This is a genomic window from Propionivibrio sp., assembly GCF_047602565.1.
Lineage (GTDB): Bacteria > Pseudomonadota > Gammaproteobacteria > Burkholderiales > Rhodocyclaceae > Propionivibrio.
Map to the genome: position 1 here is coordinate 55,325 of NZ_JASGGX010000001.1, position 56,036 is coordinate 111,360.

The following is a 56,036-nucleotide window of genomic DNA, read 5'->3' on the forward strand; positions in this document are numbered from 1 at the left end:
GCGGGCGCTGATGGCCTATGCCACGCGCAGTTTCGGCATGATCCGGGAACTGGACGAATGGGGCGTCAAGTTCGAGAAGGACGAGACCGGCGACTATGCCGTCAAGAAGGTGCACCACCTGGGCGCGTACGTGCTCCCGATGCCGGAAGGGTACAACGTCAAGAAGGTGATCTTCCGCCAGATCAAGCGGGTGGGGGTCGAGGTCTCCAACCGCCTGACCGCCACGCGCCTGCTGATCGGCAAGGACGGCCGCGCGGCCGGGACCATCGCGCTCGATTCGCGCTCCGGCGAAGCGGTGGTGGTGCGCGCGCGCGCCGTGGTGCTGTGCACCGGCGCGGCCGGACGCCTGGGCCTGCCGGCCTCGGGCTACCTGTTCGGCACCTACGAGAACCCGACCAACGCCGGCGACGGCTACAGCATGGCGTACCACGCCGGCGCCGAGCTGTCCGGCCTGGAGTGCTTCCAGATCAATCCGCTGATCAAGGACTACAACGGTCCGGCGTGCGCCTACGTGACCGGCCCGTTCGGCGGCTACACCGTCAATGCCAAAGGCGAACGCTTCATCAAGAGCGACTACTGGAGCGGCCAGATGATGCTCGAATTCTGGCGCGAGCTGGAGAGCGGCAACGGCCCGGTGTTCCTGAAGCTCGACCATCTGGCGGACGAAACGGTCAAGCGCATCGAGAACGTCCTGCACATCACCGAGCGGCCCTCGCGCGGGCAGTTCCATGCCGGGCGCAGCACCGATTACCGCTCCGACCTCGTCGAGATGTACATCTCGGAGATCGGCCTGTGCGGCGGGCATAGCGCCTCGGGCGTATGGGTCGACGAAAACGCACGCACCACGGTGCCGGGGCTCTACGCGGCCGGTGATCTGTGCAACGTCGCGCACAACTACATGCTCGGCGCCATGGTGTACGGCCGCATCGCGGGCGAGGACGCCGTCGATTACATCGACGGGCTGGACCTGCCGGACTACGACGCGGAGCAGGTGCGGCGCGAGCGCGAGCGCTACGAGGCGCCGCTCAGGCGCGCCAGCGGGCTGCAGGCGAGCAAGGTGGAATACAAGCTGCGCCGCATGGTCAACGACTACCTGCAGCCGCCCAAGGTGACCCGCAAGATGGAGATCGGCCTGCGGCGCTTCGCCGAGATCCGCGAGGACGTGGAGCACATCAAGGCCGAGAACCCGCACGAACTGATGCGTGTGATGGAAGTGCAGGCCATCCTCGACTGCGCGGAACTCGCGGCGCACGCCTCGCTGTACCGCACCGAAAGCCGCTGGGGGCTCTACCACTACCGCACCGATTATCCCGAGCGCGACGACGCCCGCTGGAACTGCTTCGTCGAAGTGCGCAAGGGCGCCGGCGGCGAGCCCGAGCTTTTCCGGCGCGACATCCCGGACTACGTCGTGCCGATCGACGAATCGGAAAAGAACGCCTACAACGAGCTGCGCATCGAGGCGGCGCACGCCTGAGGAAAAACCATGATCCTGACCAGGAACGACCCGAATTTTTCCGTATCGATCATCGTTGACCACGACAAATGCATCGCCGCCAAGGGGTGCCGGACCTGCATCGAGGTGTGCCCGACCGACATCCTGAAGCTGGACGACAGCGGCAAGGTCGTGATGGCCTATGACGAATGCTGGTACTGCTATCCGTGCCAGCAGGATTGCCCGACCAAGGCGATCCGCGTCGAGATTCCCTATCTGGTGCGGTGACCCATGGCCTACGCAGCGTTCGATCCCGACCTCCCGCCGCATCTGCTGGCGCAGCTCGGCGATGACGATCCGGCGGTGCGCCGCATCGCGGTGCGCGAAGTGAATGACGAATTCGACAGCGAGGGGCTGGCCGTTTACCTACGCGCCTCCCGCGACGCCGCCGCCGAGGTACGGCTGGAGGCGGCGCAGGCGCTGGAAGGCATCGGCGCGCGTCCGGCGGTCGAAAGCCTGCTGGCGCTGCTCGGCGATGCCGACGCCGAAGTGCGCCGGGCCGCCGCCGCTTCGCTGTCCGAGCTGCGCGACGGGGAGGGCGGTCCCTTGCTGGTGGCGGCGTTGGCGTCGGCCGAAGGCGTGTCGCGCGCGGCGATCCTGGGCGGTTTGCGCAAACTGCGCGAGCCGGCGGCGCTGGCGCCGGCCGTCGAGTCGCTGCGCGACCCGCTCGCCGCGGTGCGGCGCGAAGCCGTCGGCGTATTGGCCTATTTGCGCGACGCGCGGGCCATCGAGGCGATTGCCGAACGGGTGGACGATCCATCGCCTGAAGTCCGCCGGGCGGCGACGGGCGCGCTGGGTTTCGCCGGCGCCGAAGGCTTGCCTGTCGCCCGTGCCGCGTTGCTGGCTGCATTGCGGGACGCGGACTGGCAGGTGCGCGAGGAAGCGGCGGCCACGCTCGGCAAGCTGCTCGATCCGGCCGCCGGCGAAGGGCTGATCGACGCGCTGTTGCGGGACACGTACTGGGAAGTCCGCCTCAAGGCCGCCAACGCGCTGGGGCGGCTGAAGGCTCGCGCCGCCGTGCCCGCCCTGCTGGCGGCGCTGGAGCACGCGGTGAGCAATCTGCGCAAGGAGGCGGCGAATGCCCTGGAGGCGATCGGCGACCGCTCGGCATTGCCGAGGCTGCGGCGCGCGGCGGCCGAGGACCCGGATCTCGAAGTGCGCAAGACGGCGCAGCGGATCGTGGGCGCCTGGCAGGCGGGCCGCTGAATCGGGGAAACGCATGGAACAGGAACAGGTGATCGTTTTCCCGCGCCGGGGCGGCGGCCGGTTTTCGCCGATGCGCATCCAGGCGGTGGGAGACGCCTTGCAGCGGCGCCAGGATTTGATCCGCAAACTGCAGTGGAGCATCGTGGCCGTCTATCTCTTCCTGCTGGTGGCGCCCGTCTTCCTGCCCGAAGCCGATTCACGCGCCGGCGTGTTCGACAGCCTGGCGCGCTTCGCCGAAGCCCTGTTCTGGGGGGCGTGGTGGCCCGGCGTCATCCTCAGCATGCTGATCTTCGGCCAGTTCTGGTGCGGCCTCATGTGCCCGGACGGCACGCTGACCGAGTTCGCCAGCCGCCACGGGCGCGGCCTGAAGGTGCCGGCCTGGATGCGCAAGCCGGCCTTGCCGCTCGTGTTCTTCTGCTTCGTCACGCTGTACGAGCACCTCATCGACGCCTTCCGTTCGGCGCCGGCGACGCTGCTGGTCATCGGGGGAACCTCGTGCCTGTCGCTGATCACCGGGCTGATCTACGGCCGCGGCAAGCGGGTCTGGTGCCGCTTCGTCTGCCCGGGCGCCAGCATCTTCTCGCTGCTGGCGCGCTGCGCCGTGCTGCACTTCAAGGTCGACCGCGCCAGATGGGACGCCGCGCCCCGGCCCGCGCCGAGCGCGGTGGATTGCCCGCCGCTGCTGGACGTGCGGCGGCTGCGCAGCAACGAGAAATGCAACATGTGCAGCCGCTGCAGCGGCCATCGGCAGGCCGTCGCCCTGTCCTGGCGCGCGCCGGGCGAAGAGATCGCCACGCTGGAGCCGGACGAGGTGCGGAACTGGGAGGCGGCCGGCATCCTGTACGTGTTGATCGGCCTGCTGTACGGGGCCGTGCATTGGCCGGGCAGTCCCTGGCACCAGCAGGCGCTGGCGGCATTGCAGCAATGGTCCGGAGAGGCGCCCGTCTGGCAGGCCGAGGTTTCGCGCTGGCTGTTCCGCCACGAAGGCATGCGGAGCGATCTGGCCGGCGCGCTCGCCGCCCTGCTCGGCATCGCCGGCACGGCGCTCGCCCTGGGTACGCTGGCCGGCGCGGGATTGCTGATGGCGGCCTCGGGGCGGCAGAAACTGGCCGGCGCGCTGGCCTACGCGCTGATCCCGCTCGCCGGCATCGGACTGGCGCTGGGCGCGATGGAGCATTCGCTGTCCATCCTGGCCCGCGGCGGCATGAACGCCTGGGCCGTCCTGCCCTGGCTGCGGCTGGCCGGCGTGCTGGCGGGGCTGGCCTGGAGCGTTGCGACCGCGCGGCGGCTGCTGCGCCATTGGCGCGATCCGGCAGGCTGCCGGAAGTTCGCCTTGCCCGCGTTCGCCGCCGTGGCGGGGCTGCTGGCCGCCGCCTATCAATTCGCGCCGGTGCCGGCCTGACCAGCCGCCGGTTCCTTTTTTCCTGCCGAGACAATTCCCATGGCCTTGATGATTACCGACGAATGCATCAATTGCGACGTGTGCGAGGTCGAGTGCCCGAACGGCGCCATTTACCAGGGGCCGGAAATCTTCGAGATCGATCCGGCGCTGTGCACGGAATGCGTCGGCCACTACGCCGAACATCAATGCGAAGTCGTCTGCCCGGTCGAGTGCATCTTCGTGCATCCCGAGCATCGCGAGACGCAGGAGCAGCTTCTGGAGAAGTTCCAGCGCATCACGGGGCGTTCCTGAGGCGGCGAAAAAAGGGGAGGGAAGCGGAATCGGCGCTCCGCTTCCCTCCCGGCCCTACGCGCGCTGGCTGCGCAACTGGCGCAGCGCGCGCACCAGCGCGTCGATGTCCTCGCAGGTGTTGTAGGGCGCGAACGACGGGCGCACCGAGCTCTCCAGCCCGAAGCGGCGCAGGATGGGCTGGGCGCAGTGATGGCCGGCGCGCACGGCGATGCCTTCGCGCGCCAGATGCGCGCCGACTTCCTCGGTCTTGAAGCCGTCGAGCACCAGCGAGATCACGCCGGCCTTTTCCCGGGCGTTGCCGATGATGCGCAGTCCGGGAATGGTCTTCAGCGCCTGCGTGGCGTAGGCGATCAGCTCGTGCTCGTAGCGGGCGATGTTGTCGATGCCGAGTTTGTTGACGTAGTCGATCGCCGCGCCCAGGCCGACGGCGTCGGCGATGTTGCCGGTGCCCGCCTCGAACTTGGCCGGCGCCGGCTGGTACAGGGTGCGCTCGAAGGTGACGTCGGCGATCATGTTGCCGCCGCCCTGCCACGGCGGCGCTTCCTCCAGCGCCTCGCGCTTGCCGTAGAGCACGCCGATGCCGGTCGGGCCGAAAACCTTGTGTCCGGAGAAGACGAAAAAGTCGGCGCCGAGCGCCTGCACGTCGGTGCGCTGGTGCGACACCGACTGCGCGCCGTCGATCAGCACGCGCGCGCCGTGGCGGTGCGCCGCGTTGACGATGGCCCGGGTCGGCGTGACCGTGCCGAGGGCGTTGGAGACCTGCGTCACGGCCACGATCTTCGTGCGCGGACCAAGCAGCCGCTCGTACTCGGAAAGAATCAGATCACCGTCGTCGTCGACCGGGATGACGCGCAGCCGGGCGCCTTTTTCCGCCGCCAGTTGCTGCCACGGCACGATGTTGGCGTGGTGCTCCAGCCAACTGATCACGATCTCGTCGCCCGGACCGACATATTTGGCGCCCCACGTCTTGGCGACCAGGTTGATCGCTTCCGTCGTGCCGCGCACGAAGACGATCTGCTCGGCGCTTTCGGCGTTGAGGAAGGCGCGGGCTTTCTCGCGCGCCTCCTCGTAGGCATCGGTGGCGCGGGCGGCCAGCGTATGGGCCGCGCGGTGGATGTTCGAGTTTTCGTGTTCGTAGAAATAGGCCAGGCGGTCGATCACCGACTGCGGCTTCTGCGTCGTCGCCGCGTTGTCCAGCCAGACGAGCGGCTTGCCGTTGACCTGCTCGCGCAGGATCGGGAAGTCGTTGCGGACGGCGCGCGGGTCGAACGGCCGCGCCGAGGCGAAGCCGAGATCCGGCGTGCGGTTGGGATGCCGCTCGACGAGTTCCGGGACGACCGAGATGGCACCGAAGCCGAAGGGGAGCGCCTTGCCGGTCCCGGCCTCGTTGACGAAATAAAAGCCGCTGGCCGGGGTGACGCTCTCCGCGGACGGCGAGGCGAGGCGCGACGGAATCAGGGAGAGGGCGCCGCCGAGCGTCGACGGAATGTCGCGCAGGTCGTTCGCGGCCGGAGACAAGGCCACGGGCGGCGCGGCATCGGCCGGCAGCGGCGACGCCGCCGGCAAGGCGGGTGCCTCGACCGGCACGCCCGCCGGCGCCGCCGCCTGCGGCGCGATCGACAGCGCCGGCGAGAACGACGGCTGCCGCGGTGTCGGCGCGATGGCGCTGCCCGGCAGGGCCGCGAAGAACTGGTTGGCCAGTTGCGCGATCAGCGCCGGGTCCGGCGCGCCGGCGGCCTGGGCCGCCCGGGTTTCGGACGCCGGCAGGAGGGCGGGATCAGGCGTAGTCATAGTACTGATCGACTTCGACGTTCTGCAGCACGGCGATGGCATCGTCGGTCAGTACGGCCGCCGAGCAATACAGGGAGATGAGGTACGAGGCGATGGCCTTGCGGTTGATGCCCATGAAGCGGACCGACAGGCTCGGCGCGATCTCGCCCGGCACGCCGGGCTGGAACAGGCCGGTGACGCCCTGTTTCTTCTCGCCCGTGCGCAGCAGGAGGATGTCGGTCCGGTTGTTCTCGTTGACGTGCAGCTTGTCGCTCGGCACCAGCGGCAGGCCGCGCCAGGTGAGGAACTGCGCGCCGAAGAGCGAGACGGTGGGCGGCGGCACGCCGCGGCGCGTGCATTCCCGGCCGAACGCGGCGATGGCGCGCGGGTGGGCCAGGAAGAAGGCCGGTTCCTTCCACACCTTGCTGATCAGTTCGTCGAGGTCGTCCGGCGTCGGGCGGCCTTTGCGCGTGGAGATCTGCTGCGCGCGGACGATGTTGTTGAGCAGGCCATAGTCCTCGTTGTTGACCAGTTCGTTCTCCTGCTTTTCCTTCACCTTTTCGATCAGCAAGCGGAGCTGTTCTTGGATCTGGTCGATCGGCGAACTGTAGAGGTCGGACACCCGGGTCTGCACGTCGAGCACGGTGGTCACCGCGTTCAGCGAGTATTCGCGGGGTTTGGTTTCGTAGTCGACGAAGGTTTCCGGCAAGTCCTCGTTGTGGTCCGGGCTGCATTCGACGTCCGCCGGCGAATCGCCGGATTGTTCCTTGACCCGGTTCAGCCGGAAGATGCCCGCCTCGACCGGCGTCCAGGGCAGGAACGAGACCAGCCAGCGCGGCGTGATGCCGCTCCATTGCGCATGGGTCTTGGTGGAATTGGCGAGCTGGCGGGCGGCGGCTTCGCTCAGCGTCCGGCGGACTTCGGTATCGTCGCTCATTGAATTTTTCCTTGATGTTGTCGGGTTCATGTCGCGCGACGTTGCCGTTGCGCTGTCGGATCGGCGCCCGGCGGCTGTCCGCCGGATGACGATTCAATTTATCAAGGAGTCCCGGAGCGGCGAACGATTCGTTTCTTATTTCGATATATGCCGAATGCCGGAGCACCGCCCGGAATGCGCGTGCGCCGGAGCGGGCCGGAACGGCGTCCGCCGCGCCGCCGATCGCTCGCGCAGCCGGTGCACGAGGTCTTCGCCGAGCGGCCAGCGGCCGTACCCCGAGGCGACGTTGATGTGGCCGGCGCCGCGCAGCGTCAGATGGCCGATGCCCCAGGCCCTGGCCAGGGCGACCGCCCGTTCCTCGGACATCCACGGGTCGTCGTCGCTGGCCACCAGAAACCCCGGCCGGCCCAGCGGTTGGCGGAAGACGTCCTCCGGCAGCCCGAACCGGCACGGGTCCGCCGGAGCGACGAACAGGGTGGCGCCGACCGGCGCGCCGCGGACGATCTGCGCATGCGCCGCCGCCAGGCAGCCGAAGCTGTGCGCGACGAGCAGCGGCGGCGTGTCCTGCCGCCGCGCCATCGCGTCGATCCGCCGGCTCCAGGATTCCAGGTCGGGCGCGTCCCAATCGTCCTGCTCGACGCGCCGCGTCGGGGAAAGGTGCTCCTCCATCAGCGTCTGCCAATGTCCGGCGCCGCTGTTGCCGCGTCCGGGTACGATCAGGATCGGCGTTTCCGCGCTCATGTTTTCCCTTGCGCCTATTGCACGAGGCCGCCGCGCTTCATGCGATCCAGCGCCTTGTTCAACTGGCTGATCGAGCGCTTGGTGAACACCACCGGCAGGTTCTGCGCGTTGGCCGCCCGGCGCATCCTGAGCGCCAGCCCGTGGCTGACCTGATCCACCATGATCACCACCAGCCGCGTGTGGCGCGGCAGCGCCTGATCGCATTCGCGCGGCTTGCGGCCCTTCAGGTGCATGACGGGGCCGTAGCCGCTGGCCGAGAGGAAAGCGCGATAGGTGTCAACGTGGTCGCCGCCGACGATCAGCGTGGTCATGGCCGTTCCTTCAACAATGTGTTGCGGCCAATCTAGGGACTTTCGCCGGGAAAGGGAACGAACGATTGCCACGATGATTATTCCTTCCGGGAATATGGCGATATGCGAATCGACGGATATCGATATCAGGATTTTTTCGTTGGCTGTACGCGGCGAAATCCGTACCCTGACCGGGCTTCAAACGCGCTCCTTGCCGCTCGCCGGCATGGAGTTTCTATCCGTCCCGTTTTCCGGATGCGCGTGCCATGCCCGAAACGACCGATGGCGCCTTCCTGTGCGCCGGCAGCCCGGAGTCCGCGACTGTCATTCTCCCGACGCGGCAGCGCAACGCCTTGCGGCTCCTGCTCAACAAGCCCAGCATTTCCCCCCAGGAAGTCGCCGCCCTCGACGCGCGCGTCATCGAACGCGCGCCGGGCATCGGCCGGAAAAGCCTCGAACTGATCGACGACTGGCTGCGCGCCCACGGCTACCGCCTGGCCGGCCTGCCGGCCAGGCACGTCAACCGGCGTCAGGAGCGTCGCCAGCGCAAGGTCGAGGAGGCGATCGACCTGCTGCGCGTCAGCGGCTACGAAGTGCGGCGCGTGCGCTGACCGTCGCACCCGGCGGCGCCGACGGGTCCATCCGGTGCCGGAGTCATGGGTAGGCGCGCTTGATCTCGCTCTCCACCTGGAAGCGCAGGCTGTTCTGGCCGAAGGTTTCGAGCGGCCTGCCGTTGATGAAGAAGGAGGGCGTCTTGGCGACTTTCAACGTCTCCAGGTCCATGGCGTCCTGCCGCAGCAGGGCGGCAATGCGCGGGTCGTCCATGTCTTTTCTGGCCTTTTCGAGATCCAGGCCGGTCTTTTCGAGAAAATCCCACACCTTCTGCGGAGCCGGATGCTCGTGATCGGCCCATACCGGCTGGTTGGCGAGAACGGACTCCACGGACCTCCAGTACATCTCCTCGCCCTGCAGGCGGGCGGCTTCCAATACCCTGGCGACGTAATCGGACCCCTGATGGAAGGTGGCATACCGCAACGACAGGTGAAGCTTCCCCTCATGCGTGCGCAGCAGCGACTTGACGTAGGGGTACATCATCCGGCAGGCCTCGCAGGCCGGATCGAAGAACTCGACGATCACCACCTTGGCCGACTCGGCGCCGAGCGTGGCGGAGGCCGGCCGGTTGAACGGCGATTCGCCCGGCTGCGCGAGCCGGGCGATGTCCTGCGCCTGGCTCGCCTTGTAGTAATAGGCGCCGCCGCCGAAGGCGAGGACGAGAACGAGGGAGGCGGCGATGATCACGTGGAGTCTTTTCACGACGCGGTGCCTTTCCGCACGGCCAGGAGCAGTGCAACGAGGAGAGTGAATGCGAGGAGCGACAACAGGGGAATCGTGACGAAGCCGAACAGCTCCAGCTTGACGTCGGCGCACGACAATCCTTGCGTGCACGGTTGCAGCTGCTGCGGGATGAATCCCAGGTAAAGCAGGCAGTGGTACAGCGCCACGCCCCAGCCCGCGACGGCGAGCGGCAGGGCGTACCGCGCGCAGCGCGGGTCGAACGGAAGCAATCCGGCCGTCAGGATGATCGGCAGGGGAAACATGAAGATGCGCTGGTACCAGCAGAGCACGCACGGCGCCCGGTCCATCACCTCGCTGAAGAACAGGCTGCCCAGCGTGGCGACGCTGGCGATCAGCCAGCCCAGGAAAAGGAGGTTCCACATCCGGTTCTTCTCGGCTTCCATATCCATTTCCATTTCGGCGCTCCGGCCGGGTCACTTGCGCAGCAGGCGCAGGCCGTTGAAGACGACCAGCAGGCTGGAGCCCATGTCGGCGAACACGGCCATCCACAGCGTCGCCTGGCCGGCCAGCGCCAGCACCAGGAACAGCCCCTTGATGCCCAGGGCCAGCGCGATGTTCTGCCTGAGGATCACCGCCGTGTGCCGGCTCAGGTCGATGAAGCGCGCCAGCTTGCGCGGATCGTCGTCCATGATGGCGACGTCGGCCGTTTCCAGCGCGGTCGCCGTGCCGGCCGCGCCCATGGCGAAGCCGACGTCGGCGCGCGCCAGCGCCGGCGCGTCGTTGACCCCGTCGCCGACCATGCCGACCTCGCCGTAGCGCGCCTTCAGCTCGGCGATGACCGATTGCTTGTCCGCCGGCAGCAGGTTGCCGCGCGCGTCGCCGATGCCCAACTGACCGGCGATCACCCCGGCGGTGAGCGGATTGTCGCCGGTCAGCATCACCGGCTCGACGCCGAGCGCCTTGAGCGCGGCGATCGCCGGGGCGCTTTCCGGGCGCAGCGTGTCGGCCACGCCGAACAGGCCCGCCGGGCCGGCCGGCCCGATCAGCACGACGGCCGTCTTGCCGGCCTGTTCCAGCGCCTCCAGCCGGGCCTCCAGCGCCGGCGAGCAGACGCCGGTTTCCTCCACCAGGCGGTGGTTGCCGAGCCGCCACGTCTGCCCGGCGATCACGCCCTGCACGCCGCGCCCGTCGAGCACCCGGAAATCGTCGACGGGCAGGAGCGCCGCGTCCGGCTGCCGCGCGCGCCAGCCGTCAACCAGCGCCCGCGCCACGGGATGCGTGCTGTGCTCGTCCAGGCTGGCCGCCAGCAGCAGGGCGCGCTCGCCCGGCACGTCGGCGAGCGGAACCGGGGGCGCCAGCGCGTCGGTCAGCGCGGCGGCGCCGCGCGTCAGGGTGCCGGTCTTGTCCAGGGCCATGGCCTTGAGCCGGCGCCCGTTTTCGAGGTACACGCCGCCTTTGACCAGGATGCCGTGCCGGGCGGCGGCGGCCAGGCCGCTGACCACGGTGACCGGCGTCAACACCACCAGCGCGCACGGGCAGGCGATGACCAGGATGACCAGCGCCTCGTAGATCCAGTCGATCCAGGGACCGCCGAAAACCAGCGGGCCGAACGCGGCCACCGCCACCGCCACGGCGACCACCGCCGGCGTGTAGTAGCGGGCGAAGCGGTCGACGAAACGCTGCGTCGGCGCGCGCTGCGCCTGCGCCTCCTGGATGGCGGCGGCGATGCGCGCCAGCGTGCTGTCCCCGGCGGCGGCCGTCACCACGGCTTCCAGCACGCCGTCGGTGACGATCGTGCCGGCGTAGAGCGGGTCGCCGGGCTGCTTGTCCACCGGCAGGCTCTCGCCGGTGATCGGCGCCTGGTTGAGCGCGGCGCGGCCGCTGGCGACGCGGGCGTCGAGCGGCACGCGCGCGCCGGCGCGCACGCGGATGCGGCTGCCCACCGGCACCGCGGCCGGCGGCACCTCGCGCCAGCCGTCCGCCGTCTGCACCTCGGCGGTCTCCGGCGCCAGCGCGGTCAGCGCGCGGATGGCGTTGCGCGCGCGTTCGAGCGACAGCGCCTCGATCGTCTCCGCCACGGCGAAGAGAAAGATCACCATCGCCGCCTCCGGCCATTTACCGATCAGCGCCGCGCCGACCACCGCCAGCGACATCAGGAAGTAGATGTTGAGCGTGCGGTTGCGCACCGCGATCCAGCCCTTTTTCAAGGTCGGCAGGCCGGCGCTGGCGATCGACACCAGGGCCAGGACGATGACCGGCAGCGACAGCTCCCCGCCGTCCGCTCCGCCGATCCAGCCGACGGCCTCGGCGCCCAGCGCGGCGAGGCCGCTGACCGCCAGCAAGACCTTCTGCCGGCCGCCCAGCGCCGGCGGCAGGGCCGCAGCCGGCGCGTCGGCGGCGAGCGGGCTCGGCTGCATGTCGAGCGCGTTCAGGGCCGCCACGATGGCCGCCGGATCGTCGAGGCGGTGATGCACCGTCAGCTCGCGCGCCAGCAGGTTGAAGTCGAGCCGGACGACGCCGGCCATCGGTTCCAGCCGGTTGCGGATCAGTCTTTCCTCGGTCGGGCAGTCCATCTTGACGATGCGGTAGCGCTCCATCCGGGTATCGGCCGGCGGCGCGGCGGGCGCCGCCGCCGGGATGGCCGCCTGCGAGCCGCCGCAGCAGGCGTCGGGCGCGGCGGCGGCCGAAGCGCAGCAGGCGGCGTGCGCCGGAGACGTTCCTTCGGCGTGGGCGCGATGATCGGCGCAGCAGGCGTCCTGGGCGGGCGCCGGGGCGTGACGGCACGCTTCATGCGTGGCCGGCGGCTGGCCGGTCTGCGGGCGAGGGGCGCCGCAGCAGGCGTCGTGCTCCCGCCCGTGCGCGGGCGCCTGCCGTTCCGATCCGAAATGTTTGGCGGTATCCGGTGTGTTCATGACGGTTTTCCCCAGAGGGTAATGGCGTCATTGAACAGCCTGTAGCCGCTACAGGGTCAAGCCGTTTCGCCGCGCATTGCGCGTGCCGTGGAACGGCTTCATCATTCGACAGTCCGTATCTGATACGGAGTTTGTTTTCTTGAAGGAGCAGCCATGCGGATCGGGGAACTCGCCAGGCGCGGCGCCTGCGACGTGGAAACAGTGCGCTTTTACGAACGGGAACACCTGCTCGACCCGGCGGCGCGGGAGGCCAACGGCTATCGCCGATATTCCGAGGCCCACCTGACGCAGCTCAATTTCATCCGCCATTGCCGTTCGCTCGGCATCGGACTGGCCGACGTGCGCACCTTGCGCCGTTTCCAGGCCGATCCCGATCTGGCATGCGACGCGATCAACGACCTGATCGACACGCAGATCGCGCGCATCCACCAGCAGGTCGAATCGCTGCGGCTGCTCGAACGGCAGCTGCACGCGCTGCGCGACACCTGCCACGCCAGGCACACGGCCAGCGAATGCGGCATCATGCGCAACCTGGAGCAGGCGGCCGAAGGCGAGGAATGTTCATGCCATGCGATCGGGAATTCGCGGTGACTTGGCGCGCGGCGACGTAATCGGTTCTTGAAACCGGATTCTCGATTGCATATCATTTCGACGGGTTTCGATAAGAGAGGGTGGCCATGCGTCCATCGGTTGTGCTCGATATGAAGCGAAGTGCGGTGCGCGAAGCGGTAAGCCGCTTCCGCACGGCGAACCCGCGCGTCTTCGGTTCGGTGCTGCATGGCACCGATCGGGATGGCAGCGATCTCGATCTGCTGGTCGATGCGCTGCCTGGCGCGACACTCCTCGATCTGGGCGGCCTGCAGGACGAATTGGAATCGCTGCTCGGCGTTCATGTCGATCTGCTCACCCCGGCGGATCTGCCGGCGAAGTTCCGGGCCAAAGTACTCGGCGAGGCTCGGCCGGTATGAACGACTTCCGCCTTCCCGATTACCTCGACCACATACGGCAGGCCGCCGCCGATGCATGCAGCTTCGCGGACGGGCTGGCCAAGGAAGACTTCCTGGCCGACAGGCGTACCCAGCAGGCCGTGGTCATGAGCTTCATCATCATTGGCGAGGCGGCCACGAAGGTGCTGGACGGCTATGCCGAGTTTGCCCAGGCCCATCCCGAAGTGCCGTGGCGCTACATGCGTGGTATGCGCAACCGCATCGCCCACGGTTATTTCGACATCAACTTCGATGTGGTGTGGGATACCCTGCAAACGGCGCTGCCGGAATTGCTCCACCAACTGCCCGCCGTGCGCAAGGATGCCGAAGACGGATATCGTGGCGATCGTGGGACGGAAGCATGACTGGCCAGAACAAGCCGCCCATGGGACGCTGATCCATGTTGATCGGCTACGCGCGTGCCTCGACGCAGGACCCGAACCTCGAATTGCAACGGGAAGCCCTGGTCCGGGCCGGGTGCCGGCAGGTCTTCGAAGACGAGGCGAGCGGCACGCGGGCCGAGCGTCCCGGGTTGGAGCGGACGCTCGAAATGCTGCGGCGGGGCGATACCCTGGTCGTCTGGAAGCTCGACCGGCTGGGCCGCGGCGTCAGGCAGCTGGTCGATCTGTTCGGCGGGCTGCACCGGCAGGGCGTCCAGTTCAAGAGCCTCGCCGACGCCCTCGACACCGGCACGCCTGCAGGCCGGTTCTTCTTCCACCTCATGGACAGCCTCGCCGAGATGGAACGCGAGTTGACCGTCGAGCGCACTCGCGCCGGGCTGGAGGCCGCCCGGTGCCTCGGACGCAAGGGCGGCCGCAAGCCGAAGATGACCGGCGGCAAGATCGAATCGGCCAGGCAGCTGCTGGCCAGCGGCGTCCCGCCCAGGGACGTGGCCAGGAGCCTCGGCGTGTCGGTTCCCACGCTGTACCGCTGGGTGCCGGCCTCCGCGCACGTCTAACGTACTGGACATCCATGTAGTTCCAACCACCGACAACCCAAGCGAGGATGACATGCCCCATATCGTTTCCCTGGAATCCGGCTATTACCGCGTGCCGCTCGAAGCCGAACTGAGCGACAGCACCCATGGCCAGATGCTCGAATTCGAGCTGAACACGCTGCGCGTCCGCGACGCCGATGGCGCCGAGGGCGTCGGCTACACCTTTACCGTGGGCCGCAACGGCGCGGCCATCGAGGCGCTGCTGGCGCGCGATTTTCCCGACCTGGCGCTGCACGAGGACGCCGACCGCATCGAGCATCTGTGGCAGAAACTCTGGTGGGGCCTGCACTACGGCGGCCGCGGCGGGCCGACGGTGCTGGCGCTGTCGGCGTTCGACATGGCGCTGTGGGACCTGAAGGCCAAGCGCGCCAAGCTGCCGCTGTGGAAGCTGCTGGGCGGCCACGATCCGCGCGTGCCGTGCTACGCGGGCGGCATCGATCTCGACTTCCCGCTCGACAAGCTGTTGCGCCAGACCGACGACAACCTCGGCAAGGGCTTCCGGGCGATCAAGATGAAGGTCGGCCGCGCGCGGCTCGCCGAGGACGTGGCGCGCGTCAAGGCGATGCGCGAGCACCTGGGCGAGGGCTTCCCGCTGATGGTGGACGCCAACATGAAATGGTCGGCCGACGAGGCGATCCGCGCGGCGCGCGCCTTCGCACCGTATCAGCCGGTGTGGCTGGAAGAGCCGGTCATCCCCGACGACGTGGCCGGCCACGCCCGCGTGGTGCGGGAGGGCGGCCTGCCGGTCGCCGCCGGCGAAAATCTGCGCACGCTATGGGAATTCAAGCACCTGATCGCCACCGGCGGCGTCACCTATCCCGAACCGGACGTCACCAATTGCGGCGGCGTCACCGCGTTCATCAAGATCGCCCACCTGGCCGAGGCCTTCAACCTGCCGGTGACCTCGCACGGCGCGCACGATGTCACCGTGCAGTTGCTGGCCGCCGTGCCCAACCGCTCGTACCTGGAAGCGCACGGCTTCGGCCTCGACCGCTACATCGCCGAGCCGCTGAAGATCGAGGAAGGCTACGCCCTGGCACCGGACCGCCCCGGCCACGGCATCGAGTTCGACTGGCCAGGGCTGGACGCCATCCGCGCGTGAGGTTGAGTGGTCGACAGGAGAAGTAGGCTGTCAACCGCTTTATTTCCCTTGGGAATGTTTTGTTCCCGCTTAATAACCTACGGTTCTTAATTTATGCATGAGTCGCGCATAAGCAAATAGAAATTGATTCGTTTGGAGGCGGCGCGCGACTCCATAAACTCCGGTTCGTCACCTATTTTCAAGGAGCGAACCGATGACGATCCGCAAACTGTTTGGCGGGCTTGTGCTGGGACTGGCGGTGGCCGCGGGCAGCGGCGTGGCGCGGGCCGAGGTCTCCCTGCTCAACGTGTCCTACGACCCGACGCGCGAGCTCTACCAGGACTACAACGCCGCTTTCGCCAAGTACTGGCAGGGCAAGACCGGCGAGAAGGTCACCATCAACCAGTCGCACGGCGGCTCGGGCAAGCAGGCGCGCAGCGTGATCGACGGCCTGGAGGCCGACGTGGTCACCCTGGCGCTGGCCTACGACATCAACGAGCTGGCCGAAAGGAAGCTGATTCCCGACAACTGGCAGAAGCGCCTGCCGCAGAACGCCTCGCCCTACACCTCGACCATCGTCTTCCTGGTGCGCAAGGGCAACCCCAAGCAGATCAAGGACTGGAACGATCTGGTCAAGCCGGGCATCGGCATCGTCACCCCGAATCCCAAGACCTCCGGCGGCGCCCGCTGGAACTATCTGGCGGCATGGGCCTACGCCCTGAAGCAGCCGGGCGGCAGCGACGACACGGCGCGGGACTTCGTCGGCAAGCTGTTCAAGAACGTCAAGGTGCTCGACTCGGGCGCGCGCGGCGCGACCACCACGTTCACCGAGCGCGGCATCGGCGACGTGCTGCTGGCCTGGGAGAACGAGGCCTTCCTGGCGGTCAAGGAACTCGGGCCGGAGAAATTCGACATCGTCACCCCGTCGCTGTCGATCCTCGCCGAGCCGCCGGTGTCGGTGGTGGACAAGACGGTCGACAAGCGCGGCACGCGCAAGGTGGCCGAGGCCTACCTCGAATACCTCTATTCGCCGGAAGCGCAGGAGATCGCGGCCAAGCACTACTACCGGCCGCGCGACGCCAAGGTCGCGGCGAAGTACGCCAAGCAGTTCGCCAAGGTGAACCTGATCACCATCGACGAAGTCTTCGGCGGCTGGGACAAGGCGCAGAAGACCCACTTCGCCGACGGCGGCTCCTTCGACAAGATCTACGGGGCGGGGCGCTAGCCCGGCATCCGGAAGGAAACCGAGGAGAACGGCGATGAGCGATCTCGTCCTGCCCGCGCCGCGCCGTTCCTGGCGGTCCGTCCTGGACGTGAAGCACAGCGTCCTGCCGGGGTTTTCGCTGGCGCTCGGCTATTCGGTCGTCTATCTGGGGCTGATCGTCCTGATCCCGCTCTCCTCGGTGTTCCTGAAATCGGCGTCGCTGGGCTGGGAAGGGTTCTGGCAGGTGGTCACGCATCCCCGGGTGATCGCCTCCTTCCGCCTCAGTTTCGGCGCGTCGCTGGCCGCCGCCGGGGTCAACGCGGTCTTCGGCCTGCTCTTCGCCTGGGTGCTGGTGCGCTACCGCTTCCCCGGCAAGGGGCTGATCGACGCCCTGGTCGATCTGCCGTTCGCCTTGCCGACCGCGGTGGCCGGCATCGCGCTGGCCACGCTGTACGCCAGGAACGGCTGGATCGGCGGCCTGCTCGAACCGCTCGGCGTCGAGGTGGCCTACACCCCGGCCGGCGTCTTCGTCGCGCTGGTGTTCATCGGGCTGCCCTTCGTGGTGCGCACCGTCCAGCCCGTCCTGGAGGACCTCGAAGCCGAGGTCGAGGAGGCGGCGGCGTGCCTGGGCGCGACGCGCTGGCAGACCTTCCGCCGGGTCATCCTGCCGTACCTCTCGCCGGCGCTGCTGACCGGCTTCGCGCTGGCCTTCGCCCGCGCCGTCGGCGAATACGGCTCGGTGATCTTCATCGCCGGCAACATGCCGTTCATTTCCGAGATCGCGCCGCTGATGATCATCACCAAGCTGGAGCAGTACGACTACGCGGGTGCCACGGCCATCGCGGTGGTGATGCTGGTGCTGTCCTTCCTGCTGCTCCTGCTGATCAACGTGCTGCAGGCGTGGACCCAGCGCAGCCATCGGCGCATCTGAGGGAGGGGATCATGGCGGGAACCGTCACTCTTGGGCTGGCGTCGCGGGCGGAACTCCAGCCCCGCCGCATCGCCACGGACGAACCGTGGCCCGTCCGCCTCGCGCTGATCGCGCTGGTCGTCGCGTTCTTCGGCCTGTTCCTGCTGATGCCGCTGGCCGCGGTGTTCGCCGAGGCGTTCAAGAAGGGCTGGAGCGCCTACGCCGCCGGCATTTCGAATCCCGACGCGCTGGCCGCGATCAGGCTGACCCTGCTGGTGGCCGCCGTCGCGGTGCCGCTCAATCTGGTGTTCGGGGTCGCCGCCGCGTGGGCGATCGCCAAGTTCAACTTTCGCGGCAAGCACGTGCTGATCACCCTGATCGACCTGCCGTTCTCGGTGTCGCCGGTGGTCTCCGGGCTGATCTACGTGCTGCTGTTCGGCGCGCAGGGGTGGTTCGGACCGCAGCTCGCAGCCTGGGACGTGAAGATCCTCTACGCCGTGCCGGGGCTGGTGCTGGCGACCGTCTTCGTCACCTTTCCCTTCGTCGCCCGCGAGCTGATTCCGCTGATGCAGGCGCAGGGCAGCGACGAGGAAGAGGCCGCCGTGGTCCTCGGCGCCGGCGGCTGGACGACCTTCCGCCGCGTCACCCTGCCCAACATCAAGTGGGGCCTGCTCTACGGCGTGATCCTGTGCAACGCGCGGGCGATGGGCGAATTCGGTGCGGTGTCCGTGGTCTCCGGGCACATCCGCGGCAAGACCAACACCATGCCGCTGCAGGTGGAAATCCTCTACAACGAATACAACTTCGTCGCCGCCTTCGCCGTGGCTTCGCTGCTGGCGCTGCTGGCCCTGCTGACGCTGGGCGTGAAGACCTTCATCGAATGGCGATCGGCCGCGGCGAGCCGGGAGGCGGAATGAATTTCCAGCAACTCAGGATCGTGCGCGAAACGGTGCGCCAGGACTTCAACCTGACCACCGTGGCCAACACGCTGTTCACCTCGCAGCCGGGCGTCTCCAAGCACATCAAGGACCTGGAGGACGAACTCGGCGTCGAGATCTTCGTCCGCCGCGGCAAGCGGCTGCTCGGGCTGACCGAGCCGGGCCGGGAAGTCCTGGCCGTGGTCGAGCGCATCCTGCTGGACACCCAGAACGTGCGCAACATCGCCGAGCATTTCGCCAGCCGCGAGACCGGCAACCTGGTCATCGCCACCACGCACACGCAGGCCCGCTACGCGCTGCCCGAGGTGATCAAGCAGTTCAAGGCCGAATACCCCAAGGTGCACCTGGTGCTGCACCAGGGCAGCCCCAAGGAGATCGCCGAGCTGCTGACCACCGGCGACGCCGACATCGGCATCGCCACCGAATGGCTGGCCAACGTCCCCGAGGTGGTCACCTTTCCGTACTACACGTGGCACCACGCGGTCATCGTGCCGCGCGGCCATCCGCTCGCCGCGCTCGAAACGATCACCCTGGCGGACATCGCCGACCATCCGATCATCACCTACCACGAGGGCTTCACCGGACGGGCCAACATCGACCGCCGCTTCGCCGAGGCCGGGCTGGTGCCGGACATCGTGCTCTCGGCGATCGACGCGGACGTGATCAAGACCTACGTCGACATCGGCCTGGGCATCGGCATCATCGCCTCGATGGCCTACCACCCCGAGCGCGACGGCAGCCTCGTGCGCCTCGACGTGCCCCACCTGTTCGTGCCCAACACCACGCGGCTCGCCATCCGGCGGGGCGTGTACCTGCGCAGCTACGCCTACGCCCTGATCCGGCGGCTGGTGCCGGGACTGACCGAGCAGAAGATCGGCGAAGCGGTGCGCAAGGAAGCGGCCGGCGAGGATTTCGTGATCTGAGCCGTCAGGCGCGGCCGTCCGGGCCGCGCCGGCGCGCCGACCGGCGCCGCGCATAGGCGTTCATCAGCGGCGTGACCGAAATGCCGTGCACGATGATCGAGACCGCGATGGCGGTCAGGGTGACGCTGGTCATCCGTTCGGCCGCCTCGCCCGCGATGCCGTGGCTCATGGCGAACATCAGGTAGTAGAGCGAGCCGATGCCGCGGATGCCGAACCAGGACATCAGCAGGCGCTGGTCGCCGCCGACGTCGGCGCCGAGCAGGCCGAGCCAGACGGACAAAGGGCGCACGAGCAGGAACAGGTAGACCGCGAAGCCGGCGGCCAGCGCGTCGAAGCGCAGATACGACAGCATGAAGCCGATCAGCAGGACGATCAGCAGCTCGGCGATGCGTTCGAGCTGATCGCTGAAGGTGCGCGCCGCCTGGTTCATGTAGGCGCCCGCGAACTCCGGATGCGTGGCCACGGCGGCGTGTTCCTCGCGCTTGCGCAGGCTGACGGTGGCGCTCGCCTCGCCGTCGAGGCGCGCGGCCCGGCTGAGGCGCTGGAAGGCCAGCCCGGCGCCGAACACCGCCACGAAGCCCGAGGCCAGCACGGCCTGCGCCGTGCCGTAGAACCAGCGCGATCAGCCCGAGCAGGACGAACTCGTCCGCGCCCACCGCCGCGTTGTACGCCGTGCGGAGATGGTAAACGGCGCGCCCGACCAGCGTCCCCAGCGCCATGCCGAGCAGCAGCCCGCCGGCCAGACTCCAGCCGAAATCGATCGCCAGCCAGCGCCAGCCGAAGGCGCCGACGTCGTGCAGTCCGAGCGCGCCGAGGCCGAGCATCACGAAGGGGAAGGCGGCGCCGTCGTTGAGCGCGCCTTCGCCGCTCAGGCTGAAGCGCAGCCGGTCGCGGTCGGCCGGGTCGTCCACCTGCACGTCGGAGGCCAGCACCGGGTCCGTCGGCGCCAGGATGCCGCCCAGGATCAGGGCGCCGCCGACGGACAGCCCGAGCGCCAGGCAGGCCGCCGCGGCGACCAGCAGGACGGTCGCCGCCATCGACAGCACGGCCAGGCGCAAGGGCAGGGACCAGCGGCGGCCCCACAGCGGCAGCCCCAGCCGCAGGCCTACCGAGAACAGCGAGATGAGCAGGGCGACCTCGGCGATGCGTTCGAGCAGCCCGGCGTAGTGCTGCCAGCCGGGGATTCCCCACCACGCGGAATGCCCCAGCGCGTAGCCCACCGCCAGGTACAGCATGGACGGCGAGACGGGCAGCCGCTTGAGCAGCGAACCCGCCAGCGCCGTGGTGATCATCAGGCCGCCCACGATCAGCGCCCATACGGGAAAGGACAATCGGCCTCCAGTGCGTCAGCGCCCATTCCGGAGACATGCGGATCAGGAATCGGCGGGTCGAATCCGGCGGGATTGCCGCATGGACCCTGCCGGCCGGCACGAGTTCCGCTCCCGGCCGCCGCGCCGCCGCCGGGCACGCGGCTTGCCGCCCGGACTTCGATTCTCGCGGCATCGACAACGGTTTCCCCGCACAGGAAAGGAGTCGCCATGCTTCCATCGACGGTAGATCGGGTTCCCCTGAACACGGCATCCGGAGTCAATGCGCGCATCCGCAGCCACACGCGGCAAAGCGTCATCCGGACATTGCAGGGCGGCCCGCGCAAGATCCAGCGCCGGCTGGCCGAACTCGATCGGGAATGGGATATCGAACGAGTGCTCGAAGCCAACGCCGCCACGGCCGTGCTGGTCGGTTTCACGCTGGCCTTCGGCGTCGACCGCCGCTTTCTGGCGCTGCCCATCGCCGTCGCCGCCTTCCTGCTGCAGCACGCGCTGCAGGGATGGTGTCCGCCGCTGCCGCTGCTGCGCCGCCTGGGCGTGCGCACGGCGACCGAGATCGAGGAGGAGCGCTGCCTGCTGCTCCGGGCGGTGAGCGAGGGCGCGGCCGGAGTCCCGGCCGGAGGCGGCGGCGCGTCGAGCGCCGCCGGGTAGTCGTCCGTCTTCCCTGGAGAGAACCATGACCACCATCAATCTGCAGCTCACGCCGCTGATTTCCCTGATCGCCGGCATCCTGATCCTGTTCATTCCCCGCCTGCTCAACATCATCGTGGCGATCTACCTGATCGTCATCGGCCTGATCGGCATATTCGGCATCAGCCGGATAAATTTCTAGCCGCCGGCGCCGCGCAGCACGCTCAGGCCGCCAGCTCGTCGGCGTATGCCGCCCGCGCGAGCAGGGCGCGCCGCTCCTCGGGGCCGGGCGGCGTCCACTGGTACAGCCAGGTCTCGCTCAGCGGCCGGCCGTTCAGGCGCAGGTACACCCGCAGGTCGACCGGCGCCGTGCCGTCGTCGGTCGGCCGCCAGTCGAAGATGGCGCGATAGCCCGCCAGCGGCCGCAGCGGCCGGACCGACGGAATCTCGATCTCGCCGCGCGACACGCTGATCACCGGCTCGATCGCCGCCTCCTCGCCCAGCATGCCGAACGGCCCGCCGGCGAAGTCGACGACGAACCGCCAGGAAAAGTGCGTGCGCGGCCGGCCGATCACGCCGCCGAGGCCGTTGCGCGTGGCCGCCACCTGCGCCAGCGGCGATTCGTACGGCATGCGCGAGCCCCAGTGCATGCGGTAGGAGAACAGCCATTCCTCGCCCGGCTGCGGTTTCCGTTCCGGGTTCCAGTAGGCGACGATGTTGTCCATCGTCTCGTCCGGCGTCGGCAGTTCGAGCAGATGCACGCTGCCGCGCCCCCAACCGGCCTTCGGCTCGATCCACAGGCTCGGGCGCTTCTCGTAGAACACGCCGTCATCCTGGTAGTGGTCGAAGGCGCGGTCCCGCTGCAGCAGGCCGAAGCCGCGCGGGTTCTCGTCGAGGTAGGCGTTGAAGCGCACCTGCGCCGGGTTGGCGAGCGGGCGCCACAGCCATTCGCCGGCGCCGGTCCACAGCGACAGCCCGTCCGAATCGTGGATTTCCGGCCGCCAGTCCCGCGCCATGCGGATGTCGTTCTCGCCGTGCTGGAACATGCTGGTCAGCGGCGCCACGCCCAGCCGTTCGATCGGCAGGCGCGGATAGAGCGCGCAGTCGACCTCCATGCGCAGCGTGGCGCCGGGGAAAATGTCGAAGCGGTAGGCGCCGGCCACGCTCGGCGAATCGAGCAGCGCATAGACGGTCAGGCGGTCGGCGTCCGTCGCCGGGCGTTCGATCCAGAACGCGCGGAACACCGGGAATTCCTCCGGCCGCTCCATGCCGCAGTCGACGGCCAGGCCGCGCGCCGACAGCCCGTACTGCATCTCGGCGCCGACCGCGCGGAAGTAGCTGGCGCCGAGAAAGGCCACGATGTCGCGCTGCCAGTCGGTGTGGTATTGCACGCGGAAGCCGGCGAAGCCCAGGTCGGCCGGCAGCCGCGCGCCGCGCAGGCCGCTGCGGCCGTAGTCGAACATGTCGGCCTGATAGGCCAGCGGCCGCGCGCCGCCCGCGTTGAGTTCGTGGATCTGCACCGGCGTCCGGTAGTGCAGGCCGAGGTGGAAGAACTGCAGCCGGAAGGGGCCGTCCGATTCCGCCCACAGCGCGTGGTCCGGGCGGAAGCGCAGCGCCTGGTACTGGTCCCAGTCCAGGTTCTCCAGCGCCGCGGGCAGGTGGGCCGGCGCCGGCCGGTAGGGCTGCGCCGCCAGCGTGCGCGCCTCGCCCTTGAGCCAGGCGTAGTCGAAGGCCGGCGGCGAGCCGGCGGCCGCCGCCCACGCACGGGCCGGCGCCATGCCGGTCAGGCCCAGGGCCGCCCAGGCGGTCAGGAATTCACGCCGGCGCATGCGTACGCTCCATGGCTTTCCTCCATTCGGGATAGGGATCGTCGATTGCCCCGACCTGCCGGTGCAGCCGCCACAGCGAGACGGGATCGTCGAGCAGGTCGAGCTTGCGTTGCCGGTCCAGCGCCTCCGGGCCGCCGGCCAGCGCCGCGTCGAAGCGGCCGGCCGGCCGGTTCAGGCGGGGCCGCCGGGCGATGGCGCAGGCGACGGCGTTGACCCGCGGGTCGACCACCACCGCGGCGAAGCCGCCCGGCGGCGGCGAGCGTTCCAGCGCCTGCTGCAGGCAGCGCACTTCGTACGGCGGCGAGGTTTCCTCCGGGATCAGGAAGAAGCCCGCCCGGCGCAGCGCGCGGCCGAGCGACACCCGGCTCGAAAAGACCGACAGGGGAATCGACACGATCAGCGCGCCGACCACCGGCAGCAGCCAGCCGAGGAAGGCCGGGTTGAGCCAATAGACGCCGCCGGCCCAGAGCAGGCCGAGCAGCGTGTGGCCGCCGTGCTTGCCGATCGCCTCGCGCCACGTGGTTTCGGAGTTGTCGCGCGACGGCGAGGTCCATTTGATCTCCCAGCCGGCCAGCGTGGCGATCACGAAGCGCGTGTGGAACAGCATGCGGATCGGCGCCAGCAGGGCCGAATACAGGGCCTCGGCCAGGGTGCTCGCCGCCATGCGCAGGGCGCCGCCGTACCCGCCGGCGCCGCGCCGGAGCAGCAGCAGCGCGCTCAGCACCTTGGGCGCGAAGAGCAGCGAGGCGGTGGCGCTGAACAGCATGATGGCCCAGCGGTGGTTCCATTCCGGCCACACCGGGAACAGCTGGTAGGGCACCACGAAGTACTGGGGCGGCACCAGCGTCTGGATGGCCAGCAGCAGGGTCGACAGCAGCAGGAACAGGAACCACAGCGGCGCCGACAGGTAGGCCATCACGCCGGTGGCGAAGACCACGCGGTGGGCAGGATGCAGGCCTTCGGCGAAGAGCAGCTGCGAATTGATCAGGTTGCCCTGGCACCAGCGCCGGTCGCGCTGCAGTTCGTCGAGCAGGTTGGGCGGCATCTCCTCGTGGCTGCCCGGCAGGTCGTAGGCGATCCACACCGCCCAGCCGGCCCGGCGCATCAGCGCCGCCTCGACGAAATCGTGCGAGAGGATTTCCACGTTGCCCAGCCGGCGGCGCAGGCGGCCGAGCGCGCAGTGGCGGATGAACGGCGCCAGCCGGATGATGGCGTTGTGCCCCCAGTAATGCGCCTCGCCCAGCTGCCAGAAATGCAGGCCGGCGGTGAACAGCGGCCCGTACACCCGGTTGGCGAACTGCTGGATGCGCGCGTGCAGGGTCTCGCGGCCCGAGGTGCGCGGGGCGGTCTGGATGATGCCCGCGCGCGGGTTGGCCTCCATCAGCTGGACGAGCCGGGTGAGGCATTCGCCGCTCATCACGCTGTCCGCGTCGAGCACGATCATGTAGCGGTAGCGGCTGCCCCAGCGCCGGCAGAAGTCGGCGAGGTTGCCGCTCTTGCGCTTGATGCGGTTGCGCCGCCAGCGGTAGAAGAAATGGCCGAAGGCGCCGTGTTCGCGGCACAGCGCCAGCCACGCCCGCATCTCGTCGGCGCGCACGTCGGGGTCGTTGGTGTCGCTGAGCACGAAGAAGTCGAAATGCGCCAGCCCGCCGGCGCGCGCGAGCGAAGCGTGGGTGGCCGCCAGCCCGGCGAAGACGCGCGCCACGTCCTCGTTGCAGATGGGCATCACGATGGCCGTGCGCGCATCCTCCGGCAGCGGCGCGTCGGGCGCCGCGGTGGCCGAGATGGCGTGCCGGTCGCGGCCGGTCAGCAGCACGAAGAAGCCCATGATGGCGGTCCAGAAGCCGGCCGACACCCAGAAGAAGAGCAGGGCGAAGAGGATCAGCACGGCGATTTCCATCGGCCGGCTGCCGTGGTAGGGCAGCACCGCCGTCATCGACCACGTGGCCAGCACCGTCTGCCCGAAGGTCAGCAGGGTCAGCATCGAGCGGCGGCCGAAACCGTCGAGGCGGCGCGGCTGCGGCGGCGTGCCGCGCGCCCTGCGCCGGCCGTTGCCATTACCGTTGCCGTCGCCGTTCCGGCGCCACGGCCAGATCACCGGCGGCCAGCGCCGGGGCGCCATCGACGTGCGGCGGACCGGCGGCGCGATCCGCCGGCAGAGCTGTTCGAACGGCACGCCGCCGTTAGCCGGCACGTCCAGGGCGCGCGCCAGCCGCGCCGGCAGCGAGGCCAGCGCGTCGTCGTCCCCGGCCGGCGGCAGCGGCGGGGCGGCCGCCGGCCCGCGCGCCGCTTCCCGGCGCGGCCCCTGGGCCGGCGGCCGCGCGGAGCGGGCCGGGCGGTCGGCCGCCGTCACTCGGGAGGAAGGATGTAGCTCCATGTTTCCGATACCTGTTTGTCGTTGCGCATCAGTTGGGCGCGCATCTCGACCGGCTTGGCGGCGTCGTTGCGGCGCAGGACAAGGGTCAGCCGCCAGCCGTCGATGGCCTCGTTGCGTTCCAGCCGGCTCTGCAGCAGCGTGGCGTTTTCCAGATGGTGGCTGGCGCTGATCCTGCCTTCGCCGGCGTCGCGCGGCGGAGGCGGCAGCGCGCCGGCGAAATCCACGGTGAACACCAGGCCGTTTTCCGGCCGGTTCTGCGGGTCCGGGCCGCGGCGGGTCTGCATGGTCCACAGCAGCGGCGGACGCGCCTCGGTGTCCTTCTGCCACAGGATGCGATAGCGCAGGTCGTATGGCTGGCCCGGCGGCAGCGGTTTGTCGGGTACCCAGTAGGCGACGATGTTGTCGTTGTACTCGTTGGGCGTGGGAATCTGCACCAGCTCGACGCGGCCCGGCCCCCACGGCTCCGTGGGCTCGATCCAGGCGCCCGGGCGCAGGTCGCGGCGGGTGGCCAGTTCCTCGTAGCTGGAAAAGCGCCGGTCGCGCTGCTGCAGCCCGAAGCCGCCGGGATTGTTGGCGGCGAAGGAGGTCACCAGCAGGCGCTTGGGATTGACCAGCGGGCGCCAGATCCATTCGCCGTTGCCGAGATTGACCGACAGGCCGTCCGAATCGTGCACCTCCGGCCGGGAATCCTCCTGCGCGGGACGCTGGTTCTCGCCGAAGAAGTACATGCTGGTGAGCGGCGCCAGCCCGATCTTGGCGATGGCGGCGCGGGGGTAGAGCCGGGCCCTGACATCGATGCGCGTCTCCTCGCCGGGCCTGACGACGAAGCGGTACGCGCCGGTCACGCGCGGCGAGTCGAGCAGGGCGTAGATGGTGAATTCGCGCGCGGCGGGCGACGGCCGGTCGATCCAGAACTCGACGAAGCGGGGAAACTCCTCGCCCGTCAGCTCGGCGGTGTCGACCGCCAGGCCACGCGCCGACAGCCCGTAGGCTTGGCCCCGGCCGAGCGCGCGGAAATAGCTGGCGCCGAGGAAGACCAGCACTTCGTCCTTGGTCTTCGGCGTGTTGAGCGCGTAATGCAGGCGGAAGCCGGCGAAGCCCAGGCCCTTGAGCTTTTCCGGGTCGATCCGGTTGGCGCCGAAGTCGAAGGCCTCGGGGTCGTAGCGGATCTCCTGCACGCCGTCGGTCGACACCTCGTTGACCCGCACCGCCGGCTCGAAGATCGCGCCGCGATGGAAGAACGCCAGTTCGATCGGCAGTCCCCGGCCGCGCCAGTACATGCGCTCGGTCTTGAAGCGGATGTCCTGGTACTGCTCGTACTTCAGCCGGCGCAGCTCGTCCGGCAAGGTGGTGTTCGGCTTGGCGTAGGCGCGGGCGGAGAGGGCCTTGGCCTGGCGCTCCACGTCGGGCAGGCCGAAGGCCCGGCCGCTGGCCGGCCAGGCCAGCAGCACGGCCAGGAGGAAACCCAGCAGAACAACCGTCGCGCGGCCATGCCATCGCCACGCGCCGGCAAGCGGCGGCCACGCGAACGACACCGGGGGAGCGAACGGCATCGGCGCGTTTATTCCAGGCGCAAGGCGTCGGCCACGGAGCGCATGCCCGTCATCGCGGCGGGAAGAAGCGGTGAGCGGGGGTCGTGGCCATTTGCATTCTCCTGATTCTGATTCGGTTGGACGGGAAGGCGTCAACGCCGACCATCCATTAGCAAGAGGCAGGCCTGCTCCAGACGGCGCGCCGGCCGGCCGAAACCGGGGAATCCGGAAATTACGGCCGCATTTATTACGGAAATTTGAAAAAATTACACGTTCGGGCGATTCCTCCGCCGTGTGACAGGGCCCGCCGGCCGTTCCCGCTGGAACGCCGTTTGCCGGTCCCGTCCAGACCCGGACGCCGGGTTGGCCTGCAATCAAACGGAAAGGAAACATCATGGAAACAGCCATCCTCGAAAAAAGACCCGTGGACACCCTCGGCGCGGAAAATCCGCCGCTGTGCAGCATCCGCTGGGCCGCCGTCATCGCCGGGCTGATCGTCGGCCTGAGCGTGCACCTGGTGCTGGCGCTGATCGGGCTGGCGGCCGGGCTGGCGGTCTTCGGCGCCGGCAGCCGTCCCGATGGTGAAAGTATTTCGATGGCGGCCGCGCTGTGGAATTCCCTGAGCCTGCTGATCGCCGCGGCGGTGGGCGGCTACGTCGCCTCTCGCTCGGCGGGGCTGCGCCGCACCGCGGACGGCGTGCTGCACGCGGTGGCGTCCTGGGGCGCGTCGATGCTGTGCTACGTGTTCCTGATCAGCGCCATCACCGGCACCACCGTCGGCAGCCTGTTCGGCTTCGCGGCGACGACGACCATGGCCGGCGCGCAGATGGGCGGCGGCGATGCCGGCGCGACCGTCACCGAACTGCTGGCGGGCATCGAGCGCGGCGACCGCGAGGCGGTGACGCAGACCATGCGCGAGCGCTTCGGCATGAGCGCGGAACAGGCCGAGCAGGCGGTCGACCGGGCCATGGCGATGTTCGGCGAGGCCCGCCCGGGCGGCGGCGCGCAGACGGCGCAACGGCTCGAAGGCGCGGCGCAGGCGGCTTCCGCGGCCAGCGCCTGGCTGAGCCTGGTGATCCTGCTGTCGCTGGCCGCCGGCGTGGGTGCGGGCGTGGTCGGCGCGCGCGGCACGCGCAAGCGCATGCTGATCGTCAGCCACCGCCGCCACGCGATCCCGCCCGGCGCCATGCCGACCTCGCCCTGACGCGGCGCCCGACGAACCCGACCGACGGGACGGGGCGGCCCCGTCCCGCCGCGTGGAGGCCGCATGGCACGGATCATCTGGAAAGGCGCGATCAGCTTCGGGCTGGTGCACATCCCCGTCTCGCTGGTCGCCGCCACGGCGCCGCAGGGCGTCGATTTCGACTGGCTCGACCGGCGCACGCTGGAGCCGGTCGGCTACAAGCGGGTGAACAAGGCGACCGGCGAGGAAATCGACAACCGGGACATCGTGCGCGGCGTGCAGTACGAGAAGGGCCGCTACGTGGTGTTGAGCGACGACGAGATCCGCGCCGCCTACCCCAAGGCCACGCAGACGGTCGACATCCAGGCCTTCGTGCGCGCCGAGCAGATTCCCTTCCTGTATCTCGACACGCCGTACTATCTCGTCCCCGATCCGCGCGGCGGCAAGGCCTACGCGCTGTTGCGGCGCGTGCTGGAGGAAAGCGGCCGGCTGGCGCTGGCCAGCGTGGTGCTGCACACGCGCCAGCGCCTGGCCGTGCTGGTGCCGTCCGGCCGCGTCCTGGTGCTCGACACCCTGCGCTGGAGCGACGAGGTGAAGGCCGCCGAGGCCGCCGGCCTGCCGGCGGAAACCGACGCCCCGGTCGGCAGGCGCGAGCTGGACATGGCACGGCACCTCGTCGAGGACATGAGCGAGGACTGGGACCCCGCCGCCTACACCGACCGCTTCGCCGCCCAGATCATGGCGCTGGTCGAGCGCAAGGCGCGCAGCGGACAGGTGGCCGAGGTCGCACCGGTCGAGGCGACGGAGGAAGGCGGCGCCGAGATCATCGACCTGGCCGAACTGCTCCGGCGCAGCCTCGGCAAGCCGCCGCCGAAGCGGCCGGCACGCGGCGAGGGCAAGCCGGCCTCGCCGCGCGCGCCGCGCCGCGCGGGCGGGAAAGCGGCCTGACCGGCAGGGAAGCGACGGGCCATGGGCGCGCAAAGGAAGCATGCCGCCGGCGCGCTGGACGAGTACGCCGGCAAGCGCGACTTCTCGGTGACCTCGGAACCCTCCGGGCAGGCGCCTGCGCGCCGGACACGGGCGGCCGGCGGCGCCGGGGCGAAGGCGGCGAAGACGCGGAAACCGGCCGTCGCGCCGGACACGGGCCGCTTCGTCGTGCAGGAACACCATGCGCGCAGCCTGCACTACGACTTCCGCCTCGAACTCGACGGCACGCTGAAAAGCTGGGCCGTGCCCAAGGGGCCGAGCCTCGATCCGGGCGTGCGGCGGCTGGCCGTGCACGTCGAGGACCATCCGCTCGCATACGCCGGCTTCGAGGGCCGCATCCCGGCCGGGCAATACGGCGCCGGCGAGGTGATCGTGTGGGACCGGGGCCGCTGGGCAAGCCTCGACCCGGACCCCTCGGCAGCCTACCGCGCCGGCAAGCTGAAGTTCCGGCTGGCCGGCGAGAAGCTTTCCGGCGCCTGGACGCTGGTGCGCACGCGCCTGCCCGGCAGCGGCGGCAAAGAGCAATGGCTGCTGATCAAGGACCGGGACGAGGCGGCGCGGCCGAACGGCGGCGACATCGCCGCGCGCGGCCATGCCGGCGAGGCCGCCGATCACCCATTCTCCCTCCCGTCTGGTGGCGCGCTCGACAGCGCGCGGCGGGCGGCGCTGCCGGCGCGGCTCGAACCGCAGCTCGCCACGCTGGTCCGGCAGGCGCCGGCCGGCGACTGGCGCTACGAGGTCAAGTTCGACGGCTACCGCCTGCTGGCCCGCCTCGACGCCGGCCGGGCGCGCCTGTACACGCGCAACGGGCTCGACTGGACCGGGCGCCTGCCGGCGCTGGCCGCCAGCCTCGCCGCGCTGCCGCTCGGCCCGGCGTGGCTGGACGGCGAGATCGTCGTGCTCGACACGCAGGGACGGCCGGATTTCCAGGCGCTGCAGAACGCCTTCGAGACGGGCGAGGGCGGCGGCATCGTCTATTTCGTCTTCGATATCCCGTATCACGACGGCTTCGACCTGCGCAGCTGCGCGCTGGAAAGCCGCCGCGCCCTGCTGCGGGAACTGCTGGTGCAGGAGGACGAGGCCGGCGGCGGGACGATCCATTATTCGCGGGACCTGGCCGTCGAGGGCGGCGACGCGCTGCGCAGCGCCTGCCAGCTCGGCCTCGAAGGCGTCATCGGCAAGCGCGCGGGCAGCCGCTACCGGGCCGGGCGCGGCGCCGACTGGATCAAGCTCAAATGCGGCCGCCGCCAGGAATTCGTGATCGGCGGCTACACACCGCCGCAGGGGCGGCGCAGTGGTTTCGGCGCGCTGCTGCTCGGCGTGCATGACGCCGGCGGCGCCTTGCGCTACGCCGGCCGTGTCGGCACCGGCTTCGGCGAGGCGAGCCTGCACAGCCTGCTGGCGGCGATGCGGCCGCTGCTGCGGCCGCGCCCGCCGTTCGCCGATCCCCCGCGCGGGCGCCTAGCGCAGGGCGTGGCGTGGGTCGAGCCGCGGCTCGTCTGCGAGGTCGACTTCGCGGGCTGGACGCGGGACGGACAGGTCCGCCAGGCCGCCTTCCGCGGCCTGCGCGCCGACAAGCCGGCGCCCGAGGTCGCGCGGGAAAGGCCCGCGCCGCCGCCCGGCCCGAACGGAGAGGGCGCGGCGAACGGCCCGCTGGCGGCGGCGAAGACGCAGGCCGGCGCGGGACGCAAGGACGCCGGGGCCGTGGTGGCGGGCGTCCGCATCAGCCATCCGGCGCGCGTGATCGACCCGCAAAGCGGCGTCACCAAGCTTGCGCTGGCCGAGTTCTACCGCGACGTCGCCGACCGGCTGCTGCCGCACCTGCGCGGCCGGCCGGCGGCCATCGTGCGCGCGCCCGACGGCGTGAGCGGCGAACAGTTCTTCCAGCGCCATCCGGGCGCCGCGCCGATTCCGGGAATCCGCGCGATCTTTCCGGACGGCGCGTCCGGCAAGGACGATCCCGGCGACGACGCGCTGATGCAGGTCGACACGCTCGCCGCCGTGATCGGCGCGGTGCAGATGGGCGGCGTCGAATTCCACGTCGGCAACGCCGACGGCACGCACCTGCAACGGCCCGACAGACTGGTCTTCGATCTCGATCCCGATCCCTGCCTGCCCTGGGCGCGGGTCGTCGAGGCCACGCAGCTGCTGCTGGCGCTGCTCGACGAGCTGCCCTTGCGCGCCTTCCTCAAGACCAGCGGCGGCAAAGGCATGCACGTGGTCGTGCCGCTGCAGCGGCGGCACGGCTGGGCGCAGGTGAAGGAATTCAGCCAGGCGGTCGCGGCCCACCTGGCGGGCCACCTGCCGCAGCGCTTCACCGCGCGCATGGGCCCGCGCAACCGGGTCGGCAAGGTGTTCGTCGACTACCTGCGCAACCAGCCGGGCGGCACCACCGTGGCGGCCTATTCGGCGCGCGCGCGTCCCGGCATGGGCGTCTCCGTGCCGATCGCCTGCGACGAGCTGGACGCAGTGGCCGGCGCGGCGGCCTGGACGGTGACCGACCTGCGCCAGCGGCTGGCGTCGCTGAAGACGGACCCGTGGGCCGGCTACGCCAACGACCAGCGCATCACTGCGGACATGCGCCGGCGGCTCGGGCTGAAGGATTGACGCATTCGGACGTGAGGTTCCGAACGTGCCAGTCCGCTGTGCCGCGCTCTTGGCGCCACACTTCTCATGGTGTATAAACACATATACACACAAACACCGGAGAAAAGGATGAACACGGTTCGCTGGAACATCGCCGTATCGCCCGATACGGATCAGTCCGTCCGCCTGTTCCTTGCCTCGAAAGGCGGCGGCCGCAAGGGTGACCTTTCGCGCTTCATCGAGGAAGCCGTACGCAGTTACATCTTCGAGCGTGCCGCCGAGGAAGCCAAGGCGGCCAACCAGAACGTGAGCGAAGCCGATCTGACCGCCATCGTGTCGGAGGCCGTGCAATGGGCGCGTGAACATTGATGCGGGTGGTCCTGGACAGCAATGTGCTGCTCAGCGCGCTGCTCTCGCCGCACGGTATTTCGGATGCGATCTACCGCGCATGGCAGCAGGATCGTTTCGATCTGGTCACGTCGATCGTCCAGGTCGACGAACTGCGCCGGGCCAGCCGCTATCCGAAGTTCAAGGACATTCTTCAGCCTCATCTGGTCGGCACGATGATCAACAACATGCGCCGTTCGCTGATGCTGGACGTGCTGCCTCCGTTGCCCGAAGGCATCGAGGCGAGCGATCCGAATGACGGGTTCCTGCTGGCGATGGCCCTGGCGGGCGAAGCCGATTACCTGGTGACCGGCGATCGCCGCGCCGGGCTGTTGCAACTGGGCAGCATCCGGCGCACGCGCATCGTGACCCCGGCCGTCTTCTGCGCCGAAACGAAATTCGGTCCCGAGAGAAATTGAATCGATCGGGCCGGCCGGGATCTACACGGCCGGCCACGCGGCTTCCTCGACGGCGGTCTTCAGGGACGCCGCGATATCCGTCCGCAGCTGCCGCCACGCCGTGCCGCCGGCGATGACGTGGCGCTGGTTGACCTCCAGTTCGATGCCCACGTAGTCCTCCGCCGCATGGCGCCGCCGCAGCCAGGTGCAGAAGCCGTCGGCCCGGCCGGCGTACGGGCAGTTGCGGCGCAGGCGCAGGCCGGGCGCGAGCCGGCGCAGGGCGGCCATCCAATGGAGGCAGAAGGTCTTCTCGGGCGGCCGCGTGGGGTCGTAGAGAAAGCCGACGTCGGCCTGGCGCACCACTTCGCCCAGCCGGGGGGTGAAGCTGTGCACGTTGACGTGGACGACGCGCAGGCCGGCGGCGAGGGCTTCGGCCACGCAGCGCTCGACGCCGCGCCGGTAGGGCAGGTAGTGGCGTTCCAGGATTTCCTCGCGCACGGCGCGGGGCGCGGCGCGCGTCCGTTCGGAATAAAGCCGGGGGTGGCCCAGCGAGCGGTTGAGGTCGATCAGCAGGCGGCTGACGGTGGCATGGAATAGCGGGGCGTCCAGCGCGGCGGCGAGCTCGCGGGCCAGGCGCAGCGCGCCGGCGTCGTAGCCCTGGTGGCTGCGCAGGCGGGGCTCCTGGCCGGCGAACAGCGGCCGGTAGGGCGCGGGAAGGCGGTTGCCGCCGTGCGGGCAGCCGACGATCAGGCGGACGGGGCGGCCGGTCACGCGGCGGCGTCTCCGGGGAACATCCGGTCGGCGTCGAGGCACGCGCACAGTTCGCGGCAGACCGCCGGCAGCCGCGCCGGATCGCCGGCGATGGCCGCGTCCAGGCGCCGCGCCAGGGTGCCGCGGCGCAGGATGAGGCGCAGCGCCGGCAGCCAGCACGGCGCCAGCAGCCCGTCGCCGGCCAACGTCTCGACGAGTTCCGCCCAGAGTTCGCCGGCGGTATGCGGCCGGCCGGGCAGGCCGAGCCGGGCGAGGTACTCGCGGTCGGCCACCACGGCGCGTTCGGCGTCGCGGATGCAGGCGGCGAAGATGGCGACCAGCACCGCTGTCGGCAGGGCATCGTCCCCGGCGCGCTCGTAGAGCCGCTGCGCCAGGGCGGTCGCGGCCGCGGCGATCGACAGGTCGGCGGTCGGGCATTCCTGCACGTCCAGCACGCGGATTTCGATCGCGCTGCGGGCGAAGCGCGGCGCCGCCGCCCGGACGTCGATCCATTCGTGCGACAGGCTGCCGGCGTCCTCGCCGAGCAGGGCGTCGTAGCGGGCGACGTCGCGCAGCATCGGCTCCAGCACGCGCGCCCGGTAGTCCGCGGGCGACGCCGATGGGTCGGGAATGCAGTCGCCGATGGTCGACGGAATGATCTTCTGGTGATGGCGGTAGATTTCCAGCCGGTAGTCCATGAAGCCGCTGAACCGCCCGTCGGCCCACGGCGAGCTGGCGGACAGCGCGGGCAGGATCGGCAGCGCCAGCCGGATGGCGGCGTGCAGCCGGGCGAATTCGCGGTCGTCGCCGAACGGCAGGTTGAGGTGCATGCTCTGCAGGTTGGCCCAGCCGTGCTGGCGGCAGTCGAAGATGCGGTCGAAGCTGCGGTAGATCGCCGCGTGCTCGTGCGTCCATAGCTGCGCCTCGCGGCGCGGGTCCATCCAGGGATGCATGCCGCCGGGCATCAGCCGCGCGCCGAGCGGCGCCAGCCGGGCGTTCATCTCGCGTATCTCCGCGCGGAAGGCGGCGGGCAGCTCGGTCAGCGCCGCTACCGGCTCGGCGTTCTTCAGTTCCACCACGTGGCTCATCAGCTCGTTCGACCAGCCGACGCCGTCCCGGCGCAGCTCGCCGACGACCCGTCCGTCCCGCTGCAGCAGGAACGGGGCCAGCGGGCGGACCGCGAAGCTGGCGCCGTCCACGATCATGTATTCGAGTTCGACGCCGTGCGCGGAAAACGCCGGCCGGGCGGCCGCACCGTGGCCGGAACTCATGCGGCCGCCCCGCCCAGGCCGGCGCGCTTCAGGCGGCGCAGGAAGACGGCCATCACCTCGCGGTAGAGCGCGTCCTTGAGGATGCCGTCCTCGTTGCCGGCGTCCACGTTGGGGTTGTCGTTGATCTCGATGACGCAGTAGCGCGTGTTGGTCTCCTTGATGTCCACGCCGTAGAAGCCGTCGCCGATCAGGTCGGCGGCCGCCAGGGCGATGCGCAGCACTTCCTCGGGCGCCTCGCCCACGGCCAGCGGCACCGTCCTGCCTTCGCTGCGGCCGCCGCTGCCGTTGTGGTTGATGATCTGCCAGTGATCCTCGGCCATGTAGTACTGGCAGACGAACATCACCCGGCGGTCGAGGATGCCGACGCGCCAGTCGAAAGGCGTCGGCAGCCATTCCTGCGCGACCACCAGCTCCGATTTTTCGAGCAGGCCGTTGACCATCGTGCGCAGCTCGTTTTCGTTCTCCACCTTGTCCACGCCGATGGAAAAGGAGCTGTCCGGCTGCTTGAGCACGCAGGGCAGGGCCAGCCGCGGGGCGATGTGGTCGATGTTGCCGCGGTGGATCAGCAGCGTGCGCGGGATCGGCAGGTTGTGATGCGCCAGCAGTTCCGCCAGATAGACCTTGTTGTTGCACTTCAGGATCGAATCCGGATCGTCGATCACCACCAGACCTTCGCGCTGGGCGCGGCGGGCGAAGCGGTAGGTGTAGTGGTGCAGGAAGGTGGTGTCGCGGATGAACAGCGCGTCGAAGCCGGCCAGGCGGTCGAAGTCGGCGGCGGTGATGAATTCGGGCCGCATGCCCAGCTCGCCCGCCGCCGCCGCGAACTTGCGCAGGGCCTCGGCGTTGGAGGGCGCGTGCTCGGCGTGCGGATCGTGCAGGATGGCCAGTTCGAAGGCGCGCTGTCCGTTGCCGTTGGCCGCGCGGTTGCGTCCCGCGAGATGGCTGGTGCCGGCCTCCAGCGCGAAGCGCCGGTGCGCTTCGGGCAGGTCGCGCAGGCCGAGCAGGCGGATGCCGCGCGTGATCCAGCCCGCCTCGCCGCGCTCGAACGAGGCGCGGAACAGCGGCGCCTGCAGGAAGGCGAACAGCTGCCCGGCCACCACGTCGTAGCCCGAAGCGGGGGTTTTGCCGAAATACACGTCCAGCTCGAAACGCTCGGCGGCGAGCGGCGCCAGGCTCTGCTCGACCAGCTTGGCCAGCGGCGGGGTCAGTATCCGGACCAGATGCGGCGACTGCAGGTCCTCGATGGTGCCGGGCCGGGGGCAGGGCTGCTGGCCGCGCGCGTCGGCCAGCAGCGAGACGTAATAGCCGAGGCTCTGGTAGTGGCTGGGGCCGCACAGGTTGAAGACGCGGGCCGTGCGGTCCTCGCCGTAGGCGGGGTCGGCCAGGTAGCTCAGCGCGCTGACGACGGTAAGCCCGGTATCGTCGGGCAGCGGCCAGTCGTCGGGGTCGTCGACCACGATCAGCACGCTCACGGCGCGTCCTCCGGGGACGGCCGCGGCGCGCCTGTCCGGCGCGGGGCGACGATCAGCAGGTTGGCGTCGTGCGTGACGATGCCGAGCAGCACGGAGTTGAACACCCGGTCCATGCGAATCCAGTAGTTGCGCTCCGGGGCTGCGGGGTCGGGGCCGTACGGATCGGCGACCAGCAGCGTGCGTTCGCGCCGGTTGTAGCCGCTGATGACGACGAAATGCCCGGACGGCGTGCCGCGCACGTCGTCGGGCACGTCGAGCGTGCCGAATTCGCGCCGGGCGCGGTAGAGGAAGGTCGAGCTCAGGCCGGTGATGATCGGCAGCTTCCGGCGCAGGATGCCGCGCACCAGCGGCGGCGACAGGTCGGTGAAGCGCAGGTTGCCGCCCAGGCGCAGGAATTCCAGGTAGCCGTCCGTGGCATAGACGAGCCGCAGGTCGCGCTTCAGCCGGCGCTGCGCCTGCAGCTTCTGCGCGATGTCCACCCGCTGGCGAAACCAGGAGGGATCGAAGACGGTCATGTTGAAGGTGTAGATGGTCGCCGCGTAGCCCTGCATGAGCGCGTCGCAGGCGAGGAACACGGCGAAGGTGCCGCCGTGCCGCAGCGACCGCGTCCGCGCCACCACCTCCGGCAGCGTGGCGCCGCTGCCCAGGTACCGGTACACGGCGTGCAGGCAGGTCGGCCCGCACGTCGTTTCGGTGGGCTGCGCCTGGATCGACAAGGGCAGTTGCAGCAAGCTTGGAAGCATGAGGCGGTCTGTCTCGGGGTACCGTGCCGGTACGGCCGTCCGTCGCGGCCGCGGCGGTTCCCCGGCAGCTTTCATGCCCGCGCCGGGCACGCGGAGCGCCGGCCATGACGCGCGAAACTCGCCTTGGCACGCGGCTTGCCAGACGGCAGGACCTCAAACCGCAGGAGAATGCCATGCTCCGATACGCCGTCATCTTCTTCATCATCGCCCTGGTCGCGGCCCTGTTCGGCTTCGGCGGCATCGCCGCCAGCGCGGCGGGCATCGCCCAGATCCTGTTCTACATCTTCATCGTCGTCGCCCTCATCTCCCTGGTGCTCAGCCTGATCCGGCGCTGAGCGCCGGTGGGGCGACGGATGCCGGACGCCGATGGCTCATCGCCGCTCCGCCGGGCCGGCGCGGCGCTCGCCCGCCACGGCCGGCGGAGCTGTGCCGGCCTGGCCGCGCTGGCGCTCGCCGCCTGCGCCGCGCTGCTGCCGGACGCCGCCTTTCCGCCCGAACGGACGCCGCGCGCGGCCGCCGTCAGCGTGCGCGACGAACGCGGGGCGCTCGACCCGGCGCGCGCCGAGGCCGCGCTGCAGCGGCTGGACGGGGAGGCGGACGGCGTGCTCGCGCTGCACCTGCGGCACGTCGAGCACGAGCTCGCCGAGCCGCTCACGCTCGGCAACGAGGCGCGCCTGCTGGTCGACGGGCCGGAGACGCAGGAGACGATGCTGCAGGCGATACGCGGCGCCCGCCGCGGCATCGACCTGGAGTCCTACATCCTCGAAGCCGAGGGCGTCGGCGAACGGCTGGCCGCGCTGCTCGTCGAGAAACGGCGCGCCGGCCTGCGTGTGCGCGTGCTGTACGACAGCGTCGGCTCGCTGGCGACGCCGGCCGAATACTTCGAGCGCCTGCGCCAGGCCGGCATCGACGTGTGCGAGTTCAACCCGGTCAATCCGCTGCGCCTGCAGCAGAACGAGCGCCTGAGCATCAACAACCGCGACCATCGCAAGCTGCTGATCGTGGACGGCCGGGTGGCCTTCACCGGCGGCATCAACATCAGCCGGGTCTACAGCAGCTCCTCGTTCGGACCACGCCGGGGCGCCGGCCGCGCCGCGCCGCGCGCCGCCGCCGGCGATGCGCCCGGACCGCAGCCCGCCTGGCGCGACACCCACGTGCAGGTGCGCGGCCCGGTGGCCGTCCAGTTCCTCGACCTGTTCGAGGGCAACTGGCGCGGCCAGAACTGTCCGGAGACCGCCGCGCCGCCGCCCCGGCCGCCGCCCGAACGTGCCGGCGCGATGGCCGGGCGGCTGGTGGCCGCCGATCCGGCGGCCGGGCGCAACGAGCTGTACGTGGCGCTGCTCTCGGCCATCGAGCACGCCCGCCAGCGCGTGTGGTTGACCTACGGCTATTTCGTGCCGGACGAGCGGGTGCTGCAGACCCTGCGCGATGCGGCCCGGCGCGGCGTCGACGTGCGCCTGATGCTGCCGGGCTTCAGCGACTTCTGGGCGCCGTTCCACGCCGGCCGCTCGCACTACGGCGAACTGCTCGGGGCCGGCGTGCGCCTGTTCGAGCGGCGCGACGCGCTGCTGCACGCCAAGACCGCGGTGATCGACGGCGTCTGGTCGGCCGTGGGCTCGACCAACCTCGACTGGCGCAGCTTCGTGCACAACTACGAGGCCGATCTGCTGATCCTCGACCGCCGCTTCGCCGAGGACATGGAGCGGCTGTTCCGGCTGGACGAGGGCGCGGCGCATCCCGTGCTCATCGAGGAATGGCGCCGGCGCGGCCTGAAGGAGCGCCTGCTCGAATGGATCGCGCGCGGCTGGGCCTATCTGCTGTGAAGGGGCACGCCGGTTGCCGGCTGCGGAATACGCGGTGCCGGCGGTCGGCCGGCCCACGTTCCTGCCGTGGCGCGGGCCATGCAATATTTTCAGCGTCCTGCAAGATTTACGGCAAGAACGGAGCGGCCGCCGGCGGCCTTCTTTCCGCGATCTTTTCAGGATGAAACGGCATGGACGAACTTACCGAAGAGCAGGTTGCCGCCCTGGTCCGGCGGCTTGAGGAGCGGGTGGCCTCGCTGCAGACATCGATCCGCGATCATCTCGCCCAGCTGCGCGACGTCAGCGCGCCGGGCCACGATTCGACGCCGCCCGGCGACATCGTCGACCAGGCGGACGCCGGCCTCCAGCGCGACGAGCAGAACGACGCGATGAGCCGGGAGACGATCGAGATGCAGGAGATCGCGCTGGCCTTCGACCGCCTGTCCACCGGCCAGGCCAACGTGTGCATCGACTGCGGCGAGCCGATCGGCTTCCAACGCCTGCTGGCGCAGCCCACCGCGACGCGGTGCGTGGCCTGCCAGGACGACAGCGAACGCGGCGAATTCCTCAAGGCGCGGGGAAACCGGAACCAGAACGGCATCGGGACGGCGCGATGAGCGGCGTGTTCGGGGATGCGCTGATGGCCTCGCGCATCCAGTTCGCCGCCAACATCACCTTCCACATCCTGTTCCCCGCGCTCAGCATCGGCCTGTCGTGGCTGCTGGTGTACTTCCGCGTGCGCTTCGCCCGCTCCGGCGAAGCGGCGTGGATGGACGCCTACCGCTTCTGGGTCAAGGTCTTCGCGCTGACCTTCGCCATCGGCGTGGTCACCGGCGTGACCATGAGCTTCCAGTTCGGCACCAACTGGCCCGGCTTCATGTCAACGGTGGGCAACATCGCCGGCCCGCTGCTCGCCTACGAAGTGCTGACCGCCTTCTTCCTGGAGGCCACCTTCCTCGGCATCATGCTGTTCGGCATGCGCCGCGTCGGCCAGGGCGTGCATCTCCTGGCCACGGTGCTGGTCGCCGTCGGCACCACGCTCTCGGCGTTCTGGATTCTGGCGCTCAGCTCGTGGATGCACACGCCGGCCGGCTTCGAGATGATCGACGGCATGGCCTACCCGGTGGACTGGCTGGCGGTGATCTTCACCCCGTCCTTTCCCTACCGGCTGAGCCACATGCTGCTGGCCTGCATGCTGGCCACCGCCTTTCTCGTCGCCGGCATCTCGGCGTGGCGCTGGCGGCGCGGCGACCGCGCGGGCGACGTGCAGGCGGCGCTCGGCACCGCCGTGCGCGTGGCGGCGTTGCTGATTCCGCTGCAGATCCTGATCGGCGACCTGCACGGGCTCAACACGCTCGAACACCAGCCGGCCAAGGTGGCGGCCATGGAAGGCCTGTGGGAGACCAGGCGCGGCGCGCCGGCGGTGCTGCTGGCGCTGCCCGACGAGGCGACGCGCAGCAACCGCTACGAAATTTCGATTCCCGGCCTGGCCTCGTTCTACCTCGGCCATTCGTTCGACGCGGAGATCCGCGGCCTCAACGACTTCCGCGGCGAGCATCCGCCGGTGGCGCCGGTCTTCTGGGCCTTCCGCGTGATGGTCGGCATCGGCGTGCTGATGCTGGCCGTGTCGTGGACCGCGCAATGGCAGCTGAGCCGCCGCGGCATGCTCGCGCCGTGGCTCCTGCGCGCGCTGGCGCTGATGACCTTTTCCGGCTGGGTCGCGCTGGTCGCCGGCTGGTACGTCACCGAGATCGGCCGCCAGCCCTGGCTGGTGCACGGCGTGCTGAAGACGGCCGACGCCGTCACCAAGGTGCCGCCGGAGCGGGTGGGGCTGACCCTGGCCATGTACCTCGTGCTCTACGCCGTGCTGTTGGCGGCCTTCGTGTTGACGCTGTACCACATGGCGCGCAAGGCCGGCGAGAGCGCCGAGGGCAAGACGATGAACCCCGTCGCCGACCCGTTCCGCGCCGGCGGCGGCCAGGGAGCCGGACATGCCTGACCTGAGCCAACCCGCCGGCTGGATGCCGCTGGCGTTCATGATCGTCATGGGCCTAGCGATGCTGGTGTACGTGGTGCTCGACGGCTACGACCTCGGCGTCGGCATCCTGCTCGGCCTGGCCGAGGAAGAGGACAAGGACGCCATGATCGCCGCCATCGGGCCGTTCTGGGACGCCAACGAAACCTGGCTGGTGCTCGGCATCGGCGTGCTGCTGACGGCGTTCCCGCTGGCCCACGGCCTGGTCATGGAGGCGCTCTACTTGCCGGTGGCGGCGATGCTGCTCGGGCTGATCCTGCGCGGCGTGGCCTTCGATTTCCGCTTCAAGGCCCAGGAGCGCCACAAGCCGCGCTGGAACCTCTGTTTCTTCGCCGGCTCGCTGCTCGCGGCGCTGGCGCAGGGCTACATGCTCGGGCTGCTGGTCGCCGGCTTCGAGCGCTCGCCGGGCAACGTGGCGTTCGCCGCCTGCATCGGGCTCGGGCTGGCCGCCGGCTATTGCCTGCTCGGCGCCGGCTGGCTGCTGATCAAGACCGAGGGCGCCCTGCAGCGGCGCGCCGTGGCCTGGGCGCGCCGCGCGCTGTGGCTGACCGAGCTGGGGGTGATCGGCGTGACCGTGGCCACGCCGCTGATGAACGCCGAGGTCTTCCTCAAATGGTTCGCCGTTCCCAACTTCTTCCTGCTGGCGCCGATCCCGGTGTTCACGCTGGGCTTCTTCATCCTGGCCGGCGTCGCGCTGAAGCGGCTGCCGGCCGAGCTGGAATCGGCGCGGCAGCCGTGGGCGAAGGTGCCGTTCGCCGCGACCGTGGCCATCTTCATCCTGGCCTTCCACGGGCTGGCTTACAGCCTGTTTCCCTGGATCGTGCCGCAGCGCATGGATATCTGGCAGGCCGCGGCGGCGCCGGCGTCGCTCGCCTTCATCCTGGTCGGGGTGGTCGTCGTGCTGCCGCTGATCGTCGGCTACACCGCCTTTTCCTACTGGGTCTTCCGGGGCAAGTCGCGCGATCTCGAATATCACTGACGCGCGGCCGCCGGCAGCGGCCCGACGTCGGGCCCGGGCCGCGCCGGGCCGGGCACGATGATCGCCTTGACCGGCAGATGGTCCGAGGCCTGCCGCGCGGCCGGCGTGCGGTGCGCGGCGAAGGCCAGCAGGGTGTGGCGCGGCCGCACCCACACCCGGTCCAGCGCGAACAGCGGCAGCCAGGCCGGGAAGGTGCGCTGCGCCGGCGCGTAGCCGAGCACGCCGTGCAGCCAGCGCAGCGGCCGGCCCAGGGGCAGCCATTCGTTGATGTCGCCGAGCACCACCACCGGCAGGTCGATCGGCAGGTCGTGCAGCAGGCGCAGCATGCGCTCGACCTGGAAGCGCCGCTCGCGTGGACGCAGGCCGAGGTGGGTGACGATCACCCGCACCGGCGTGCCGGCGACGTCGACGTCCACTTCCAGCGCGCCGCGCGGCTCGCAGGTGAGATAGCTGAAGTCGTGGCGCCGCACCGCCAGCACCGGCCGGCGGGTCAGCAGCGCGTTGCCGAAGGCGCCGTCGGCATGCACGACGGTATGGCCGGCCACCGCCCGCATGCCGGTCTCCTCGGCCAGCACGTCCAGCTGCACGGCCTCGTCGGTGTGGGCGAAGAGCTTGCCGACCTCCTGCAGGCCGACCACCTCGCAGCCGAGTTCGTCGATCACCCGGGCGATCCGCCGGATGTCGGTGGCGCCGTCGCGGCCGACGCCGCCGTGGATGTTGTACGAGGCGATGCGCAGGTAGTCCGGCCCGAGGGCCTGATGCAGGTTGCGCCAGTTGGCGAGGCTAGTGACCTTCATGCGCGCGGGCCGCCGGGGAGGCCATTTCCCGGTGCTGGTTGACCAGCCAGCGGCGCACCAGCAGGGTCAGGGCCGTCAGCGCCAGCACGGCCGCCGCCAGCAGGCCGAAATTGATGCGCGAGGGATCGCTGAGGACGTGCTTGAACTGGTCGCCGAAGATCGTCGTGGCCAGCGTGCCGGGCAGCATCCCGAACAGGGTGCCGAGCATGAAAGGCAGCAGCGGCACGCCGATCGCCGCGGCGACCAGCCCCTCGACGGCGAAGGGTGCCAGCGGCACCAGGCGCAGCGCGGTCACCGTGGCCAGGCTGCGCCGGCGCAGCACGTCGGCCAGGTGCATCAGGCGCGCGCCGCCGAGCCGGTGGATGCTGTCGCGCGGCAGGGCGAAGCCGGCGAGGTAGGTGCACAGCGCCGAGATCAGGATTCCCGCCAGAGAATAGACGAAGCCGAGGTAGGGCCCGAAGGCGACCACCGCGGCCAGGGTGATGAGCGGCCGCGGGAACATCAGCACGCAGGCGGGCGTGTAGGCCGCCAGGACGACCAGCGGCGCCCACGGCCGGTCGGCGAATTCCCGCGCGTAGGCGGCCACGCGGTCGGCGTCGATCCAGCCGGCCAGCGGTGTCAGGCGCCACATCGCGGCGAAGGCGCCGATGAGCACGGCGAACAGCGCGAGGCGCACCAGGAAGGCACGCCGGCCGGAGCCGTTGCCGTTGGCGGACCCGGCCGGCGGCGCCGCGCGGTCCGCGATCAGCTGTTCCGGGCTCAGCTCGTCGAGAATCGCGTCGAGCGAGACCGGCTGGCCCGGATCGCCGACGCCGGCCAGTTCGATGGTGGTCTCGGACCATTCGGGCATGTGGTCGAGCGGGCGCAGCGTGCGCTCGCGCCCGGCCAGCGATTCGATCGCGGCGCGCAGCGAGCCGTGCGCTTGGCAGGCGGCCTCGACCGCCTCGGGCTCGGCGTCCAGGTGCTCGGCCAGCAGGCGGTTGCGGAAGTCGCGCACCACGCCGCGGATGCGCGGGTCGCCGCGCGCCTCGATCGCCGCGTCGCATTCGGTGTCCATGCCCATCGAGCGGTTGGAGAGGTTCGACGAGCCGATGCGCAGGATTTCGTCGTCGACGATCATCAGCTTGGAGTGCAGATCGATGCACGATCGCTCCTCCAGCCCGTCAACGTGCGGGTAGTAGATGCTCAGGCGGCCGTGCGCGTCGGCCTCGCGCAGGCGCCGGACGAGGCGCGTGCGCAGGATGTGCATGGTGTGTTCTTCCAGCCAGCCGTGGCTGAACAGGCGCACCACCACCACGATCTCCGGGCCGTCGGCCTCGGCCAGCCGGGCGGCGAGGGCCTCGCCGACGCGGTAGGCGGTGAAGTACTGGTTCTCGATGTAGATGCGCTCGCGGGCGGCGGCGATCATGTCGAGGTACAGCGCCTGCACCTCGTCGACGCCGGGCTGTCCCGGCAGCTCGGGGACGGTGCGCGCCAGCGCCACGTCCACCTCCTCCAGATCGACCGGCATCTCCTTCGGCCAGGCCGCGCCCTGCTCGGGCGGCGGGCGCAGGCGGCGGCCGGTGGCATGCCGCCAGCGCTGCCGCACCAGCTGCCCCAGCGCGCGGGCGGCGTCGCCGTTGACGGCCATCATCAGGTCGTGGAACGGCGGGTAGGGCGTGTCCTGGCAGGTGCGGCGCGCTTCCCGCGCGGCATGCGAGCAGGTGTCCCAGCGCCTCACGGTCAGGTCGAAGCCGCCGATGAAGGCCAGCGCGTCGTCGATCACCACGATCTTCTGGTGATGCGACGCGGCCAGCGGCTGCGTGTCGTCGTAGACCAGGCGCACCCGGCGGTGCGGATGCCAGCCGCGCAGCGTGTAGGAACGGTATTCGCGGTCGGCGCGGAAGACCAGCGGCGAATCCCAGTCCAGCACGTGGATGCGCAGCCCGCGCCGGCGCCGCGCCAGCCAGTTGAGGAATTCGCCCAGGCGCTCGGGCACGTCCCCGCCGTCGAAACAGAGGCGGGTCTGGCTGTTGAATTCCCACGACAGGATGACGATCGACCGGACCGCCTGCTGGGCCGCCAGCATGAAGCTGCGGAAATAGTCCTCGCCGTTGACCAGCAGGGCGACGCGCCGCGCGCGCGCCACCACCTGGCAGTTGCGCCCCGGCACGAAAAGTCCGGACGGCTTTTCGCCGCCGCTCATCGGCGCGGTTCCGTCGGCATGGTCGGCTCCCGGCGCACGCTCAGCCCTGCAGCGGCTGGCCCAGCTGCTGGGTGAGATCGAGCAGTTCGTTGGCATGCTGCTCCTCGACCGCCAGCACTTCCTCGAACAGGCGCCGCGTGGTCGGGTCGCTGTCGCCGATGTACTGGATCACCTCGCGGTAGCTCTCGATGGCGATGCGCTCGGCGACCAGGTCCTCGCGGATCATGCCGACCAGCGTGTCGCCTTCGACGTACTCGGCATGGCTGCGCTCCGCCAGCGTCGCGGGACAGAAGTCCGGATCGCCGCCCAGCTGGGTGATGCGCTCGGCGAAGCGGTCGCCGTGCGCCAGCTCCTCGGCGGCGTGCTCCAGGAACTCCTGGGCGACGCTGGCCGAGGCCAGGCCGCGCGCGGTGTGGTAGTGGCGCCGGTAGCGCAGGCTGCAGACGATCTCGGTGGCCAGCGCCTCGTTGAGCAGGCTCAGCACCTTGTCGCGGTCCGCCGCGTAGTCCTCGGTGACGGCGCCGTTGTCGACGTTCCGGCGCGCCCGTTCGCGCAGGGTGCGCGTGTCGGTGAATTGGGCATTGGCAGAGCGATTCATGGCTTTTCCCTTGCTGGTTGAAAAAATCATGCGGCTTTCCTGGCAATGGACATGCCGAGGCTGAGGCGGCGCACTCCCGCTCCGCGCCGCGCGCGGCGGCCGGGCGCCGCCCCGGAGACGGCCGCCGACGCAAGAATTACCGGTAATTCTTACCTTCCCGGTGCGTCTCGCGGGGCACGGGACGCGGAAACCCGGCCGCCGGCGGGCACGTCGAATGCATGACGCCCGGCATTGTCCAACGCTGCCGGAAGCAACGGAAAGGTCCGCATGGAAGAGATCGACGCCCTGATGACCGCCCATCCCTGGCTGGGCCTGTGCCTGAAAACGCTGGCCGGCGCGCTGGTCGGCTACGTCGTGCATGCCGTGGTCCATCGCATCGCGCTGCGCGCCGCCCGGCGCTATGCGCTGGCCGAGCGGATCATGCATTTCACCCGCCGGCCATTCCAGTGGCTGCTCATCCTGCTGCTGGTGCACCTCGCCCTGGCGGACGCCACGCAGCCGGCCGCCGTGCTCGGCCTGGTGCGCCAGACGCTGTCCATCCTGATCATCCTGCTGGTGACCGCCTTCGTGGTCCGGCTGATCGCCGCGCTCGCCGACTTCGTCACCATCAGCCATCCGGTCACCGTCACCGACAACCTGCGCGCGCGCAGCCTGCACACCAAGGTGCTGGTGCTCGCCCGCACGGCCATGTTCCTGGTCGGCCTGCTCGGCGTCGGCTCGGTGCTGATGACCTTCCCCAACGTCCGCCAGGTCGGCGCCAGCCTGCTCGCCTCGGCCGGCGTCGCCGGCATCCTCGCCGGCCTGGCCGCGCGGCCGGTGCTCGGCAACCTCATCGCCGGCCTGCAGATCGCCCTGACCCAGCCGATCCGCCTCGACGACGTGCTCATCGTCGAGAACGAATGGGGCCGCGTCGAGGAGATCACCGAGACCTACGTGGTCATCCGCATCTGGGACGAGCGCCGCCTGATCGTGCCGCTGGAATACTTCATCCAGAATCCGTTCCAGAACTGGACGCGCAATTCCTCGCAGCTGCTCGGCTCGGTGTTCCTGTGGGTCGACTTCCGCATGCCGCTCGAACCGCTGCGCGCCAGGCTGAAGGAGATCGTCGAGGGCGCGCCCGAATGGGACCGCCGGGTATGCGTGCTGCAGGTGACCGACACCTCCGAGCGCGCCATGCAGCTGCGCATCCTGGTCAGCGCGCCGAGTTCGTCGACCACCTGGGACCTGCGCTGCAAGGTGCGCGAACAGCTGCTCGTCCATCTGCAGGAGAATTATCCCGACATGCTGCCGCAGGTGCGGGCGACGATCGCCCCTTCCGCGCACGGGGAAGATCCGGTCGCCGCGCCGCCCGGCGGCCGCGCCGGACCGCCCGGCGACGCCGTGACGGAGGCCTCATGAAGCCGGACCAGCGTCCCGGCGAGCATCCCGCGCGCGGCCTGCGCGCCGTCCACGCCATGCCGTTCGGGCCGCGGCCGGCGCGGGCCGGAGAGCCGGCGGCGGGCTACGAGTTCCGCCTGTGGGCGCCGTCCGAGCGCGAGGCCGAGGTGGTGCTGGCCGGCGCCGGCGGGCCGAGGGCGTATCCGTGCCTCCCCGCGGCGGACGGCTGGCACCGCTGCGTGGTCGCCGACGCGCGCCCCGGCGACCTCTACAGCTTCCGCCTGGGACGCTTCACCGTCCCCGACCCGGCATCGCGCTTCAACCCGCAAGGCGTGCATGGCCCGAGCCGGATCACCGCGCCGGAGGCGTTCGCGTGGGATGCCGGCTGGCGCGGCCGCCCGTGGGAAGAGACGGTGATCTACGAACTGCACGTCGGCGCCTTCACTCCGGCCGGCCGCTACGACGCGGCCGAGGCCCGGCTCGGCGAACTGGCCGAGCTGGGCGTCACCGCCATCGAGCTGATGCCGCTGGCGGCCTTTCCGGGGCAGCGGGGCTGGGGCTACGACGGCGTGCTGCCGTACGCGCCGCATGCCGCCTACGGCACCCCGGACGAACTCAAGCACTTCATCCAGGCGGCGCACCGGCACGGCCTGATGGTCTTCCTGGACGTGGTCTACAACCACTTCGGCCCGGACGGCAACTACCTGCACGCCTACGCGCGGCCGTTCTTCAACCACCGGCGCCAGACGCCGTGGGGAGACGCCATCAACTTCGAGGGCGCGGACGGCGCCACGGTGCGCGAGTTCTTCATCCACAACGCGCTGTACTGGCTGGAGGAGTTCCGCTTCGACGGGCTGCGCCTGGACGCCGTGCACGCCATCTTCGACGCCGCGCAGCCGCCCTTCCTCGAAGAGTTGTCGCGGCGGGCGCGCGCCGCCTGCGCCGGCCGGCACGTGCATCTGGTGCTGGAGAACGACCGCAACCAGGCCAGCCTGCTCGCCGCGCCCGGCCAGCCCGGCCGCTACGAGGCGCAGTGGAACGACGATTTCCACCACGCCGCCCACGTCGTGCTGACCGGCGAGACCGACGGCTACTACGCCGATTTCGCCGCCCGGCCGGCGGCCATGCTGAGGCGCTGCCTGTCCTCCGGCTTCGCCTTCCAGGGCGAATATTCGCTCCATTCCGGCACGGCGCGCGGCGAGCGCTGCGACGGGCTGCCGAGCGGCGCGTTCGTCAATTTCCTGCAGAACCACGACCAGATCGGCAACCGCGCCCACGGGGAACGCCTGACCGTGCTGGTGCCGCCGCGCCGGCTGCGCGCCCTGGTCGCGCTGCAGCTGCTGTCGCCGGCCACGCCGCTGATCTTCATGGGCGAGGAGGCCGGCGCCCGGACGCCTTTCCACTACTTCTGCGACTTCCAGGGCGAACTGGCGGAGGCGGTGCGCGAGGGCCGGCGGCGCGAACTCGCCGGGCTCGATGCGTTCGCGGACGACGAGGACGGCCCGGACCCCTGCGCCGAGGCCGCCTTCCTGGCCAGCAAGCTCGACTGGGCGGCGCGGGAGACGCCCGAGGCGCGCGAATGGCGCGATTTCTACCGGGAGCTGCTGCTGGCGCGGCGCCGGCAGGTGGCGCCGCTGCTCGACCGCCTGCGCGGCGGCGAGGCGACCGCGCTGGGCGGCGACGGCGCCTTCGAGGTGCTCTGGGCGACCGGCGACGGCGAGGCGCTGCTGCTGCTCGCCAATCTCGACGATGCCGCCTCGCCGCCCGTGGCCCTGCCGCCGGGCCGGCCGTTCGCGGCGATCGGGGCGGACGAGGTGGCCGGGGCCGGAGCGGACCGCCTGGCTCCCTGGAGCGTGCTGGCTTACCGCCTGTCCGCCGGCGAGGCGCGCGCATGAGCGGCGACGCAATCGCCCTGGTGGTCGAGGGCGGCGACGCCGGTTCCCTGTCGCTGGCCGTGGACCTGCCGGCACCGTGGTCGGGGCGGACGCTGCGCTGGCGCCTGTGGCTGGAAAACGGCGTGCAGCGGCGCGGGCTGGCCACGGCCCGGCCCGCGTCCCCCGGCCCGGAGGATGGCGGGGCGGTGGACGGCCGCGTGCCGATGTCGCTGGCGCTCGGCGAGCCGGTGCCCCACGGCCGCCACCGGCTGTCGCTGGCGCCGCAGGCCGGCGCGGCGGGCGATGCGCTCGACATCGACCTGTACGTGTGTCCGCCGGCCTGCTTCGATGCGGAGGCAGCGAGCGGCGGCGAGCGCCTGTGGGGGCCGTCGGTGCCGGTCTACGCGCTGCGTTCGAGCCGCGACTGGGGCCTCGGCGATTTCGGCGACCTGCGGCGGCTGATCGATCTGGCGGCGGACGCCGGCGCGCATTTCGTCGCCGTCGAGCCGCTGCACGCGCTTTTCCCGCACGACCCCGAACGCGCCGATCCCGGCCTGCCGTCGAGCCGCGAGTGGCTCAACGTGCTTTACCTCGACGTCGGCAGCATGCGCGACTTCAGCGAATGCCGCGAGGCGCGCGAGCGCGTCGCCGGCGAGGAGTTCCGCGCGCGGCTGGCGGCGCTGCGCGGCAGCCGGTCGATCGACTACGCCGGCGTGGCGGCCGCCAAGTTCGAGCTGTTCGAGCTGCTCTACCGGCATTTCCGCCTCTATCACCTCGACCGGTTGACCCAGCGCGCCGGCCTGTTCCGCGATTTCCAGCGCGAAGGTGGCCGGGCGCTGCGCCTGCACGCGGTCTTCGAAGCCCTGCAGGAGCGATTCCACCGCCTCGATCCGGTGGTCCAGGGCTGGACGGCGTGGCCGGCCGTCTTCCGCGACGCGCAGGGCGCCGCCGTGCGCGCGTTCGCGGCGGAGAACGAGGCGCGGGTCGAATATTACGAATACCTCCAGTGGCAGGCCGAAGGGCAGCTGCAGGCCGTGGCGCAGCGCGCCTGCGCGCGCGGCATGCGCGTGGGCCTCTGCCGCGCGCTGGCGGCCGGCGCGCATCCCGGCGGGTCCGAGGCCTGGTTGCGGTGGGCGCTCGACGCCGGGACGCCGCCGGAGGGAGCGGCCGCCGGGGACGGGCAGGGCGGCCTGCCGCCGCCCGCGCCGCAGCGGCCGTGCGACGGCGGCTTCGAACCCTTCCTGGCGGCGCTGCGCGCCAACATGCGCCAGGCGGGCGCGCTCCGCCTCGATCAGGCGGCGGGGCTGGCACGGTTGCTGCCCGCGCCCCGGCGGACGGCGCCGCCGCTGCGCGAGCTCTTCCTGCTGCTCTGCCTGGAAAGCCGGCGCCGGCGCTGCGTGGTCATCGGCGCCGATCCCGCCGAGGTGCCGGCCGAAGTGGCGGCGGCGATGGCGCGCCACGGCGTGCTGGCCTGCCGGACGCGCCGCGCCGGCGACGAGGACACGGCGGCGTGGCCGCGCCTCGCGCTGGCGGCCGTGCCCGGCGACGCGGCGCTTGCCGCCGACGCGGCGGCCGCTGCCTGCCGCGCGGTGGCGCGCTCGCCCGCGCTGCTGGCCGTCGTTCCCCTGGCAAGCGTGGCGGGCCGGGCCGACGCCGATGCCCCGGCCGGCGAGGCCGTCGAGCCGTCCTGGCGCCGCAAGCTGGCGCCGGGGATGTCCACCGATCCGCGCTGGCACGCCGCCGCCGCGCTGCTGGCCGCCGAGCGGCCGTGCCCGGCGCTGCCGGTGCGCGGCTCCGGCGCCTTCGAATCGGAGCGGGCGGACGTGCCGCGCGCCACCTACCGGCTGCAGTTCAACCGCGACTTCGGCTTCCGGGCGGCGCAGGAAATCCTGCCGTACCTCGCCGAGCTGGGCATCAGCCACATCTACGCCGCGCCGTTCCTCAAGGCGCGGCCGGGCAGCGCGCACGGCTACGACATCGTCGACCACGGCTCGGTCAATCCGGAGATCGGCAGCATGGACGACTTCCGGCGCTATTGCGCGCGCCTCGGCGAACTGGGCCTCGGCCAGGTGCTCGACGTGGTGCCGAACCACGTCGGCGTGCTCGGCGCCGACAACGAGTGGTGGCTGGACGTGCTGGAAAACGGCCGCGCCTCGGCGCATGCCCGCCACTTCGACATCGACTGGTCGCCGCCATCCGCCGAGCTGCGCGGCAAGGTGCTGCTGCCGGTGCTCGGCGACCAGTATGGCGCGGTGCTGGAGAACGGCGAGCTGGTCCTCGGCTTCAGCCCCGAGCGCGGCGAGTTCAGCGTGCATTACCACGAACACCGCTTCCCCATCGATCCCTGCGACTACCCGTGGATACTGGTCGGCGACGAGGCCGCCGCGACCGGCGTGCCCGACGGCTTTTTCGAGGAGCCCGCCACGGCCACGCTGCTCGCCGCGCTGCGCACGCTGCCCGCGCGCGACGGCGACGGCGAGGCGGCCCATCTGGAACGCCGGCGCAACCAGCCCATTTTCAAGCAGCAGCTCGCCGCGCTTTACGCCCGGCTGCCGGCGGTGCGCGAGCACGTCGCCGCGCGGCTCGGCGCGCTCAACGGCACGCCCGGCGATCCGGCCAGCTTCGACGGCCTGGACCGGCTGCTCGAACGGCAGGCCTACCGGCTCGCCTCCTGGCGCGTCGCCGCCGACGACATCAATTACCGCCGCTTCTTCGACGTCAACGACCTGGCGGCGCTGCGCATCGAGGACGACGAGGTGTTCGCGGCGACGCACGCCCGCATCTTCGGCTGGATCGCCGAAGGCTGCGTGTCCGGCCTGCGCGTCGACCATCCCGACGGCCTGTCCGACCCCGCCGCGTACTTCCGGCGCCTGCAGGACACTTATGCGCGCCTGGGCGCCGGCGTGGAGGGGAAAACGCTCTACGTCGTGGTCGAGAAGATCGTCGGCGAGTTCGAATCGCTGCCGCAGGAATGGCCGGTGCACGGCGAAACCGGCTATCGATTTTCGGCCTTCTGCAACAGCCTGTTCGTCGATGCCGCGCAGGAATCGCGCTTCTCGCGCGTCTACCGCGCTTTTTCCGGCGAGATGCGCGATTTCAGCGAGGTCCTGCTCGAATCCCGCTACCTGATCATGGCGCATTCGCTGCCGGGCGAGGTCAGCGGCCTCGCCTCGCTGCTGCACGCCATCGCCCAGCAGGACCGCGGCACGCGCGACTTCACGCGCAGCCGGCTGCGCGGGGCGCTGCTCGAAATCGCCGCCGGCTTCCCGGTGTATCGCACCTACATCGGTCCGCGCGGCGTCTCGGCGGCGGACCGGCGCCACGTCGAGCGGGCGGTGGACGACGCGGCGCGGCGCGGGCTGGCCGGCGACGCCAGCGCGCTGCACTTCGTCCGCGACGTGATCCTCTCCGCGCCGACCGAGCCGGCGCCGCCGCTGCGCCGGCTGAAACTGGCCTTCGTCCGCCGCTTCCAGCAATTCACCGCGCCGGTGATGGCCAAGGCCATGGAGGACACGGCGTTCTACCGCTACAACCGCCTGCTTTCGCTGAACGAGGTGGGCAGCGACCCGCGCACCTTCGGCAGCGAGCCGAACGATTTCCATGCCGCCTGCGAACGCCTGTCCTGCGACCATCCCTTCGGCCTGCTCGGCTCGTTCGACGCACGACAGCAAGCGGTCGGAGGACGTGCGGGCGCGCCTCGACGTGCTGTCCGAAATGCCCGGCGCCTGGCGGCTGGCGCTGCGCCGCTGGGGCCGCCTCAACGCCCGCAGCAAGACGCGCGTCGGCGGCGTCCCGGCGCCGTCGGGCAACGACGAATACCTGCTCTACCAGACGCTGCTCGGCATCTGGCCGTTCGCACCGGCCGACGACGCGGCGATCGAGGCGCTGGCCGGGCGCGTCGAGGCCTACCTGCTGAAGGCCGCGCGCGAAGCCAAGCAGCTCACCAGCTGGATGAATCCGGACGAGGCCTACGAGGCGGCGCTGTCCGGCTTCGTGCGGGAAATCCTGGCCCCCGGCACGCGGCGGGACATCTTCCTCGGCGATTTCCTGCCGTTCCAGGCCACCATCGCGCGCTTCGGCGCGTTCAACAGCCTGAGCCAGCTGCTGCTCAAGCTGACCGCGCCGGGCGTGCCCGACGTCTACCAGGGCTGCGAGCGCTGGAGCCTCAATCTGGTCGACCCCGACAACCGGCGGCCGGTCGACTTCGCCACGGCGCGGGCGCAGCTGCACGAGCTGCGGCGCGAGTTCGCGCGCGGCCCCGACGCGGAGGGCCTGGGCCGGCTGGCGCGCGGCCTGGACGACGGGCGCCTCAAGCTCTACCTGCTCTGGCGGGCGCTGCAGGCCCGGCGCGAGCTGCCCGGCCCGTTCCGCCACGGCCGCTACATCCCGCTCGACGTGGGCGGCCCGGCGGCGCGCCACGTGGTGGCCTTCGTGCGCGGCGACGCGCGGCAGGCGGCCATCGTCGTCGCCACGCGCCTGCTGTACACCCTCACCGGCGGCGATCCGGAGCAGGCCACCGCCAGCGCGCGCTGGGCGGGCACCGTCGTCGGCGTGCCGGCGCCGTACGTCCACGCCTGGCGGGACGCCTTTTCTGGGCGGCGGGTGGCCGCCGTCATGGTGGCCGGCCACCCGCATATCGATCTGGCGGCGCTGTTCGACGCGCTGCCGCTGCCGCTGGCGCTGCTGCTGCCCGACGCCGGCGAGGAGGCCGGCTGAGCGACCCCGGCAGCCGGCATGGCGCTTGCCGGGAAAGAATCCCGATCCTTCCGACGAGCCAGCCATGAAGCCGAAAACCACGCCTCCGGCGCCGCGGATGAAGCCCAGGCGGCGCAACCTGGAAGAGAAGAAGCCGCCGCGTCCGGCCCCGGCCGAGACCCGCGTCGACGTCGAAAAGGACACGTCGCGCGACGTCATCCGCCATGCCGAGGAGGACGTCACCCACGGCCTGCAGGACACCGAGCGGCGCGGCGTGCCGTCGAACGTGCCGGGTCCCGGCTCGGTGCTCGGTTCGACGGAAGACGACGCCGCGTCCGCGCCGGCGCGCGGGTCGAACCGGAAATCCCGGCAGGGCAGGTAAGTATTTCCGTACATATTGCCGCCGCCGGCCGGAGCCGCCGCGGGCGCCGGCCGCAGCCTCATCGTTCGCCCGAGCGGCACGGCACGGCGCTTGCCGGAAAGGCGGTGAACTGCAGCGGACACCGCGCCGCTGGCAGATTCAACCCTCCGCAACTTTCATTCATGACAGGAGAACGCTATGACCATTTCATCTTCAGGCGACTGCTCGCTGACCGGTTCGCGTCCGGCGATCGTCGGCACGCCCCGGGACATTCCCGACGGTCCCGGCCCCGAAGTCATGGCGGCCAGCACGCTGGACGGCAATGACGTGATCAACGGCAAGGGCGACAACCTCGGCTCGATCAAGGAAATCATGCTCGACGTGCCGAGCGGCCGCGTGGCCTACGCCGTGCTGTCGTCGGGCGGCCTGCTCGGCATCGGCGACAAGCTGTTCGCCATTCCGTGGCGGGCGCTGACCCTGGACGTCGAGCGCAAATGCTTCATCCTCGACATCGACGCCGAACGCCTCAAGGCCGCGCCGGGCTTCGACAAGGACCATTGGCCGTCGATGGCGGACACCACCTGGGCCAGCGAAGTCCATTCCTACTACGGCCAGGAGAACTACTGGGAACCGCGCGGCCTCTAAAGAGCAACCGACCCCGGCGGGATGCGCGACGGATATCGCGCTCCCGCCGCTTCCCTCCCTTGCACTCCCGCCACATGGCGGGGATGAAAGGCCGCGCCCTGGCGCAACGCCGACGCCGGAGCCGCATCGATTCGCCACTGGCGGACAGGAAGAAGTGCCTATGCCGACTCCTCCCGGCTGATCTTCATGCTAGGCGCGTGTTGTCCCTGGACTTTCGACGCCGCCTTCATACTGGATACGCTCGCCTGCGTCTGTCTCGCCAGCCTGACGGCGCGTTCCGGAAGCACTCCCTTCGCCCGCCTGTCCATCTGCGTCGCCCTCGTCGCCGCGCCGCTCCTCCTGCTGCTGGTTTTGCCGCCCACGGAATGGGGTTACGCCGGGCTGTGGGCCGCCGCTTTCCTTGCCTTTTCGTCCATCCTCGCGGCCCTGGCCGCCGGCATGCACGGGGCCGCCCGCCCGCGCTCGCCGTTCACGCGCATCTCCGGCGCGCTGCCGTTGTTCGGCGCCGCGCTGTTTCCCTACGTTCATGCGCTGCTCATGCGCCTGTCCGCGCTGGCGCCCGCCGCCCCGGTCCTGGCCGCCGATCTGCTGCTCGTCCTCGCCGCCGTGCTGGCGCTCCATGGCGCCGAAGCCGGGCCGTGGCGGCGGACCGCCGCGGTGCTGGCGCTGGCCGCATCGGGCTTGCTCGCCCGCCTGCCGCTGCCCGCCGCCGCCTCCGGCATTCCCGCCGCCATGCCGCCCGGCGCGGCGGCAGCGGGCATCGCGCTCGACATGATGGCGCTGGTCGCGCTGTTCCTGCTTCTCCGCCATCTGCTCGATCAGGAAATCCGCCGGCGCGGTTCCGGGCTGGCCGACCTGCGGGCCGCCAACGAGGATCTTTCCCTTCGCCTGCGGGTCCTGCTGGACGAGCACCAGCGCCTGCAGGAACACCATGCGCAACAATGCGAATGCCTGATGGATTGCGCCGGCGCGGGGTTCGTCGATTGGGACCTGCCGAGCGGCACCGTCCGGATGGGCGGCCCCTGGGCCACGATGCTGGGCTATGACGAGCGCAGTCCCGTGGATCAGTTCGCCGATCCGTGGCTGCGCCTGTGCCATGACGACGACAAGCGGGACGCGCAGCGTTTGCTGGCGGAACTCGTCGGCGGACTGCGCAAGGAAGTCCTTTGCGACGTGCGCATGCGCGCGGCCTGGGAGGGCTGGCGCTGGGTGAGAATCCACGCCCGCCCCGTCGAATGGTCGGCCGACGGCATGCCGCGGCGCATTCTCGCCACGCAGACCGACGTTGACGTGCTGCGCAACGTCGAGCAGGTCCTGCGCTCCGAACGGCGTCTGTTCATGTCCGGGCCGGTGATCATCCTCGCCTTCGAGGCGGAACCGCCTCACCGCCTGCGGGAATTCTCGCCGAACCTGCACGACGCCCTGTCCATGCCGGAAGGGCCGTCGGCCGCCGGCCTGACGCTCGGCAAATTGTTCGATGCGGAAACCTGCGGGTGGATCAGGGAGCTTGGCCAGCGGCCGGGCGACCGCGCCGGGTCCTCCGCGCAACGCCACGTCAGGCTGGCGCGCGGGGACGGGACCCGTCCGTGGTACCTGCTGCATCTGGCCACCGGCGGCGCGGCGAACGACGATCTGGTGCACGCCTACCTGGTCGACATCGACCTCCTCAAGGAAACCGAGCGGCGCGCGGCCCGGCGTGATCAGGCGTTGCAGGACGTGGCGCGCGAAATGAACCAGACCCGCCATTTCATGCGGACCCTGCAGCAAACCACGGCACTGCTGCACCTCTGCGAAAACGAGGACCAGGGCTGGCAGATCGTCAGCGACAACGGATTGCGC

Annotated in this window: 51 protein-coding genes and 1 pseudogene (2 of these 52 running past the window's edge); 33 read left to right on the top strand and 19 right to left on the bottom strand. The window is 70.5% G+C overall.

What is annotated here, in order from left to right; translation table 11 throughout:
* The 5 genes in view from QM701_RS00300 to QM701_RS00320 are tightly spaced (at most 39 nt apart) and all read left to right on the top strand, a layout consistent with a single transcriptional unit that may run on beyond the window.
* Positions 1-1,474, top strand: the 3' portion of a protein-coding gene (locus QM701_RS00300; RefSeq protein ID WP_415165116.1) for a fumarate reductase/succinate dehydrogenase flavoprotein subunit. 251 nt of this gene lie to the left of the window's left edge; the window shows 1,474 of its 1,725 coding nt (coding positions 252-1,725); its start codon lies off the left edge, out of view; its stop codon occupies positions 1,472-1,474.
* 9 nt (positions 1,475-1,483) lie between these two features.
* Positions 1,484-1,720, top strand: coding sequence for a ferredoxin family protein (locus QM701_RS00305; RefSeq protein ID WP_415165117.1), 237 nt, complete (start codon positions 1,484-1,486; stop codon positions 1,718-1,720).
* 3 nt (positions 1,721-1,723) lie between these two features.
* A complete protein-coding gene (locus tag QM701_RS00310; protein WP_415165118.1) occupies positions 1,724-2,698 on the top strand; it encodes a HEAT repeat domain-containing protein in 975 nt (324 codons plus the stop codon).
* Positions 2,699-2,711: 13 nt separating this feature from the next.
* Positions 2,712-4,100, top strand: a complete 1,389-nt coding sequence (locus tag QM701_RS00315) for a 4Fe-4S binding protein (RefSeq protein WP_415165119.1) — start codon at positions 2,712-2,714, stop codon at positions 4,098-4,100.
* 39 nt (positions 4,101-4,139) lie between these two features.
* Complete coding sequence (locus QM701_RS00320) at positions 4,140-4,391, top strand: YfhL family 4Fe-4S dicluster ferredoxin (protein WP_415165120.1); 252 nt, start codon at positions 4,140-4,142, stop codon at positions 4,389-4,391.
* Positions 4,392-4,445: 54 nt separating this feature from the next.
* Here QM701_RS00320 and QM701_RS00325 read toward each other — a convergent pair whose 3' ends face one another.
* From QM701_RS00325 to QM701_RS00340, 4 genes are all read right to left on the bottom strand, one after another.
* Complete coding sequence (locus tag QM701_RS00325; RefSeq protein WP_415165121.1) at positions 4,446-6,182, bottom strand: family 2A encapsulin nanocompartment cargo protein cysteine desulfurase; 1,737 nt, start codon at positions 6,180-6,182, stop codon at positions 4,446-4,448.
* Positions 6,169-7,098, bottom strand: coding sequence for a family 2A encapsulin nanocompartment shell protein (locus tag QM701_RS00330; protein WP_415165122.1), 930 nt, complete (start codon positions 7,096-7,098; stop codon positions 6,169-6,171). The genes QM701_RS00325 and QM701_RS00330 overlap by 14 nt, the downstream gene beginning before the upstream one ends.
* Positions 7,099-7,233: 135 nt before the next feature.
* Positions 7,234-7,839: an RBBP9/YdeN family alpha/beta hydrolase gene (locus QM701_RS00335; protein ID WP_415165123.1), complete on the bottom strand. Its 606-nt coding sequence runs from the start codon at positions 7,837-7,839 to the stop codon at positions 7,234-7,236.
* A 14-nt stretch (positions 7,840-7,853) separates the two neighbouring features.
* Entirely contained in the window at positions 7,854-8,150 is a 297-nt protein-coding gene (locus QM701_RS00340; RefSeq protein ID WP_415165124.1) for a DUF2325 domain-containing protein, read from the bottom strand.
* Between the two features lie 245 nt (positions 8,151-8,395).
* Here QM701_RS00340 and QM701_RS00345 point away from each other — a divergent pair, with 245 nt between their 5' ends.
* Complete coding sequence (locus QM701_RS00345) at positions 8,396-8,740, top strand: hypothetical protein (RefSeq protein WP_415165125.1); 345 nt, start codon at positions 8,396-8,398, stop codon at positions 8,738-8,740.
* 43 nt (positions 8,741-8,783) lie between these two features.
* Here the strand turns inward: QM701_RS00345 and QM701_RS00350 are convergent, their stop codons facing one another.
* From QM701_RS00350 to QM701_RS00360, 3 genes are read right to left on the bottom strand one after another with little or no spacing between them, the layout of a single operon-like run.
* Positions 8,784-9,443: a DsbA family protein gene (locus tag QM701_RS00350; protein ID WP_415165126.1), complete on the bottom strand. Its 660-nt coding sequence runs from the start codon at positions 9,441-9,443 to the stop codon at positions 8,784-8,786.
* On the bottom strand, positions 9,440-9,880 hold the full coding sequence (locus QM701_RS00355) for a disulfide bond formation protein B (RefSeq protein WP_415165127.1): 441 nt from the start codon (positions 9,878-9,880) through the stop codon (positions 9,440-9,442). The genes QM701_RS00350 and QM701_RS00355 overlap by 4 nt, the downstream gene beginning before the upstream one ends.
* A gap of 18 nt (positions 9,881-9,898) precedes the next feature.
* The gene (locus QM701_RS00360; protein ID WP_415165128.1) at positions 9,899-12,337 is read right to left on the bottom strand and encodes a heavy metal translocating P-type ATPase; all 2,439 of its coding nucleotides are present in this window, start codon (positions 12,335-12,337) and stop codon (positions 9,899-9,901) included.
* A gap of 153 nt (positions 12,338-12,490) precedes the next feature.
* Between QM701_RS00360 and QM701_RS00365 the strand changes: the two genes are divergently transcribed.
* The 9 genes from QM701_RS00365 (at position 12,491) to QM701_RS00405 (ending at position 19,376) form a co-directional block, all read left to right on the top strand.
* The gene (locus QM701_RS00365; protein ID WP_415165129.1) at positions 12,491-12,928 is read left to right on the top strand and encodes a Cd(II)/Pb(II)-responsive transcriptional regulator; all 438 of its coding nucleotides are present in this window, start codon (positions 12,491-12,493) and stop codon (positions 12,926-12,928) included.
* Positions 12,929-13,014: 86 nt separating this feature from the next.
* A complete protein-coding gene (locus QM701_RS00370) occupies positions 13,015-13,305 on the top strand; it encodes a nucleotidyltransferase family protein (RefSeq protein WP_415165130.1) in 291 nt (96 codons plus the stop codon).
* Positions 13,302-13,688 (top strand): DUF86 domain-containing protein, encoded by a 387-nt coding sequence (locus tag QM701_RS00375; protein ID WP_415165131.1) that lies wholly within the window; start codon positions 13,302-13,304, stop codon positions 13,686-13,688. The genes QM701_RS00370 and QM701_RS00375 overlap by 4 nt, the downstream gene beginning before the upstream one ends.
* A gap of 35 nt (positions 13,689-13,723) precedes the next feature.
* On the top strand, positions 13,724-14,281 hold the full coding sequence (locus tag QM701_RS00380; protein WP_415165132.1) for a recombinase family protein: 558 nt from the start codon (positions 13,724-13,726) through the stop codon (positions 14,279-14,281).
* A gap of 52 nt (positions 14,282-14,333) precedes the next feature.
* Positions 14,334-15,422 carry a mandelate racemase/muconate lactonizing enzyme family protein gene (locus QM701_RS00385; protein WP_415165133.1) on the top strand — a complete coding sequence of 363 codons (1,089 nt, stop codon included), beginning with the start codon at positions 14,334-14,336 and terminating at the stop codon, positions 15,420-15,422.
* A 193-nt stretch (positions 15,423-15,615) separates the two neighbouring features.
* Positions 15,616-16,626, top strand: coding sequence for a sulfate ABC transporter substrate-binding protein (locus tag QM701_RS00390; RefSeq protein ID WP_415165134.1), 1,011 nt, complete (start codon positions 15,616-15,618; stop codon positions 16,624-16,626).
* Between the two features lie 34 nt (positions 16,627-16,660).
* The gene (gene cysT, locus QM701_RS00395) at positions 16,661-17,536 is read left to right on the top strand and encodes a sulfate ABC transporter permease subunit CysT (protein WP_415165135.1); all 876 of its coding nucleotides are present in this window, start codon (positions 16,661-16,663) and stop codon (positions 17,534-17,536) included.
* Positions 17,537-17,547: 11 nt separating this feature from the next.
* Positions 17,548-18,432 (top strand): sulfate ABC transporter permease subunit CysW, encoded by an 885-nt coding sequence (cysW, locus tag QM701_RS00400; protein WP_415165136.1) that lies wholly within the window; start codon positions 17,548-17,550, stop codon positions 18,430-18,432.
* On the top strand, positions 18,429-19,376 hold the full coding sequence (locus QM701_RS00405) for a CysB family HTH-type transcriptional regulator (protein ID WP_415165137.1): 948 nt from the start codon (positions 18,429-18,431) through the stop codon (positions 19,374-19,376). The genes cysW and QM701_RS00405 overlap by 4 nt, the downstream gene beginning before the upstream one ends.
* A gap of 4 nt (positions 19,377-19,380) precedes the next feature.
* On the opposite strand, the gene QM701_RS00410 is transcribed toward QM701_RS00405, so the two are convergent.
* Positions 19,381-19,968: a cation:proton antiporter gene (locus tag QM701_RS00410; protein ID WP_415165138.1), complete on the bottom strand. Its 588-nt coding sequence runs from the start codon at positions 19,966-19,968 to the stop codon at positions 19,381-19,383.
* 160 nt (positions 19,969-20,128) lie between these two features.
* Positions 20,129-20,668 (bottom strand): annotated as a pseudogene (locus QM701_RS00415) (cation:proton antiporter); the annotation flags it as partial.
* A gap of 246 nt (positions 20,669-20,914) precedes the next feature.
* Between QM701_RS00415 and QM701_RS00420 the strand changes: the two are divergent.
* Both QM701_RS00420 and QM701_RS00425 read left to right on the top strand, forming a co-directional pair.
* Entirely contained in the window at positions 20,915-21,355 is a 441-nt protein-coding gene (locus tag QM701_RS00420) for a hypothetical protein (protein WP_415165139.1), read from the top strand.
* A gap of 25 nt (positions 21,356-21,380) precedes the next feature.
* On the top strand, positions 21,381-21,536 hold the full coding sequence (locus QM701_RS00425) for a DUF3096 domain-containing protein (RefSeq protein WP_415165140.1): 156 nt from the start codon (positions 21,381-21,383) through the stop codon (positions 21,534-21,536).
* Positions 21,537-21,558: 22 nt separating this feature from the next.
* On the opposite strand, the gene QM701_RS00430 is transcribed toward QM701_RS00425, so the two are convergent.
* Genes QM701_RS00430 through QM701_RS00440 form a run of 3 tightly spaced genes read right to left on the bottom strand, consistent with a single transcriptional unit; the run spans position 21,559 to position 27,093 of the window.
* Positions 21,559-23,163 carry a glucan biosynthesis protein gene (locus QM701_RS00430; RefSeq protein WP_415165141.1) on the bottom strand — a complete coding sequence of 535 codons (1,605 nt, stop codon included), beginning with the start codon at positions 23,161-23,163 and terminating at the stop codon, positions 21,559-21,561.
* A complete protein-coding gene (gene mdoH / locus QM701_RS00435; RefSeq protein ID WP_415165142.1) occupies positions 23,150-25,540 on the bottom strand; it encodes a glucans biosynthesis glucosyltransferase MdoH in 2,391 nt (796 codons plus the stop codon). Before mdoH ends, QM701_RS00430 begins: the two co-directional genes overlap by 14 nt.
* Complete coding sequence (locus tag QM701_RS00440) at positions 25,513-27,093, bottom strand: glucan biosynthesis protein G (protein ID WP_415165143.1); 1,581 nt, start codon at positions 27,091-27,093, stop codon at positions 25,513-25,515. Before QM701_RS00440 ends, mdoH begins: the two co-directional genes overlap by 28 nt.
* A 373-nt stretch (positions 27,094-27,466) precedes the next feature.
* Here QM701_RS00440 and QM701_RS00445 point away from each other — a divergent pair, with 373 nt between their 5' ends.
* The 5 genes from QM701_RS00445 (at position 27,467) to QM701_RS00465 (ending at position 32,634) form a co-directional block, all read left to right on the top strand.
* The gene (locus tag QM701_RS00445; protein ID WP_415165144.1) at positions 27,467-28,276 is read left to right on the top strand and encodes a hypothetical protein; all 810 of its coding nucleotides are present in this window, start codon (positions 27,467-27,469) and stop codon (positions 28,274-28,276) included.
* A gap of 63 nt (positions 28,277-28,339) precedes the next feature.
* Positions 28,340-29,203: a Ku protein gene (locus QM701_RS00450; protein ID WP_415165145.1), complete on the top strand. Its 864-nt coding sequence runs from the start codon at positions 28,340-28,342 to the stop codon at positions 29,201-29,203.
* A gap of 21 nt (positions 29,204-29,224) precedes the next feature.
* Positions 29,225-31,849, top strand: coding sequence for a DNA ligase D (ligD, locus tag QM701_RS00455; protein ID WP_415165146.1), 2,625 nt, complete (start codon positions 29,225-29,227; stop codon positions 31,847-31,849).
* 108 nt (positions 31,850-31,957) lie between these two features.
* Positions 31,958-32,197, top strand: coding sequence for a ribbon-helix-helix domain-containing protein (locus QM701_RS00460; RefSeq protein WP_415165147.1), 240 nt, complete (start codon positions 31,958-31,960; stop codon positions 32,195-32,197).
* The gene (locus tag QM701_RS00465; protein WP_415165148.1) at positions 32,197-32,634 is read left to right on the top strand and encodes a putative toxin-antitoxin system toxin component, PIN family; all 438 of its coding nucleotides are present in this window, start codon (positions 32,197-32,199) and stop codon (positions 32,632-32,634) included. Before QM701_RS00460 ends, QM701_RS00465 begins: the two co-directional genes overlap by 1 nt.
* A gap of 21 nt (positions 32,635-32,655) precedes the next feature.
* Here QM701_RS00465 and QM701_RS00470 read toward each other — a convergent pair whose 3' ends face one another.
* From QM701_RS00470 to QM701_RS00485, 4 genes are read right to left on the bottom strand one after another with little or no spacing between them, the layout of a single operon-like run.
* On the bottom strand, positions 32,656-33,384 hold the full coding sequence (locus QM701_RS00470; RefSeq protein ID WP_415165149.1) for an N-formylglutamate amidohydrolase: 729 nt from the start codon (positions 33,382-33,384) through the stop codon (positions 32,656-32,658).
* Positions 33,381-34,634 (bottom strand): carboxylate-amine ligase, encoded by a 1,254-nt coding sequence (locus tag QM701_RS00475; protein ID WP_415165150.1) that lies wholly within the window; start codon positions 34,632-34,634, stop codon positions 33,381-33,383. The genes QM701_RS00470 and QM701_RS00475 overlap by 4 nt, the downstream gene beginning before the upstream one ends.
* Positions 34,631-36,106, bottom strand: a complete 1,476-nt coding sequence (locus tag QM701_RS00480; RefSeq protein ID WP_415165151.1) for a RimK family protein — start codon at positions 36,104-36,106, stop codon at positions 34,631-34,633. Before QM701_RS00480 ends, QM701_RS00475 begins: the two co-directional genes overlap by 4 nt.
* Positions 36,103-36,849 carry a hypothetical protein gene (locus QM701_RS00485; RefSeq protein ID WP_415165152.1) on the bottom strand — a complete coding sequence of 249 codons (747 nt, stop codon included), beginning with the start codon at positions 36,847-36,849 and terminating at the stop codon, positions 36,103-36,105. The genes QM701_RS00480 and QM701_RS00485 overlap by 4 nt, the downstream gene beginning before the upstream one ends.
* Before the next feature lie 173 nt (positions 36,850-37,022).
* On the opposite strand from QM701_RS00485, the gene QM701_RS00490 reads away from it, so the two are divergent.
* The 5 genes from QM701_RS00490 to QM701_RS00510 all read left to right on the top strand — a co-directional run bounded on the left by QM701_RS00490 (position 37,023) and on the right by QM701_RS00510 (position 41,665).
* Positions 37,023-37,184 (top strand): DUF1328 domain-containing protein, encoded by a 162-nt coding sequence (locus QM701_RS00490; protein WP_415165153.1) that lies wholly within the window; start codon positions 37,023-37,025, stop codon positions 37,182-37,184.
* An 18-nt stretch (positions 37,185-37,202) separates the two neighbouring features.
* Entirely contained in the window at positions 37,203-38,672 is a 1,470-nt protein-coding gene (locus QM701_RS00495; RefSeq protein ID WP_415165154.1) for a phospholipase D-like domain-containing protein, read from the top strand.
* 170 nt (positions 38,673-38,842) lie between these two features.
* Complete coding sequence (locus QM701_RS00500; RefSeq protein WP_415165155.1) at positions 38,843-39,268, top strand: TraR/DksA family transcriptional regulator; 426 nt, start codon at positions 38,843-38,845, stop codon at positions 39,266-39,268.
* Entirely contained in the window at positions 39,265-40,650 is a 1,386-nt protein-coding gene (locus QM701_RS00505; RefSeq protein WP_415165156.1) for a cytochrome ubiquinol oxidase subunit I, read from the top strand. Before QM701_RS00500 ends, QM701_RS00505 begins: the two co-directional genes overlap by 4 nt.
* Positions 40,643-41,665, top strand: coding sequence for a cytochrome d ubiquinol oxidase subunit II (locus QM701_RS00510; protein WP_415165157.1), 1,023 nt, complete (start codon positions 40,643-40,645; stop codon positions 41,663-41,665). The genes QM701_RS00505 and QM701_RS00510 overlap by 8 nt, the downstream gene beginning before the upstream one ends.
* On the opposite strand, the gene QM701_RS00515 is transcribed toward QM701_RS00510, so the two are convergent.
* Genes QM701_RS00515 through QM701_RS00525 form a run of 3 tightly spaced genes read right to left on the bottom strand, consistent with a single transcriptional unit; the run spans position 41,659 to position 45,245 of the window.
* Positions 41,659-42,462, bottom strand: coding sequence for an endonuclease/exonuclease/phosphatase family protein (locus tag QM701_RS00515; RefSeq protein WP_415165158.1), 804 nt, complete (start codon positions 42,460-42,462; stop codon positions 41,659-41,661). The two genes, QM701_RS00510 and QM701_RS00515, sit on opposite strands and share 7 nt — an antisense overlap.
* A complete protein-coding gene (locus QM701_RS00520) occupies positions 42,449-44,647 on the bottom strand; it encodes a VTT domain-containing protein (RefSeq protein ID WP_415165159.1) in 2,199 nt (732 codons plus the stop codon). Before QM701_RS00520 ends, QM701_RS00515 begins: the two co-directional genes overlap by 14 nt.
* 40 nt (positions 44,648-44,687) lie before the next feature.
* On the bottom strand, positions 44,688-45,245 hold the full coding sequence (locus tag QM701_RS00525) for a ferritin-like domain-containing protein (protein ID WP_415165160.1): 558 nt from the start codon (positions 45,243-45,245) through the stop codon (positions 44,688-44,690).
* 267 nt (positions 45,246-45,512) lie between these two features.
* On the opposite strand from QM701_RS00525, the gene QM701_RS00530 reads away from it, so the two are divergent.
* From QM701_RS00530 to QM701_RS00555, 6 genes are all read left to right on the top strand, one after another.
* A complete protein-coding gene (locus QM701_RS00530; RefSeq protein WP_415165161.1) occupies positions 45,513-46,643 on the top strand; it encodes a mechanosensitive ion channel family protein in 1,131 nt (376 codons plus the stop codon).
* Positions 46,640-48,517, top strand: coding sequence for a malto-oligosyltrehalose trehalohydrolase (treZ, locus tag QM701_RS00535; protein WP_415165162.1), 1,878 nt, complete (start codon positions 46,640-46,642; stop codon positions 48,515-48,517). Before QM701_RS00530 ends, treZ begins: the two co-directional genes overlap by 4 nt.
* Positions 48,514-53,280, top strand: coding sequence for a malto-oligosyltrehalose synthase (treY, locus tag QM701_RS00540; RefSeq protein ID WP_415165163.1), 4,767 nt, complete (start codon positions 48,514-48,516; stop codon positions 53,278-53,280). Before treZ ends, treY begins: the two co-directional genes overlap by 4 nt.
* Positions 53,277-53,573: a hypothetical protein gene (locus tag QM701_RS00545; protein WP_415165164.1), complete on the top strand. Its 297-nt coding sequence runs from the start codon at positions 53,277-53,279 to the stop codon at positions 53,571-53,573. Before treY ends, QM701_RS00545 begins: the two co-directional genes overlap by 4 nt.
* Positions 53,574-53,750: 177 nt before the next feature.
* Positions 53,751-54,197 carry a PRC-barrel domain-containing protein gene (locus QM701_RS00550; protein ID WP_415165165.1) on the top strand — a complete coding sequence of 149 codons (447 nt, stop codon included), beginning with the start codon at positions 53,751-53,753 and terminating at the stop codon, positions 54,195-54,197.
* A gap of 186 nt (positions 54,198-54,383) precedes the next feature.
* Positions 54,384-56,036 carry the 5' portion of a diguanylate cyclase gene (locus QM701_RS00555; RefSeq protein WP_415165166.1) on the top strand. Its footprint extends 969 nt past the window's final position, so the window shows 1,653 of its 2,622 coding nt (coding positions 1-1,653); its start codon is at positions 54,384-54,386; its stop codon lies off the right edge, out of view.

Bases quoted from the DNA above. Each gene is read 5' to 3' on its own strand.
- QM701_RS00330 (WP_415165122.1), bottom strand. From the start codon at position 7,098: ATGAGCGACGATACCGAAGTCCGCCGGACGCTGAGCGAAGCCGCCGCC.
- QM701_RS00545 (WP_415165164.1), top strand. From the start codon at position 53,277: ATGAAGCCGAAAACCACGCCTCCGGCGCCGCGGATGAAGCCCAGGCGG.
- QM701_RS00550 (WP_415165165.1), top strand. From the start codon at position 53,751: ATGACCATTTCATCTTCAGGCGACTGCTCGCTGACCGGTTCGCGTCCG.
- QM701_RS00510 (WP_415165157.1), top strand. From the start codon at position 40,643: ATGCCTGACCTGAGCCAACCCGCCGGCTGGATGCCGCTGGCGTTCATG.
- QM701_RS00405 (WP_415165137.1), top strand. From the start codon at position 18,429: ATGAATTTCCAGCAACTCAGGATCGTGCGCGAAACGGTGCGCCAGGAC.
- mdoH (WP_415165142.1), bottom strand. From the start codon at position 25,540: ATGGAGCTACATCCTTCCTCCCGAGTGACGGCGGCCGACCGCCCGGCC.
- QM701_RS00490 (WP_415165153.1), top strand. From the start codon at position 37,023: ATGCTCCGATACGCCGTCATCTTCTTCATCATCGCCCTGGTCGCGGCC.
- QM701_RS00385 (WP_415165133.1), top strand. From the start codon at position 14,334: ATGCCCCATATCGTTTCCCTGGAATCCGGCTATTACCGCGTGCCGCTC.
- treZ (WP_415165162.1), top strand. From the start codon at position 46,640: ATGAAGCCGGACCAGCGTCCCGGCGAGCATCCCGCGCGCGGCCTGCGC.
- QM701_RS00495 (WP_415165154.1), top strand. From the start codon at position 37,203: ATGCCGGACGCCGATGGCTCATCGCCGCTCCGCCGGGCCGGCGCGGCG.
- QM701_RS00365 (WP_415165129.1), top strand. From the start codon at position 12,491: ATGCGGATCGGGGAACTCGCCAGGCGCGGCGCCTGCGACGTGGAAACA.
- QM701_RS00440 (WP_415165143.1), bottom strand. From the start codon at position 27,093: ATGCCGTTCGCTCCCCCGGTGTCGTTCGCGTGGCCGCCGCTTGCCGGC.
- QM701_RS00485 (WP_415165152.1), bottom strand. From the start codon at position 36,849: ATGCTTCCAAGCTTGCTGCAACTGCCCTTGTCGATCCAGGCGCAGCCC.
- QM701_RS00500 (WP_415165155.1), top strand. From the start codon at position 38,843: ATGGACGAACTTACCGAAGAGCAGGTTGCCGCCCTGGTCCGGCGGCTT.
- QM701_RS00310 (WP_415165118.1), top strand. From the start codon at position 1,724: ATGGCCTACGCAGCGTTCGATCCCGACCTCCCGCCGCATCTGCTGGCG.
- QM701_RS00370 (WP_415165130.1), top strand. From the start codon at position 13,015: ATGCGTCCATCGGTTGTGCTCGATATGAAGCGAAGTGCGGTGCGCGAA.
- QM701_RS00525 (WP_415165160.1), bottom strand. From the start codon at position 45,245: ATGAATCGCTCTGCCAATGCCCAATTCACCGACACGCGCACCCTGCGC.
- QM701_RS00425 (WP_415165140.1), top strand. From the start codon at position 21,381: ATGACCACCATCAATCTGCAGCTCACGCCGCTGATTTCCCTGATCGCC.
- QM701_RS00520 (WP_415165159.1), bottom strand. From the start codon at position 44,647: ATGAGCGGCGGCGAAAAGCCGTCCGGACTTTTCGTGCCGGGGCGCAAC.
- QM701_RS00340 (WP_415165124.1), bottom strand. From the start codon at position 8,150: ATGACCACGCTGATCGTCGGCGGCGACCACGTTGACACCTATCGCGCT.
- QM701_RS00335 (WP_415165123.1), bottom strand. From the start codon at position 7,839: ATGAGCGCGGAAACGCCGATCCTGATCGTACCCGGACGCGGCAACAGC.
- QM701_RS00345 (WP_415165125.1), top strand. From the start codon at position 8,396: ATGCCCGAAACGACCGATGGCGCCTTCCTGTGCGCCGGCAGCCCGGAG.
- QM701_RS00530 (WP_415165161.1), top strand. From the start codon at position 45,513: ATGGAAGAGATCGACGCCCTGATGACCGCCCATCCCTGGCTGGGCCTG.
- QM701_RS00445 (WP_415165144.1), top strand. From the start codon at position 27,467: ATGGAAACAGCCATCCTCGAAAAAAGACCCGTGGACACCCTCGGCGCG.
- QM701_RS00325 (WP_415165121.1), bottom strand. From the start codon at position 6,182: ATGACTACGCCTGATCCCGCCCTCCTGCCGGCGTCCGAAACCCGGGCG.
- QM701_RS00315 (WP_415165119.1), top strand. From the start codon at position 2,712: ATGGAACAGGAACAGGTGATCGTTTTCCCGCGCCGGGGCGGCGGCCGG.
- QM701_RS00515 (WP_415165158.1), bottom strand. From the start codon at position 42,462: ATGAAGGTCACTAGCCTCGCCAACTGGCGCAACCTGCATCAGGCCCTC.
- ligD (WP_415165146.1), top strand. From the start codon at position 29,225: ATGGGCGCGCAAAGGAAGCATGCCGCCGGCGCGCTGGACGAGTACGCC.
- QM701_RS00320 (WP_415165120.1), top strand. From the start codon at position 4,140: ATGGCCTTGATGATTACCGACGAATGCATCAATTGCGACGTGTGCGAG.
- QM701_RS00475 (WP_415165150.1), bottom strand. From the start codon at position 34,634: ATGAGTTCCGGCCACGGTGCGGCCGCCCGGCCGGCGTTTTCCGCGCAC.
- QM701_RS00390 (WP_415165134.1), top strand. From the start codon at position 15,616: ATGACGATCCGCAAACTGTTTGGCGGGCTTGTGCTGGGACTGGCGGTG.
- QM701_RS00420 (WP_415165139.1), top strand. From the start codon at position 20,915: ATGCTTCCATCGACGGTAGATCGGGTTCCCCTGAACACGGCATCCGGA.
- QM701_RS00465 (WP_415165148.1), top strand. From the start codon at position 32,197: ATGCGGGTGGTCCTGGACAGCAATGTGCTGCTCAGCGCGCTGCTCTCG.
- cysW (WP_415165136.1), top strand. From the start codon at position 17,548: ATGGCGGGAACCGTCACTCTTGGGCTGGCGTCGCGGGCGGAACTCCAG.
- QM701_RS00380 (WP_415165132.1), top strand. From the start codon at position 13,724: ATGTTGATCGGCTACGCGCGTGCCTCGACGCAGGACCCGAACCTCGAA.
- QM701_RS00505 (WP_415165156.1), top strand. From the start codon at position 39,265: ATGAGCGGCGTGTTCGGGGATGCGCTGATGGCCTCGCGCATCCAGTTC.
- QM701_RS00460 (WP_415165147.1), top strand. From the start codon at position 31,958: ATGAACACGGTTCGCTGGAACATCGCCGTATCGCCCGATACGGATCAG.
- QM701_RS00305 (WP_415165117.1), top strand. From the start codon at position 1,484: ATGATCCTGACCAGGAACGACCCGAATTTTTCCGTATCGATCATCGTT.
- QM701_RS00430 (WP_415165141.1), bottom strand. From the start codon at position 23,163: ATGCGCCGGCGTGAATTCCTGACCGCCTGGGCGGCCCTGGGCCTGACC.
- QM701_RS00360 (WP_415165128.1), bottom strand. From the start codon at position 12,337: ATGAACACACCGGATACCGCCAAACATTTCGGATCGGAACGGCAGGCG.
- treY (WP_415165163.1), top strand. From the start codon at position 48,514: ATGAGCGGCGACGCAATCGCCCTGGTGGTCGAGGGCGGCGACGCCGGT.
- QM701_RS00355 (WP_415165127.1), bottom strand. From the start codon at position 9,880: ATGGAAATGGATATGGAAGCCGAGAAGAACCGGATGTGGAACCTCCTT.
- QM701_RS00450 (WP_415165145.1), top strand. From the start codon at position 28,340: ATGGCACGGATCATCTGGAAAGGCGCGATCAGCTTCGGGCTGGTGCAC.
- QM701_RS00375 (WP_415165131.1), top strand. From the start codon at position 13,302: ATGAACGACTTCCGCCTTCCCGATTACCTCGACCACATACGGCAGGCC.
- cysT (WP_415165135.1), top strand. From the start codon at position 16,661: ATGAGCGATCTCGTCCTGCCCGCGCCGCGCCGTTCCTGGCGGTCCGTC.